Below are 57,671 nucleotides of genomic sequence, written 5' to 3'. Positions count from 1 at the left end.
ATAATCGCCTTTTTTGCTTCATCAAATTCTGTTAAAATCATTGGTAGTCTCTCTTTCATTGATTTGTTATATCCTATCAAAAAGAAAATAAAAAAAGAAGTCGCTTTTAACAAGTAACTTCTTTTTTAACTATTTTTTTGTTTCAATTCTGGGTGTTGATAAATCAGTTTCTTTTTTAAGGAATGTGATAAATAAAGTTCTTTATTAGTCGTTAAGATCAGTACTTCCATTTCCTCTAAAGCATCTACTATCGCCAAGATTTCTTTGGGTGTCTTTCCATATAAACGGCTGGTCCAAATTTCTCCATCTAAAGAGCTTTTTGAAATAATCGTCAAACTAACAACATCAGTTTTTAGAGGATGGCCTGTTTGTCGGTTAATCAGATGATGATAGCTTTTGCCATCAATCATTGATTGTCTTTCATAGGTCCCAGAAGTGACAACCGACTGGTTTTTTAAGCTTAAAACAATACTATCTACTCCTTTTTTATGGTAAGGATTTCTGATACCGACACGCCAATAACCATCAGCACTATTTGGATTGTCTCCATATAAAAGCACATTACCACCAAGATTGATGACAGCTGATCTAACCCTATTTTTTTGGTAAAAAGCCTTTAATTTATCAGTACTATAGCCTTTAGCAAGGGCACCCAAATCAAGAGCCATCCCTTTTTGGGCTAGAAAAACAGTTTGATTGGTTCTATCTAGCACAATCTGGTAAGGATTAGTCAGAGTCAAAGCTTTTTTAATAGCATCTGGTGAAGGTTTCTTGGCATCTTGAAAACCAATACGCCATAAACGGATAACTCCGCCTAAAGCAATGTTTAATCCACTATCTTTTGCTAAACTATGGGTTTTGCCAATGCTTATCAATTCAAACAAGTCGGGATGAACTTGTTGTGGCTGGTGACAAGCATTAGTATTGATGGCTGTTAGTTCAGAAGTTGAGCTGTGTGCATTAAAACGCTGTTCATACTCTTTTAAAAGTTTTTCTGATTGCTTCATCACATCAGATTGATTGATGGCAGTGATCGACAAATCAATCACCGTTCCCATCAGTTTAAATCGTTTAGATAGCTGTTTTATCATGTTAGTCCTTAATCTTTTTAGAAGCAGTTCTACGCTGATTGAAGGTGTTACTCTCTTAGTTACTATATGCATTCACTACTTTTTTTCACTAATTTCACTACCGCCTCGGTTCTTGCAGTATGAGGGAACATGTCAACTGATTGGATATACTTAACATCATAGACACTGACTAGTTTGACTAAATCTCTTGCTAGAGTAGAAACATTGCAAGAAACATAGACCATTTTTTCTGGCTTATAAGTAGTAATCGTCTTTAATAGTTTATCATCTAATCCAGTTCTTGGAGGATCAACAATTAAAGCCGTTGCTTGGTATCCTTCTTGGTACCATTTTGGAATAATTTCTTCTGCTTTTCCCGCTTCATAGTAAGTATTAGTAAATCCCATTTGTCTAGCATTGTTTTTGGCATCAACGATAGCTTCTTTAATGATGTCCATTCCTCTAACAGAAGCCACCTTGTCCGCAAAGGCAAAGCCGATGGTCCCAACACCACAGTAAGCATCGATAAGATGATCTTTTTTTGATACATCTAATGCCTTAATAGCTTCTTGGTAGAGGTTTTTTGTTTGCTCAGGATTAAGTTGGTAAAAAGCTCTTGGTGATAGAGAGAATTGATAATCAAGAATACCTTCTTTAATACTTTCTTGTCCCCATAAAAGCTTTGTTTTGTCACCATAAATATCACTTTTTTTAGAGGTATTAATATTCATAGAAACCGTTTTAATGTTTTCAAATTCATCAACCAATACCTTAATAATAGGCTTAAAATCAAGGACTTTACTAGTCACAAAAAGGATCTGAACTTGGCTAGTTTCTCTTGCTTTTCTAATCATAACCGTTCTGACACCAGCTGTTTTTCGCTCATCATAAATAGGAAAATGAAACTCTTCTAACAATTCAGAAATGCGATTAATGATGGTTTGTGTCACTTTGTCTTGAACAAGGCAATCCTTAATGGCAACAAGACGATGAGAATTTTCCGCAAAAAGACCAGCATGAACCGATTGACCAAATCGTCTCGTCTGAAATTGTAACTTGGCCCGATAATGTTTTGGTTCTTTCATACCAATCGTTGGTCTAATCTCAAATCGTTCAAAGCCTTGAGGTTTAAATTTTTTCAAGGCTTGCTTTAAAAGGTCTGCCTTGAAATCTAATTGTTTGTCATAACGAAGATGCATGATTTGACAACCACCGCACTCCTCATAGATAGAACATTCTGGTGTCACACGAAATTTTGAGGTTTTATTGATTTTAAGCAATTTGGCTTCGGCAAAATGACGTTTGACTGCAGTAATTTGGCAAAAAACATCCTCTCCTTTTAAGGCTCCTTTGACAAAAACCAATGTTTTCTTATAAAACCCAATACCTTCTCCGTTGATTCCCATTTTTTTAATTTTTAAAGGAATCCTTTGTTTTACTGTTAAATTCATGCTTCTATTTTACCATTTTGATATAATAAAAACATGAAAATTAGCCGATTAGAAAAGAAAAAACGCCTTTATCTGTTAGAATTAGATAAAAAGGAACAACTTTATATCACAGAAGATACCATTGTCCGCTTTATGTTGACTAAAAATAAAGACATTGATGAAAAAGAGTTAGAGGCCATTAAAACCTTTGCTCAGTTTTCCTATGGTAAAAATCTTGCTCTTTATTTTCTCTCCTTTAAACTACGAACTGAAAAAGAAGTGACTGACTATCTGTTAAAACATGATATTGACAAAACTAGTGTTTCATCGATTATTCAAGAATTAAAAGATGACAACTGGCTTAATGATCAAAAATATAGTGAAACACTGATTGAACAATCTCTTAAATCTGGAGATAAGGGACCTTATGTGCTGACTCAAAAACTAAAACAAAAAGGGTTAGACGAAAAAATAATTGCACAAACCATTGAGCAGTATGATTTTACAGAGGTTGCTCAAAAAACTGCACAAAAGTTACTAAGAAAACACGAAGGTCGACTTCCTGTCAATGCCCTAAAAGATAAGATTACTCAAGCTCTTGTCACCAAAGGCTTTTCTTATGCTGATGCGAAAATAGCATTTGAGACATTAACTATTGAAGATGATGATGACAATGATGATGCTTTGATTCAAAATGAAGTTGAAAAACAATATCGAAAATATAGCAGACGTTATGATGGTTATGAGTTAAAACAAAAACTCACACAAGCTCTTGTGAGAAAAGGGTTTGATTATGATAGCATCAAAACAGTCCTTCGTGACTATCTTGACTGAGAATTTCACAAAGCGTGCTTTTTCGGTTAAATTGTGATAAACTAGTTAAGGACAACGTTAATTGTAGAAAGTTGGTAGGCCATGAAGACTCCTAAAGAAGGCGACTTTATTACAATTCAAAGTTATAAACATGATGGCAGCTTACACCGGACGTGGCGTGAAACAATGGTTCTTAAAATAACTGAAAATGCTATTATTGGCGTAAATGACCATACTTTAGTCACTGAAAATGATGGTAGACGTTGGGTAACAAGAGAACCAGCTATCGTCTATTTTCATAAAAAATATTGGTTTAATATCATCGCTATGATTAGAGATGATGGTGTCTCCTACTACTGTAACCTGGCTAGTCCTTATGTATTAGATGCTGAGGCTCTAAAATATATTGACTATGATTTAGACGTCAAGATCTTTACAGACGGCGAAAAAAAACTGTTAGATGTCGATGAATATGAAAATCATAAAAAAAAGATGAACTATTCATCTGATATCGATTTTATTCTGAAAGAAAATGTCAAAATATTGGTTGATTGGATTAATCATCAAAAAGGTCCGTTCTCACAATCATATGTTAATATTTGGTATAAGCGTTATCTTAGACTGAAGAATAAATAAAGTTGTCAAGCATCCATAAATATGGGTGTTTTTTTCAATAAAAAAAGAATCATTGCTGATTCTAAAAATAGTCCGTACGGGATTCGAACCCGTGTTACCGCCGTGAAAAGGCGGTGTCTTAACCCCTTGACCAACGGACCATATTTTATTACATACATGGGCACGAGTGGACTCGAACCACCGACCTCACGCTTATCAGGCGTGCGCTCTAACCACCTGAGCTACGCGCCCAATTTATGAAAATGCCGGCTACATGACTTGAACACGCGACCCTCTGATTACAAATCAGATGCTCTACCAACTGAGCTAAGCCGGCAAATGACCCGTACTGGGCTCGAACCAGTGACCCATTGATTAAAAGTCAATTGCTCTACCAACTGAGCTAACGAGTCTTACTTTATTTTTGTTATATTCTAACAAACGGTCCCGACGGGAATCGAACCCGCGATCTTCGCCGTGACAGGGCGACGTGATAACCGCTACACTACGGGACCTTTAGCTTCATTCTTCTAATTAAAGAAGCAACTATTATATTCTATCATCTGCTACTATCATTGTCAATCTTTTTTTTAAAAAACCACTTACAAAATAGTAAGTGGTTTAATTTGTTATTTCTTTAGTTTTTCTCTGTAAGAATCAATTTCTTTTGTATTTCCCCAAACAAAGTGGTTTGGCTTGATTTCAACCATTGTTGGTTTGTCAACAGAATAATCATGTTGATCAGCATCATACACGATTAATTCCTTTTGACGTTCCAAAATAGGATCTGGAATTGGAACGGCAGACAATAATGATTGTGTATAAGGATGAATAGGATTTCTAAACAATTCTTCTGTTTCAGCAACTTCTACAATAACACCTTTGTGAATAACAGCAATACGATCTGAAATGAAACGAACCACTGATAAATCGTGGGCGATAAAGAGATAAGTTAAACCAAGTTCTTTTTGCAATTTCTTCAACAAATTTAAAACTTGCGCTCTAACTGAAACATCCAAGGCAGAAATAGGCTCATCAGCAATAACAAAGTCAGGATGCATGACAAGCGCTCTTGCAATACCAATACGCTGTCTTTGTCCCCCTGAAAACTCATGCGGATAACGCGTTAAATGTTCTGGTAAAAGACCTACCGAATTAATCATTTCAGTCACTTTATTTTTACGGTCTTCTTCATTGTCATATAATTTAAAATTGTGAAGGCCCTCTGAAATAATGTAATCCACAGTAGCACGTTCGTTGAGACTGGCTGCTGGATCTTGGAAAATCATTTGAATTTTACGAATCACATCTCTTTGTGTTTCTCTACTGGTTTTACCATTAATTTTTTGCCCTTCATAAAGGATATCACCTTTACTTGTGGGGTTTAAGCCAATGATAGCACGGCCAATAGTTGTTTTCCCTGAACCAGACTCACCAACTAATGAAAAGGTTTCTCCTTTATTAATGAAAAAATTAGCATTTTTAACAGCAACAAATTTTTTCTTTCCTTCACCAAAAGAAATTTCTAAATCTTTAATTTCAACTAATTTCTCAGCCATTTTGTTGCTCCTCCAAAATCATTTTATTTTTAATTTTCTCATGTAAGTTTTGAATTGCCTCTGGCTTTTCAACTTTAGGAGCATCTGGATGAAGTAACCAAGTTTTTGCCCAATGAGAATCAGTGATTTGGAAAACAGGGGGATGTTCTTCAAAATCAATTGTCATAGCATAATCTGACCTTAAAGCAAAAGAATCACCTTTTAATTTAGTGTAAAGAGATGGAGGTGTTCCTGGGATAGAGAATAACTCACCATGATCATCTGCTAATTGAGGAAGGCTTGATAAAAGACTCCATGTATATGGATGACGAGGGTCATAGAAAACATCTTCAATAGTACCAAATTCAACAATTTCTCCAGCATACATAACGGCTACTTTATCAGCAATACTTGCCACAACACCCAAGTCATGAGTGATAAAAATAGTTGTAAATTTATATTCTCTTTGCAGATTTTTTAGCAAATTAATAATTTGTGCTTGAATGGTCACATCTAGAGCTGTTGTCGGCTCATCACAGATTAAAATATCTGGCTTACAAGCAAGAGCAATGGCAATAACAATTCTTTGACGCATACCACCAGAATATTGGAATGGGTATTCATCAAAACGCTTTTCAGCTTCTGGGATACCAACCTTATTCATGTAGTCGATAGCTAGTGTTTTGGCTTCTTGAGCTGATGTTTTTTGATGTTTAATAATAACTTCTGTAATCTGACTACCTATTGTTTTAATTGGATTTAAGCTTGTCATAGGATCTTGGAAGATTGTGGCAATTTTCTTTCCTCTAATTTCTCCCCAATCCTTATTACTTGTTAGAGTGGTTAAATCTTGTCCTCTATATATAATACTTCCAGAAGCTATGCGACCATTTTCTTCTAACATTCCGGTAAAGGTTTTAGTTAAAACAGATTTTCCTGAGCCAGATTCCCCAACTAAAGCAAGAACTTCTCCTTCTTCTAATTCTACGGATACGCCACGAATTGCGGTAAGAACCTTGTCTCGGACGTCAAATTCTACCACCACATCCTTGGCAGATAATATTACATTTTTTTCTTTTGACATATATATCTACTCCATTCTATGAGTGTGAACGTGGATCACTTGCGTCTGCCAGATTTTGACCAACAATATAAAGTGACAACGAAACTAAAACAAGTGTTGTTAATGGAATCCAGAAAAGATATGGATTCGTGGTTACGTTTTGAGAATAATTTGAAATCAAACGACCCAAACTTGGAACAGTAACTGGCAATCCTAATCCAAAATAAGATAAGAAAGCTTCTACCGAGATAAATCCTGGTAACATTTGTGACATTTGTGTCACGATAACTGAAATTAATTGTGGTAATAAGTTTTTTGTCACCATTTTAAAGGTCGAAGTTCCAAGCGTTCTACTAGCCAAATTGTATTCCAAATCACGATAACGAAGAATTTGAACACGAATAAAATAGGCAACACTAATCCAACCGGTTATTGTCATGGCAAGAACCAAGTTCCAAAAACCAGCACCTAATGAATAAGTTAAAACGATGATGATAAGTAATGAAGGAATATTGATAATGACATTATAAACCTCAATCATTACCATATCTACTTTTTTAGAAATTCCCCAAATTCCTCCGACAATTATCCCTACAAAAAGATTAATAAAAGTAGCAATAAACGAAATCAAAATAGAATTTCTTGCGCCAAACCATACACCGTCAAAAAGTGAATGACCATTTTTGTCAGTTCCAAACCAATATTCAGCATTTGGTGAGATGTATCTAGCCGAAAAATCGTTAATTTTACTTACATCGTTAAAATCATAGTCCGAAAACATTGGGTAAATAAAGCTAATCAAAAGAATCAAAGCTAAAATACCACTCATAATCATTGTCGATTTTTTCTTCCAAAATTCAGCGAAAACTGATTTCCAATAAGAATAACTTGGTGCATCAATGACCTCAGAAGCAAAATCATCTCTTTTGACAAATTGAAATTTATTTTTATCAACCATAGACTTTATTTTCCTCCTTTATCAGATAATTTAATACGTGGATCTAACACAGTCATCAATAAGTCACCTAATAGTAAAGCAATGATTGATAAAGCTGAGAAGATAAAGGATAATCCAACAACCATACTATTGTTAGCCGCTCTAACAGAGTCAATCAACATTTTACCCATACCAGGATAAGCAAAGATAGTTTCTGTCAAAGTAGCACCAACAATAACTGCTAAGAGCGCTCCAGGTACACCAGCAATAATTGGAACCATGGCGTTCTTAAAGATGTGTTTATCAGCAATTTCTTTTTCAGACAATCCTTTTGCTCTAGCAAAACGGACAAAATCACTATGTTGTAAATCGATTAGATAACGTCGCACCCATAAAGCCAATGATGGTACATATAAAATAGCTAATATTAATGATGGCAATACATAGGACAAGATATTATGAGCGCCTAAAGTCGGGAAAACATCTGGTAAGCCTAAATTAGAACCAACAAATCTGACAACATAAATTAAAGCAATTGATGGAATAGCCATTAAGAAAGTGAGAAAGGCAGTTGAACCTCTATCAAAAAGAGCATTTTTAAAGCGAGCCATGTAAGAACCCAGAGGTAAAGCAATAGCATAAGCAAGAATGATTCCAACCAATCCTATTCTAGCAGACATCTCAATCATTGATGGGTCTTTATAATTGTTCAAAGTATTTGAGTAAGGATCATCACCATAAAATGTCTTAGAACGGCTGTCTGCTTTGCTTGGAGATTGGTAAGTTCGGCTATAAATGTCTACTGTTGAAGACATTGTTTTCCCATTAGGGAAGGTAACCTCTGTAGAACGTTTTTGTCCTTGTCCTTGACTAATAACTTGCAAAACAGGTGTGTTAGAGTATGTTGGATAAGATACTCCTAAATTTAAAGTCACAAAATTTTGATGAATAAACGGGAAAGAGCCATTGACATAAAGAAGATATTTATGTTTTGTTCCTGATCCAACAACAGACCAGCCAATTGAAGGGTCATTTTCAACACGGATATAGCGTTCCAAATCTGGATTTGTTTCATCTTGAATTTTCCAAGGATGATCAATCTGAACGAGGTTTGCATAGAATTTAAACACACGTTCATAGATTGGCACTTCTCGCGTCGCAAAAAAACTTCCACTATTTGGTAATTGCTCTAGCTTCCAGCCACTACCAATTGATTTAATATAATCTTTATAGATGGATTCATTTTTTGAGTTGACCTCTACAGTAACGCTCTCATCTATTTCGCTAGCCGCCTGTTGAAGTTCTTTTGATGTCATATACTGTATATAACCCATTTTTTCAAAGACGCTATTTTCATAATTTGTTTTTCTGTCTGGATCCGCCGCCATCTTACTATAGGTAGAATCTTGTTGAAAAATCAATTTTCTAGGAACCATAGTAAAGATAATAGCGTAAATTAAGGTCGTAATCAAAAAGATAGAGACTAATGACCTTAATATACGGTTGAAAATGTACTTTTTCATTCTTTCCTCCAAATTTCAAAAGAACTCCCTCTATTTTTGGTAGAGAAAGTTCTCTTGAAAAAAGTTTCTATTTTTATTCTACATGATTTGCAAAATCTTCTTGCGCTTTAGCGTTTGATTCTGCTTTTTCCTTTTTCCATTTGTTATGAGCTTCTTCATAATCTTTAGTTGTTACAATATCAGATTGAAGGTTCAAATATTTGAAAGTTTCTGGTCCTTTAATACCTGACCAAGAATATGCTGTTGAGAATGGTACAGCTTTTGTTAGAGTAGGTGAAGCTCCTTGAGAGTAGGTTGGAAGGATAAGAGAACTATCTGCCAACCAAGCTTCTGCTTTAGCATACATCTCGTAACGTTTCTTGAGATCAGTATTTTCTGCCGCTGCTGCTTGAGTCATTTCTTCATACTTATCAAGTCCTACAATTTGAGCAATGTCTTGGTTTTCACCTGGAGCAATACCAATTTGGTGAACTGCAGCACCATTACTTGGATTAAAGATATCTAAGTAAGTTGAAGGGTCTTGATAGTCAGGGCCCCAACCAGTTGCTGTTGAAATATCATAGTCATTTTGAGCTGGTGTTTCAGCAAAGTAAGTGATGTTGTAGTATGTATCTTGGTCTAATTGGTGAAGATCTAACACTACATTATCTGTTCCTAAAACCGACTCAATTGATTGTTTCATCGATGCAGCTTGCTGTACTAAAACTTCATTAGATTGATAAACAGGCATATCTAAGTGAATTGGGAATTCAACGCCTTCAGCTTCAAGAGTCGCTCTAGCTTTAGCAAATTCTGCTTTCGCTTTTTCTGGATTGTATAGAGTGCTTTCTGCATCAGTTAATTTAACATCTTTCCACTCATCACCATAAGTTGCTAGTTCTTTTTGAGCTACTGAACCGAAAGTATCTTCACCAATTGACACAAATGTATCTGGTGTTAATGAGCTACGAAGAACTTTATCTGCTGCATCTTCACCATTTCCTTGAGCTGCATAACCTAATCTATCAAAGGCAAAGTTAATCGCTTGACGGAAATCTTTATTATAGATTGCTTTTTGAGTAGATTCTTTTTGAGCATCAGTTGTTTTTGCAGTGTGCTCATAGGCACTACGGTTTAAGTTAAAGACACCAAAGTAAGTTGCACCATTTTGAGGAGAGTAGATAATATTATCCCCATATTTCTCTTTTACTGAATCATAGCTTGGAGTATTTGGATAAAGACGAGCGCCAGTATAAACACCATCACTAAAATTATTAACTAATGATTCTGGGTCAGAACCATCATAGAAAGTTAATTTGATATTTTCAATACTTACATTATCTGCATCCCAATAATTAGGGTTCTTAGTATATTCAAGAGATGATTTTGTTGTTAATGCAGAAAGAAGATATGGTCCACTATATAAGATACCATCTGGAGTTGGAGCACCAAAGTCTTCACCTTTTGATTCTAAAAATTCTGCATTGATTGGGAATAAGATACCCATTGTTAATTTAGAATTCCAGAAACTTTCAGGTTGTTTTAATGTGTATTGAACAGTTTTTTCATCAATCGCTTTAACACCAACTGTTGAAAAATCATCTGACTCACCATTAACGTATTCTGCTAATCCAACAATAGAATCTTGAACAAGATAAAGTGCTTCTGATTTTGCATCTGCAGCATGTTTCAAACCTGTTACAAAGTCTTCAGCTGTAACATTAGCATACTCATCACCATCCGATGTAAACCATTTAGCATCGTCACGAAGTGTATAAGTATATGTTTTAGCATCTTCAGAAACTTTCCAATCTTCTGCAAGAGATGGCACAATATTACCAAATTCATCATTTTCAAGAAGGCCGTCTACAAGGTTACCAACAACATCACCTGTTGCCGATTTGTTAACCACGGTGTAGTCTAAAGAAGCTGGATCAGTAGTATAAACGTAAGTATAAGTAGAGTTTTCTCCTCCACCACTGCTACTTTGAGAACTTCCACAAGCTGCTAATGTAGCTGCAGAAACTAACGTAATACCAGCCAAGGCTAATAATTTTGTCTTTTTATTCATAAAAAGTACCTCATTTTCATTTTCATTTTCAAAGACTTTTTTTGTCTATAGGCTATATTATATCATAAAAAATTTTTTTAGGAAAGTAATTTATCAGAAAATTTTGTCTATTGTTAAAATTTATCGTTTACCGCTCTGTACAAAGGATTCGACGACTTTAAAAAATGTTTTTTTAAATTTTTTTCTTTTGGTCGAGCTATTTTCTCAGATTATTTTTTGCTTATCAGCTCACAGATAAATTAGTGTTCTTGCTTATTTTTATTTCATTTTATATCCACTATTTCAATTCATCCTATATTTATTCTCTTTCCTTGTTTTCTTTAATATAAATAAGATTTTAGAAATGTACAAGAAATGGTTCATTATTGTTTCTAAATGCAAATATTAAAAATCAGCAAGATTGTTTAGTCTTACTGATTTTTAAAATCATCATATTATTTTTGAGGAATCTTTATATCGTTTTCATCAACTTTATTCCAGTTAGAATATTCAGATTCAACAACCATTTCAAGAGATCCTTTGTTTCCCTCATAAGTTATTAAAAGTGAAAAATCCTTTAAAAAATAAGTTTCTTTATCAAAATGGATGGTTAGACTTTTTTCTGTTTCATCTTCAGTAATACCTGTTAGGCTAAGATTATATTGTTCACCAAACGTTGAAATAAGTGAGATTTCTTCATTTTTCAACGTTAATTCGTAAACATCACCTTTATCTTCAATCATAAGATCATCTTTTAAGGATTTGATGTTCTCTAACACATCAAAATAGTCTGGGTGAAAATAAAATTCCTCGCCATTGGTTGAAGTGTATTCTTTCGTAGTTTCTCCTTTTGCTTCACTCTCATGATAAATTTCCGGTTTATTATTACTATCAAAAATAAATTTTTCTTTTACAGAATCACCTTCTTGTGACTTGGTGTCAAATAAAATATCTGCCTTAATTAATTGAGAATCGTCAAAAACAACTGTACTTTCAATCTTTTGAGAAGAAACATTTTGGTCAACTCTAACCTCAAAATCATGTTTTCCTTCTATAGAAGAAAGAGCTTTATTTTTGACGTCTACTTCATTTAAAAATTTTTCAACAGTCATTTTTGTAGTCGTTTTGGTAGTCTCTTTGGTAGGATTGTTATCACTAGAATCTGTATTTGATTGACAACCTGCTAATAAAAAGAGTAGTCCAATGATTGCTATAAAACCTAGTCTAGAATATTTCTTCATAATATAACCTCCAAAAAATGGTATATAGATAAAGATTAAGTCAACCTATATCTAAATACCATCATATCAAAAATAATCAAATGTGACTAGGATGACCCTACAATTTTACCCAACTGATCCTTCCATTTCGTAACTAATCAAGCGATTGAGTTCAACGGCGTACTCCATTGGTAATTCTTTGGTAAAGGGTTCAACAAACCCCATGACAATCATTTCTGTAGCTTCACTTTCTGTTAAGCCGCGGCTCATAAGATAATAAAGTTGTTCTTCTGAGATTTTAGAAACTTTAGCTTCATGTTCTAAGGCTACCTGAGAGTTATGAATCTCGTTAAAAGGAATAGTATCTGATTTTGATAAATCATCCATAATAATCGTATCACATTCAATATGACTAACTGATTTTTTGGAGTTCTTAGCAAAGGTCACTTGTCCACGATAATTAACCTCACCGCCACCTTTCGCAATCGATTTAGAAACGATGGATGAACTAGTGTGAGGCGCATTATGAATCATTTTAGCACCTGTATCTTGGTTTTGTCCTTTATTTGCAAAAGCGATAGATAACATGGTTCCACGCGCACCTGGGCCATCTAAATAAACAGATGGGTACTTCATGGTTGTTTTTGCTCCAAGATTACCATCAATCCACTCAACTGTCGCATCTTTTAAAGCGCGAGCACGTTTGGTTACTAGATTATAGACGTTATCAGACCAGTTTTGAATAGTAGTATAACGCATATAAGCACCATCTAAAGCAAAGATTTCGACAATGGCTGCATGGAGGCTGTTGCTTGAATAGGTTGGCGCTGTACACCCTTCAACATAGTGAACACTTGCTCCCTCATCAACAATAATAAGTGTTCTTTCAAACTGTCCAGTATTTTCGTTGTTGATTCTAAAATAAGTTTGTAGGGGAATATCTACCTTAACTCCTTTTGGAACATAGATAAAAGTTCCGCCTGACCAAACAGCAGAATTAAGCGCTGCTAGTTTATTATCTGTTGGTGGGACTAGTTTTGCAAAGTATTGTTTGAATAAATCAGGGTACTCTTTTAAAGCGGAATCAGTATCTGTAAAGATAATGCCCAATTTTTCAAATTCATCTTTCATATTATGGTAAACCACTTCTGATTCATATTGAGCCGATGCTCCTGCTAAAAAAGCACGTTCTGCTTCTGGAATACCAATTCTTTCAAAGGTTTCTTTGATTTTTTCAGGCACATCATCCCATGACCTAGCTGGCCGATCAGAAGCTTTTTGATAGTAGATGATACTATTAAAGTCAATATCTGATAAATCTGGTCCCCATTCTTGCATGGGCATTTTATTAAAGGTTCTTAGAGATTTTAAACGAAACTCTAACATCCATTCAGGTTCATCTTTGGCTTTTGATAACTGTCTAACAACCTCTTCGCTAAGACCTTTTCCCGTTGAAAAAATCGGAGTGACATCATCATGAAAGCCAAACTGATAGTCTCCCAAATCGATTGGTTTTGGTTCTATTTTTTCATTTTTTTCAGGCATATTCATTTTCTCCTAATTGTTTTCCTTCTTCGTTTGGTTATCTGTGACAGCCTTTTTTAAAGCATGCCAAGAAAGTGTTGCACACTTAATTCGTTGTGGGAATTTTGAAACTCCTGAAAGAAACGACGCATCTCCCAATTGTTCTTCTTTATCACTTTTTTTCCCTTGCACCATTTCCGAAAAAACATCTGCCAAAGCCAAAGCCTCTTCTTTGGTTTTTCCAATCATTACATCTGTCATCATACTAGCTGATGCTGTTGAAATAGAACACCCATGACCAGAAAAAGCAATATCAGAAATGTTATCATCTTCAAATTGAACATAAAGATTGACAACATCACCACAAGTAGGGTTACTAAGCGTCACACTATCAACCCCTGTTAAGTCGCCATGATGGTGTGGTGTTTTTGAGTGTTCTGAAACCACTGCCATATATAAATTATCTAATTTAGAAAGAGCCATTAAAATACTCCTTTGTTTTCTTTATTGCATCAATTAAACGATCACAATCTTCCTTTGTATTGTAAAAATAGAAACTTGCTCTTACCGTTGAAGAGACACCTAAGTGATTAAGAAGTGGTTGAGCGCAATGATGTCCTGCTCTAACAGCAATCCCCTCATAATCAAAAGCTGTTGCCACATCATGTGGATGAAGGTCTTCAATATTAAAAGCAATGACACTGCTTCTGTCTTCAATTGATTTGGGGCCGTAAACGGTGATTCCTGGAATCTCTTGTATTTTTGGAAGGACATAGTTCATCAATTCTTTTTCGTGTTGATGAATGTTCTCCATTCCTATCTCTTTAAGATAATCGATAGCGACACCAAGAGTAATGGCACCAGAAATATTTGGCGTTCCTGCTTCCAACTTCCAAGGCAATTCTTTCCAAGTGGCATTTTGTTCATAGACAAAATCAATCATCTCACCACCAAACTCAATGGGCGACAGTTGATTCAAAATCGCTTCTTTTCCATATAAAACACCAATACCGGTTGGTGCTAACATTTTGTGACCTGAAAAAGCCAGAAAATCACAATCTAAGTCTTGCACATCAACTGGTATGTGTGGTACTGATTGCGCACCATCAACAACAAGATAAGCACCATTTTTATGAGCTATTTCTGCAATTTCTTTAATCGGACTAACATAACCTAAAACATTGGAAACATGGGCAAGGCTGACGAATTTTGTCTTATTTGTGATGGTTTTTTCTAATTGTTCCATGTCAAGACTACCATCTTTCAAGTAGACATATTTTAAAACAGCTCCTGTTTTTTGACAGGCTTGTTGCCAAGGAATGAGGTTTGAATGATGTTCCATAATTGAAATCACCACTTCATCACCAGGATGCAACACCTCACGAGCAAATTGAGCTACCCAATTAAGGCTAGTTGTTGTGCCTCTCGTAAAAATAATTTCTTTTTCACTAGTGGCATTGATAAACTGGGCCACTTTTTTTCTAGCAGCTTCAAATTCTCGCGTTGCTCTTTCAGCAAGAGTATGGACTCCTCGATGAACATTAGCATTATCCATATGATAAAAGCGCTCTATACTTTTAATAACTGACTCAGGCTTTTGAGTAGTGGCAGCATTATCTAAATAGACTAGAGGTTCATCATTAACGATTTGATTTAAAATTTTAAAGTCTTGACGAAGTTTATAACTATCTAATTTCTTCATATCATCATCTTTTTTCAAGTTTTTTATCTAAAACGACAATCATTTCATCGCGAACTTCTTTGACAGGGATTTCTGAAATAACACTGCCCAAAAAGCCACGAATCACTAATCGTTCTGCTGTTTCTTGATCAAGTCCACGACTCATTAAGTAATACATGTCATCAGGATCAACTTGACCAATGGAGGCGGCATGCCCTGCAGTTACTTCATTTTCATCAATCAACAAAATCGGATTAGCATCACTTCTTGCTTGATCAGAAAGCATTAAGACACGACTTTCTTGCTGGGCATCTGCGCCTTTTGCCCCTTTGATAATATGACCAATACCATTAAAGGTTAGGGTGCCTCTTTCAAGAATAACACCATGTTGAAGGATATGCCCAACAGAATTTTTACCGTAATTGGTAACCCGAGTATCAATCCCTTGAATTTGTCGCCCACTTGATGCTGCAACGACCTTTAAATTGGCATGACTACCGTCACCTAAAAGATCAGAATCAAAATCAGCAATAACATTTCCTTCATTCATGACACCTATCGCCCAATCAATGGTTGCATTGTTTTTATGATGCCCGCGACGGGTGATATAGGTTGTTACATGATCTCCTAAACGGTCAATAGCTGAAAATTTAACCTGACTATCTTCTTTAGCAATGACTTCCACACTAATATTAGCAGTTGTTTTGATATTACCATTTCCAATTGTTTCAAAACGTTCTAAATAGGTGATACGGCTGTTTTTACCTACCACAATAAGAACATGTTTATTAAAGGGGACATCAGATTCTGAATCCTGTAAAAAAACCCCTTCAATAGGAAAATCAATGTCAACATTGTCAGGAATGTATAAAATAGCACCACTGTTAAAATAAGCATGATGATAAGCTGCTAATTGATCTTCTTCAAACGATAAAGCACTACCAAAATAATCTTTAATAAGGTTAGGATTTTCTTCAAGAGCTGTTTGAAAATCTGTAAAAACAACACCTTTATCGATTAAATCCATGGGTAATTGTTCTAAAACTGTTTGGGTACCCACTTGAACCAATTTCGGATGATTATCTATCGCCATAAAATCAACAACATTGGGTTTTGTATCACTTTCAGTAATAGTCCCATCACCAAGCGACCATCTTTGAAACTTAACACGTTCAATCTGTGGTAAGGGCAGTTCAGATATTTTGTCAAATGCTGATAAACGGTGGTCTAAAAGCCATTTGGGTTCTGCCTTACTTTGTGAGAAATCGATTATTCTCTCTTTTGTCATTTTTTACTCCTTTGCTCCATATCGGCAACAATGACTCTAAACTTCTTCTTTATAATCAATGCCTAATTCTTCTGCAATGGTAGAGTAGCCTTCTTTTTCTAGTCGATCTGCTAATTCTGGACCACCCGATAAGACAACACGACCATCCATCATCACATGAACAACATCCGGACGAATATAATTTAATAGACGTTGGTAGTGCGTGATAATCATGGCACCAAAACCTTCTCCACGCATTTCATTAACACCTTTAGAGACAACGCGAAGAGCATCAATGTCAAGACCTGAGTCAACTTCATCTAAAAGAGCAAAGCGTGGTTCTAACATAAGAAGTTGTAAAATTTCATTGCGTTTTTTCTCACCACCTGAAAAACCTTCGTTAAGATAGCGCTCAGCCATTTCTTCTTTCATGCCTAAGAGCTCCATTTTTTGATCCAGTTTAGTGATAAAATCACGGACAGATATTTTATCCTTATCTTCTTTACCTGCATTCATTGCAGCACGCATGAATTCAGCATTAGTGATTCCTGGAATTTCACTAGGATACTGCATCGCAAGAAAAAGACCTAGTCTTGCTCTTTCATCAACTTCTAATTCAAGGATGTTTTCACCATCAAGAAGGACTTCTCCTTTAGTGACCTCATAATTGGGATTTCCCATAATGGCTGCAGAAAGTGTTGACTTTCCGGTTCCATTTGGACCCATAATCGCAGCGATTTCTCCTGTTTTTAGAACAAGGTTAACACCTTTTAAAATCTCTTTATCTTCAATTGATACGTGAAGATTTTTTATTTCAAGTACTGACATAACACACTCCTTTTATCTAGTCCTTACATTATAACAAAAAAAGCCCATCAAGGCTTTTTTCTTGTTTGCAAGCTAGTCATCATTTTTTTTAATTTTGTCTATAAAAGATCTTCTTCGATCAGAATTACCAATAAAAGATAAGATTTTAAAAAGTGGTGTTCGTCCTTTTCCCCAAATTTCGATACTTTCAATAAAAATTTCTAGTGCAAAAAAAACACCAACCATTAATAACACACCACCGATTCGACTAGAAACATTTAGTAGTAAGGACACTAGAGAGAAGAATAAAGCAATACCATAAACCACTAAAACGGCTCCTCTGTGGGTGAAACCCATCGCTAGTAATCGATGATGAAGATGCATGTTGTCTGCCTCATAAAATTTTTGACCAGACAATGTTCTACGAATAATAGCCACAAAGGTATCGATGATGGGAACACCTAAGATAATAATAGGGGTCACAACTGCCACAGCAGTAGCATTTTTTAATCCTTGTAAGGATAAAACGGCAATCATAAAACCGATAAATAAAGCCCCTGTGTCTCCCAGATAAATAATAGCTGGGTGATAATTATAAGGGAAAAATCCCGCAATAGCTGCAATTAAAACAAAAATTGTGAGGGTTAAGAAAATATCACGATCAAATAGAAAGAAATAAGAAATTAGACCCATCGTTGTTAAACTAATAATGGAAACACCACTCACTAAACCATCTAAACCATCAATAAGATTAACAGCATTGGTAATAGCTGTTATCCATAAAATGGTTAAAAAGAAAGTGATTAGTGGGTTAAATTCCAGCATTGGTCCACCAAAAGGAATCTTAAAACTATCAAATCTAAAGTCGGTAAATTTCCAAACAATTGTTGCAGCAAAAAGAATACCAATCATTTTTTTCTTAGCACTAATTTCAAAAATATCATCGATAAAACCTGTTGCTGCAACCACAAATCCACCGATAACAACGGGCAACATATAATCAAAATAAGATTGGCTACCGATGATTAATTTTGTAATCATTGGCATAAAAACAAGCGAACTAAGTAAAAATGAAACAACAATCGCTAAACCACCTGAACTTGGCATGGTTACCTTGTTAATACGTCGCTCATTTGGCTTATCAACAGCACCTACTCGAAAAGCTAAAAAACGAACGAGCGGTGTTGCAATCAAAGAAATCAGAAATGTTCCGATAAGCACCAAAACATATTCAAGCTTAAAGGGTGTCATATCACTGTACCTCTATCGATTGTAACTCTTCAATAGCATTACTAGTTAATAAGATACCATGTTCTTGCAAATAGGCACGTGTTTTAGAGCTGGTTTTTGCATGCTCTATCAAGCGAGCATAAATGGTATTGGCATAATAATCTGGTTGTCCAATATTTTTGATTAGAACCGTTAAATGATAGATATCGTTTTCTTTAAAGAGTTCAGAAGCCTCAATCTCATAATCCACCGTTCTAGAGAACAGAACAGCTTCTTTTAGATTTTCAAAATCTAAGACATAATGAATATAGTCTGGGATTTTTTGAGTTTTTTCCTGTTCTTGCTCATCATGATCTTCAGCTTCTTTTAGTCTGTCTAGGGCTTCTTTATCACCTTTTTCGCGCATGGTTGTCTCTAAATTTTTAAAAAACTCTTCTGGTGACATTTTTGCGATGTCTTCTAATTCAGCCAAGTCTTCTAAACTCAAGTCTTTGCTGATTTCTGATTTTGTCACAAAAACATCAATACGGTCTTGTCTTGGGGTGACTCGGAAACTAAGCATCCCACTATCTTTAAAATTATCTGGTAGATCTAATTCATCCATGACGGCATAAAAAAACTCTTCTGTTTTTTCTTGAGGAACTAAGAAATCTTTTAATTCCATTCCTCTTTCTTCTAAATCATCCATACTAATCGTTATCTTTAGTGTTGTATCACTAATTTGTTTCATTTCCATCATTCTCACCTCGCACATGTAATCAATTCTATTATACTAGAAAAAACAATTATTTACAATTTTAGATAGTTGTTTTACTGCTTATAAAAAAGAGAAAATAGTTTTCTCTTTTTTTGATTTTCTAATAAAGATTACAAAAATAAAACTTTAATTCCGGCATAGAGTAATAATAGCAAACCCAAAACAATGCGATATTTCCCAAAAACCGTAAAATCATTCTTTTTAACATAATCAGTTAAAAAGCGAATGGCATACATACTTACAACAAAAGCAGTCAGCATGGCAATGGCTAAAATAGCAAACTGTCCTAAAGTCAAACTATCTCCACCAAGAATAAATTTTAACACTTTAATAAAACTCGCACCAAACATGACTGGTATTCCTAAGAAAAAGGTAAATTCAGTTGCAACCACACGGCTTGTTCCCAGCAACATCCCCCCGATAATGGTAATGCCAGAACGACTAGTCCCTGGTACAAGGCTAAGCACCTGAAAAAGACCAATGAATAAGGCTGTTTTATAAGACATTCTTGCTAATGACGTCACACTTGGTTGAAGACTCTCATTTTTATGTTTTTGCTCTATCCATAAAAAGACAAATCCATAAAAAATCAACATCAAAGCCACAGTAACAAAATTGTGCAGATGTTCTTCCATCCAATCATCAAGTGGTAAACCAATCACAATTGCAGGAATAACAGCAAGGACAACTTTGGCCCACAATTGCCACGTTATTCTGATTTCTCTAGCTGTTTTTCCTTTTTGGAAAGGATTTAAGCGATTAAAATAAATAACAACAACAGCTAAGATGGCCCCCAGTTGAATAACAACGTTAAACATACTAATGAAAGCTTGGTTTTGATTTTTAAAATTAAGAAATTCTTGCACCAAAATAAGGTGACCCGTGCTAGAGATGGGTAACCATTCTGTCACCCCTTCAACAATTCCTAAAATAATGGCTTTGATTAAATCTATGATAAACATGCTAACTCCTTTGATGATTTGTTGTAAATGATTTTAACATTAGAAGGCACCGCCTCCGCCGCCTCCGCCACCACCAGAGAAGCCCCCACCACTGGTTCCACCTGATGAGACAGAAAAATGAGAAGCATTTACTGCATGATGATTAGATGATATGATGGCTTTTGTCTGCTGGCTGAGTTGTGGTGAGATAAAAAGATAAGATTGATACAAACTGTCATTTACGAGATTTGGATGAGTCATGATGAGGTGTTTTTCAACCTTTTTGGCAAAACCAAGTAAAGCGGCATAAACCAAAATACGATTCCAGACAATAACTCCTTCAATCTCGACTTGATCAAATTTTTGAATATCACGAAGCATATTGGTAAAACTAATCCACTTTTGAACTTCATCATGTCCATTAGCTTCTAAAAAACCAAATTCTGACATGGTATTTTTACGAGTAGAAAAGTAACTGATAAGAATGATTTCCATACCAATCACTCCAAGATAAATCAATGAATAAGGCGAAATAATAACACCGACAATAACTAGCATTACTATAGCTAAAATGGATATGAGTAATCCAAAAACAAGCATTGCTAAAGACCATCTATAATAGTTTAAGTCGCTTGGTAAAAATGCTCTTCGAATTTTTTCCAGTGGTCCATTTTCGATGTCTTGTAGGACTAATTGATCAATTTTATCTAGTTTTGATTCTAATCTTTTGTTAAAGTTTTCTCCCAAATGATTAACTTTTTGCTCTAACTGTTTTCCGTGATAACGTTTCTTTAATGATTCTATCTGATTATCATTAAAAAGATGGGTAGAAAAGAGTTGATTGATGGCTATTTTATTTTTTTCGCCAAAGGCAAACTCTAGCAGTTCTTTTTCAAAAGCAGTTGTTTTTTCATCTGAAACAATACTCAGTTCCTTATCATTTGACAATGATAATATCTGACGGTCGATGAGGTCTAAAATACTAGCTTTTAAGAGAGTCTCAAAAGTAATTGTTCCTAAATAAGAGGAGGATCGTTTTAAGCCTGATCTCAATGTTTTGGCATAAATATATTTTGCAACCACTAAAGGTGGTAAATCATCAGGAAGATTAAAAAGGTGACTGTTTTTATTAAAATGCTGGTGTTTTTCAACATGTTTTTTAAATAAAAGAAAGAAGAGAATTGCTAAAATGACAGTCAAACCAATGATAATAGGAATGAGTTTATCAAGTAGGAACAAAAGAATTTGCTGTTTTAAAGCAATATCATCTTCAAGGCGTTTGAAGTCTTCTTTTCTTTTGGTTGAAAGCATAAAAGGAGTTGAAACAATCTCATTATTCCAGTATCCGTGTAATTCCAATTTTCCCGAGACATTGGTAGCTGCTAAATGATAGTCTTCATCTTTTAAGGTGATAGTAGGCTGTTTTTTAACATAACCCGTGTGTCCAAAAAGCTTTGTATCTTTAGAAGTTAAATCTGTTTTAATAGTAAAATCAACTCTTTGTAATGTCCTATCCCAATCACTTATTGGTAGCCAGTTAAGTTCAGCAATGTCTTGGTGAACAAAAAGAATCTCTTTTAACTGCCACTCAACGACAACGGAAACCTTATCACCCTTTTTTCCTTTGTTATATATCTTTAAACTATAGCCATCAGCTAAATCAGTCATTTCATGTTTTGATTCAACCAAACTTCCATTTCGATAGACGGTAACAACAGGTGTCGACTCAATCAAAAAACCTTCTGGCATTTTGCCTGCTTTTCCTAGAGTGACTATCTGACCATTATATGAACTATCAAAGTCATAGTCGATGATTTGCTTGAAATCTGCGGAGTTGTCTGCATGAATAATCAATTCCCCTGAATATTGAGGAATAGTATAAGAAACATCTGCACAAACAGATTCACCAAATATAAAAAAGAGAAACGCTAATAGAAGCCAAATAATCTTTTTCATTAGAAACCTCAGAAATATTATTCCTATTTATTTTACCACAAAACCCTTAAAATCGTATTTATCAATCAAGTCAATTGTCAAACATCTCTATTTAAGATACAATGGAAGGCAATATACTTACAGGAGGTTAATATGAAAAAGATATTATTTACTATTATGGCAACAGTCTCTTTTTTATTTGCTGGTGTCACTAGTACCCAAGCAGATGACTATTTGCGTGTCGGCATGGAAGCTGCTTATGCTCCTTTTAACTGGACACAAGAAACCAATAAAAATGGGGCCGTGCCTATTGAAGGATCTTCTCAATTCGCTAATGGTTACGATGTCCATGTTGCTCAAAAAATTGCTGATAAACTTGGGAAAAAATTAATTGTTGTCAAAACCTCCTGGAGTGGTCTTATTCCTGCCTTAACCTCTGGTAAGATTGATATGATTGTCGCTGGTATGAGTCCTACCGAGGAAAGAAGACTAGAAATTGATTTTTCAAATAGCTACTATACTAGTAAACCAATTTTAGTGGTTAAAAAAGATAATCCCTATGCAGATAGCACCACTTTATCTGAGTTTTCAGAAGCTAAAATAACCTCACAACAAGGGGTGTATCTCTATGATCTTATTGATCAAATTCCGAATGTCTCAAAACAGACCGCTATGGCCGATTTCGGACAAATGAGACAAGCTCTAAAGTCTGGTGTCATTGATGCTTATGTCTCTGAACGTCCTGACGGTATTTCAGCTGAAATGGCTGATTCTGAATTTCAAATGGTTGAACTAAGTGATGGATTTAAGGTTAGTGAGTCAGATGTCGCCTTAGCGATTGGTCTTCGAAAAAATGATCCAATTATGGATCAGGTCAATAGTGTTTTAGAAGATTTCTCAACAGAACAACAAATTGCTTTGATGGATGAGATTATCGCACTTCAGCCTATCCAAGAAGAAAGTACTGAGAAACCTCATTTTATTAGTCAAGTTCTTGCCATTGTTCAAAACAACTGGAAACAACTTCTAAGAGGGACTGGGGTGACTTTATTTATTTCCATTTTGGGAACAATTTTAGGAACAAGTATCGGACTCTTGATTGGTGTTTATAAAACGGCTCCAAAAGCAAGCCATAAAGGACTTTTAGTTTTACAAAAAGCATTTAATGTACTGATTAATATCTATATTGAAGTTTTTCGTGGGACACCGATGATTGTTCAATCTATGGTTATCTACTACGGGACTGCCCAAGCCTTTGGATTATCGATTGACCGCACACTAGCAGCTATTTTCATTGTTTCTATTAATACTGGTGCATATATGAGTGAAATTGTTCGTGGTGGTATTTTTTCCATTGATAAAGGACAGTTTGAGGCAGCGACCGCACTTGGTATGACCCATGGTCAAACCATGAGAAAAATCATCCTCCCACAAGTCTTACGAAACATTCTTCCTGCAACCGGAAACGAATTTGTCATTAATATTAAAGACACTTCTGTTTTAAATGTTATTTCGGTGGTTGAACTCTATTTTTCAGGAAATACTGTAGCTACTCAAACCTATCAGTACTTCCAAACCTTTACAGTGATAGCGATTATCTACTTTGTACTTACTTTTACAGTGACAAGGATTCTGCGTTATATAGAAAAACGTCTTGACACCGATCACTACACAACGGGCGCTAATCAAATGCAATTGGAGGTGATTTCTCATGACTGATACTATACTTAACATTAAACATCTTAAAAAATCTTACGGACAACATCACGTTTTAAAAGATATTTCTCTAACGATTAAAAAGGGACAAGTCATCTCGATTATCGGTAGTTCAGGATCTGGGAAATCGACCCTTCTTAGATCGATTAATCTCCTTGAGAGTCCTACTGAGGGTGAAATTCTCTATCACGGAAAAAATGTTCTTGAAAAAGGGTTTGATTTAACCACTTATCGTGAAAAGTTGGGGATGGTTTTTCAATCCTTCAACTTATTTAACAATCTTAACGTCTTAGAAAATGTCATGGTTGCTCAAACAACGGTTCTAAAAAGAGATAAAAAGGAAGCAGAACAAATTGCCAAAGCTAATCTCAACCAAGTTGGAATGACCAAACAATATTGGCTCGCTAAACCAAAACAATTATCTGGTGGTCAAAAGCAACGAGTTGCTATTGCGAGAGCCCTAGCGCTTGATCCTGAAGCTATTCTCTTTGATGAACCAACGTCAGCCCTTGACCCTGAGATGGTTGGTGAAGTTTTAAAAACCATGCAAGATTTAGCTAAGTTAGGCTTAACGATGATTATTGTAACGCATGAAATGGATTTTGCTCGTGACGTTTCTGATCTTGTAATCTTTATGGATAAGGGTGTTATTGCTGAACAAGGTAGTCCTAAACAAATTTTTGAGACGCCAAAAGAAGAAAGAACAAAAGAATTTTTAAAACGCTTTTTGAAATAGAAACGACGAAAAAGACCACTCACTTGAGTGGTCTTTTTTTACCCTATAGAAAAGGGGAAATTAGTTATGGTTTTTCACTTTTAAAGCTGATAACACTTGTGTTCTGATATCTTCAACACCTTCTGGATTGTTTGGCAAGAAAATCGTTTGATTGCCACTTGATGCAAAGGTGTTTAAGGTATCTAAGTATTGGTTGGTCAGCAAGATAGACATGATTTGTTCTTCATTTAAGCTGATATTAGCGTCTTTTAGCTCTTGGATAGAGTCTGCTAATCCATCAACAATCGCTTTACGTTGTTGCGCAATACCAACACCATGTAAGCGATCTTTTTCTGCCTCAGCTTCTGCTGCAGTAACAATTTTAATCTTGTCAGCATTTGCTAGTTCTTGAGCAGCCACACGTTTACGTTGAGCAGCATTAATTTCATTCATTGATTGCTTAACTTCAGCATCTGGTTCTACTTTAGTAATCAATGTTTTAACAATGATATAACCATAACTAGACATTTCTTCTGCCACTTGATGTTGGACTTCAAGGGCGATTTCATCTTTTTTCTCAAAAAGTTCATCTAGTGTTAATTTCGGAACAGAGGAACGAAGGGCGTCTTCAATGTAAGATTTAATTTGCTCTTCTGGGCGCATGAGTTTATAGTAAGCATCCATGACATTATTTTCATTGACACGATATTGCGTCGCTATATTTAGAGTAACGAATACATTATCTTGTGTCTTTGTTTCAACAATTAAATCACTTTGAAGCAAGCGCAGTTGAATGCGTGCTGCTAATCGATCAATACCAAACGGCATCCTTAGATGAATCCCGCTTGATGACGTTTTCAGATACTTACCAAAACGTTCTATAATCACTACCGTCTGTTGTCTAACGACATAGAGAGTACTGATAACAACTGCTAGAATCAATAGCAGAATAAAAATAAATGGCAATAATGTTACGATTAACATAATGATAATCCTCCTTTTTATAAATTATATAGCTTTCTCATACACTTTGCAAGACTTGTATATTAATAATTTTAAAAAAATAAAAACTGACCACTTAAACAATAAAAAGGATGGGTAAAACCATCCTTTTTATTGTTAATCATTACTTGGAACTACCACAACATAGCGATTAGGGTCATTTCCTTCTGAAAAACTATCAACCCCTTCAATTGCTGTAATAGTTTTATGAATAATCTTTCTTTCTGTATTGCTCATCGGGTTCATTTCATATTTCTCACCTGACTCAAGAACACGTTTAGCAATCTTCTTAGAAAAATCAATTAAAGTTTTGGTTCTGTGTTCGACATAATCGTGAACATTGACAGAAACTGAGAATGTTTTTGAATAGTGATCATGGAGGTAATTTTGTGCCAACAATTGTAGCGATTTTAATACTTTACCATGGTAGCCTATGACACGACCTGGGTCTGGAGTATCAATTTTAAGATTAATTTGACGATGAGTATGGGTAATATCAATAGTTGCTTCCAAATCCATTTCATAGATAATTTTAGAAATGTAATTTGAGACATCTTCACTAGCTTCTTCAATAGAAACCATCTCTGTCTCTTTTTTAGCGTTTTCTTGATTCTTTTCAGCACCCAATACTTCTAAAACATTGATATGACCCGTTTCTTGTAAAATTGTTTGAGGAGATTTCTTACTTTCTAGTAATTGTTCCTTAACACTATCGTCAATCAGTTCTCCTTTTTCTTCCAATTCTCTAATAATACTAGTCACTTTTCCAAGTTCCACAGTATCTTCTAAACTAGATTTAACAGGTGCGTTTTGACTGTTAATCTCGTCTGGAACACCTCTAACAGCTTTTCTATCAGCTTTATTGATAATGGCTTCACTGATACTTTCAATTTCTACCTGTGCAGGCTTTCTACCAAATCCTAAGAAACCTTTTTTTTCACGAGAAACAACCTTAATGTGGGCTTTTAATCGTGAAATATTCAGTTCTTTTAGACCATTTTCAATCGCCTCTTCAACAGTTTTCCCTGTGAATAAAACCATAATATTCTCCTTATTTTTTCTTTCTTTGCGCTTTTTTCTTAGCACGTCTTATTTTAGCTTGTTTTTCTTTTTCTTCTCGTTCAATCCGTTCATACTCTGCTATTTTCTTGAAAGGATTGTTAAAAATTAATGTTTGGAAGACTTGATAAGCATTGGAAATTGTCCAATAAAGTGCTACACCACTAGCCATATTAATACCAATCACTAAAATCATGATTGGCATTACATACATCATAGCCGTTAAGACACCATTCTTTTCTCTAATTCCCTTGTTGCTCAACCAAGTTGATAGGAAGGTAAAAATAGCGGCTAATACTGGAAGAACGAAGTAAGGGTCAGGATTAGCAATTTCAAGCCATAAAAAAGTGCCAGTTTTTAAAAAAGCAACACGAGATAGGGCCTGATAAAGTGCCAAAAGAACCGGCATTTGAATAAATAGCGGTAGCAAACTAGAATAAGGATTAACGTTATTTTCCTTATAAAGTTGTTGTGTGGCTTCTGCAAGAAGCATACGACTATCTGTGTCTTTACCAGGGTATTGTTTTTGTAATTCCTTTAATTTAGGCTGAATTTCCTGCATCTTTTGACTAGATTTCATTTGCATGTTGTAAACTGGCAAAAGAATCGTTCTAATTACCAAGGTAAAGAGCACAATCCCAATACCAATACGGTCATTAAATGATAATGCACGAATCATTTCAGCAAAGAAGTAGACAAACTTATCCCATAAACCGTCTGAATTGGCAGCTATTTCACTAGTTCCACAAGCTGTCAAAACAACAAGAGAGACGAGGGCTAGTAGCGATAATTTAATTTTCTGTTTCAATGGTCAACCTTTCTTTGAATAACATTTAGCTAAGCTAAACACATGAATCATATTTTTTTTAATAGCTTGATAGTCTAATTGTTCTACACCTTTACGTGCGATAATCACATAGTCTTTATGAGCAATATCTTGTGATATTTCCATAAAAGCATGACGGATTTTACGCTTAATACTATTTCTCATCACAGCATTTCCTAATTTTTTACTAACAGATAGTCCCACTCGAAAATGAGAATGATTTTTATCTAAGTAGTATAAAACAAAATGACGATTAGCTGCGCTCTTACCATGATCAAAAATAGCCTTAAAATCTTTATCACTTTTTACACGATGGGTTTTCTTCAAAACACGACTCCAAATATCTAAATTACTATCATTATACCATAAAATAATAAGTCTAGTCATCTAGTCATTTGTTCTACTAACGAGATGTCTTGTTTATTAATCTCACAAAAGTATATTATATCACGAGATCCCTATAAAAACAATGTTTCTCCATTTTAAGAAGGAGATTTCAAGATTCTTTAAAGATAATTATAATAGGTTTAAAAACTAAGATGGCTCAAAAACACATTAAAAAATCTATCAGAAAACTGATAGATTTTTTGCTTACAAGGTTTTTAAAATATTGTCAATATGTTCAATCGATTGTTCTCTACCAAGCAAGTAGATAGTATTTGGTAAGTCAGGACCATGCATTTCTCCTGAGACAGCGATACGGATTGGCATAAAGAGGTTTTTGCCTTTAATACCCGTTTCTTTTTGAACGGCTTTGATTTGTGGGAAGATATTTTCTGGCTTAAAGTCATCATCTGACAGAGCTTCTAACTTTTCTTTAAACTGTTCAAGCACGGTTGGAACGGTGTCCCCTTGTAACACTTCTTTTTCTGCTTCTCCCAACTCTGGAAAATCAGAAAAGAATAAATCTGTTAGAGGGACTATACCATCCATCGAAACCAGTTGAGGTTGATAAAGTGCAACCAAGTCTTTTGATTTCTCGTTAAGGCGACCTGCTGCTTCTAAAAATGGTTTCGCCAGTTCATAAATGGTATCAGCATCCGCATTTTTGATATAATCGTTACTCATCCAGTCTAATTTCTTTTGGTCAAAGGCTGCTGGAGATTTACTCAAACGATTTTCATCAAACAGTTTAATCAATTCATCACGCGAGAAAATTTCTTCTTCCCCACCAGGATTCCAACCAAGAAGTGCAATAAAGTTAAAGACAGCTTCTGGAAGATAGCCTTTTTGACGGTAGTCTTCAATGAATTGTAGGGTATTGGTGTCGCGTTTTGAGAGTTTTTTGCCTGTCTCACTATTGATGATGAGTGTCATGTGACCAAATTCTGGCGCCTGCCAGCCAAGTGCTTCATATACCATGAGTTGTTTTGGAGTATTGGCGATATGGTCATCACCACGAATGACATGGCTAATCGCCATTAAGTGATCATCAATAACAACAGCAAAGTTATAAGTTGGGTAGCCATCTTTTTTCTGGATAACCCAGTCCCCACCGATATTTGCCCCTTCAAAACTAATCTCACCTTTAACCATATCTTGCCATTGATAGATACCTTCTTCATTAACCACTAGACGAACCGTTGGTACAATCCCTTTAGCGATTCTATCGGCGATATAGGCTTCTTTTTCTTCGTCGTTCATCCCTAGAAATTCATTGACGTAACGAGGTGTTTCACCAGCTGCTTCTTGGCGTTCACGCTCAGCAGCTAATTCTTCTTCTGTGACATAAGATTTGTAGGCAAGGCCTTTTTCTAGCAATTCATCAATGTATTTTTGATAAATGTCAAGACGTTCTGATTGACGATAAGGGCCAAAATCATCATTTGGGTTAATGGGGCTTTCATCCCAGTCAATACCTAGCCATTTTAAATTGTCTAGTTGCGAACGTTCACCATCTTCCACATGACGTTTACGGTCAGTATCTTCAATACGGATGATAAAATCTCCACCGTGGTGGCGAGCGTATAAATAGTTAAATAATGCCGTACGAGCATTACCAATATGTAATAGTCCTGTTGGACTTGGTGCATAGCGCACACGAATCTTGTTAGTCAAAATAGTTCTCCTATATGGTTTTAAATCGTCATTATTATATCATATTTTTGAGTGTTTGAAACGGTCTTGCTTCTCTTTTATCCTTTACAGAGCCTAATCGAACAAAAAAGCTCTCTATTGAGAGCTTTTAATAACCTGTTGATTTATGAAGTAAGCGCTAATCTTTCAGTGATTGATAGGATTGATAATCAGTCTATCATCTGAATAGTGCTTCCCTCTAAAATATTAGGTATTTCTCTTTTTTCGACATGTAATGTGCCAGGAAGAGAGGCACTAGTGGCACCGTCAAAAGTAATGGTAATGTGTCCTAGATTTTTCAAATTTTGCTCCACGACGCTACCAACAGCAGTAATCGTGTAACTCAGATTATCTATAATTAATTTTCCTCCCGATTGGATAGAGCCATTTAACTGCTTATTATCAATGATATAGCAAAATTCTGCTAAGTCTGCTGGCGCATTTTCACCGAAAAGAATGAGCATATTTGTCGTTTTAATCATATCCATAGCACTTGGACCTACAGAAACCACATTAGCTTCAAAAATAGTCAACATAAATAGTTCTCTTTTCTTTTTAGTTTATTCTTTGATGAAATGTCACGCTATAAGGACTTTTTATCGTCATTTCTTGTCATTATTGATACAATCCTACACTAGCAATCCAAGCAACAATAACACGAGGAACACCATTTAAAAAGCGTGAATATAAAACAGATGGAACACCAACTTCAACAGTTTTGACATCAGCTTCAGTTAACCCAAGAGCTACTGGGATGAAATCACAACCATTTTGTGTGTTGATGGCAAATAGAGCTGGAAGTGCCATTTGTGGTGGAATATTTCCTCTACCAATTTCAACACCTATCAAAGTTCCAATAATTTGTGAGATAACTGCTCCCGGTCCTAAAAGAGGAGATAGAAATGGTAGTGAACAGATAAATCCGATAAGAACAAGCCCCCAAACATTGCCTGCTAGTGGTGTCATAACTGTTGCAATCCAATTCCCGATTCCTGAACCATTAATAATACCTATCAAAAGTGACACAAAGGCCATGAAAGGTAAAATAGTATTTAACATGGTTTGGATAGCTTCACGCGCTGCCTGATTGAAAGTGGCAACAATTTTACCAGCTCCCATACCAATTCGAGCGACAAAACTAGTCTCTGCACGTTGCTCAGTAATTTTCTTTGAGGTATCATAAGTCCCAACGTTTGCATTAGATTTTTCTTCAACGGATACTGATGTTTCTTGTCTATTGTTTGTCACTGTTTCAACTTTTGTTTGAGTGGATTCGTCTACAGCTACAATTTGGTCGACACCAACTGCTGAAACATAGATATCTTCATTGATATATTGTGCTAACGGACCACTTTTACCCGTTGGAACAATATTAATGGTTTTAATCCCTTTTTTAGGATAAATACCGCAACGAAGAGTGCCACCACAATCAACAATGGCTAAAGCAATTTCATCATCTGGAATAGAGGTTTTAAAGCCATTTACCGCTTCCATACCAGTTAGATTTTCTATTTTATCAACAATGTCAGGTCTTTCACCACCGCCTGTGATGTAGATAAATTTGTGTTTTTCTTCTGTTGGTGTAATTTCTAAAGGACCACCATAACCACCGTTACCTTTAACAACTTTAATACTCTTATAAGCCATAATAATCCTACTTTCTTCTTTATCTTATGCTTTCACTTCAATTGTTTTACTTAGGGTCACGCCTTGTTGTTTAGAGACGTAGGCAGTAGTATAGTCAGTCACCCAGCCACCAACAAAATTCATGATAATCCCAACAAACATGTAACGAAGGGCCAAATCAGTTGAGCTTAGACCAAGTGTCTCAATACCTGATGCGATCCCTAACCAGACAAATAGTTCTCCTGGATTGATATGTGGGAAAATACCATTTGACGTGTGACAAAATTGCATTTGTGAAGCAACAAAGCTTGGTTTGTAGTATTCAGGCATGAATCGTCCCATACTAATAGACATAGGATTACCAAGCATAAAGGCAGAAATAAATGGTAAAATCATATAACGGCTCACAGGATTTTTTGCTGAAACTTCTGCTAGCCTATTAACACGTTCTTCTCCAAGAAGTGCTATTAATGTATTCATTGCTACTAAAAGCATTAAAACAACCGGAACAATGCCTGTCATCCAGGAAATAAATGTTTCACCACCAAGTTGGAAAAGGCGAATAAAGCCTTCTGCAAATTTTGTAATATAGTCCATAAAAAACTCCTTTTCAATTAGCATTTACTTCTTTGTTATTTTTTCATTTGTAGTTTAAAATGTGTGACCAATGCTTTTAAGTTATCCGTCATATTAAAAGGTGAAGCAACTTTTGGAACATCTTTATAGTTGCCAGCTTCTACTCTTAAAAAAAGTTCTCTAGCATCTTCAATAGCTGTTTGAAGCAATTTATTTTCACTTCGCACTATCGGATTGTATTTATCAAGGTAGTGGATATCTTGTCCAATATAATTTAGCATCGGCTTAAAGGTTGCCATAACAGTAGTGCCTTGCATTTTTCTTGCATCTAAAACATTTCCTGAAGCATCAAGCGCAAACATAACAATGGTTCCTACTTTTATTTTACCTGATCTTCGGCCTATCGCCACTCGCCCTTTATGTCGCAACTGTGAGTATACGGTGTTAAAATGTTTAATCTGTCGTAAGCCAAAAACAATTTGAAGAATATAAGCAGCAACAACTATAATCGCTAAGATATAAATTTGATCCATTAAAACAAACCTCCATTCCTAACAGTTTCCAAAAATTCCTCCTCTGTTTTTAAATGTCTTATTTTTTCTTTTAATGTGTTATCACTTGCAACACTAAAAATCAAGTCATATAATTCTAATAATTCTGATTCCATCTCCTTTTCAATAGTTTTTGGAATGGCGACTAAAAAGATTAAATCAGTTTGTCTTCCCTCATTTTTATAAGGAATATCTAAAACACCTAGCATTAAGATAATTTTGGTGCCACGTTGATTGATGGTGTGTGGAAAAGCTATCATGTTGTGAAAAATAGTTGATTGCTTTGCTTCACGCTCTAAAATTCTGTTAATAAATCCTTCATCTACCAACTTTCTTGTCACTAGCTGATTAGACATGGCTATCAAATAATCTTCATACGTGTCCTTTTTCGTAAGGCGCATAAAATCTAGTTCTGTCTGATTGAGATGTCTTTTATGATAGTGAGTGACTTTTTGCCATTCAGCTTGTAGCCATTTATCGTCAAACAAGTTAGTGATTTGAATAACAGGCGATTTTAAAGACCCAAATTTAAGAGGAACTGTTGTAAAAATTGCAAAATAATCATCATGAACTTCTGGATTAAATTCTTCTTCTGAAAATTGTTCAATCTTAACACCATTACCAAGTATTTGTTCTAGACGGCGATAAATCATCATTGCCGTTCCTCGTCCTGTTGTACAAACAATGGCAACTTTCTTTTGAGGTGGGGTAATAAAGCCTTCAGAATGTCTTAGAATCATTTCAAAATAAAGAGCGAGGTAACTAATTTCAGACAACTCAATCGTATAGCCAAAATCTTGTTCTAATTTTTCCATAGCAACTCTTGCCATTTCAAATGATAAAGGATACTTAGTTCTAATATCTCCATGAAAAATATCCTTATTTTGAACATGAAATATGAGACGATTAATTAGAAATTTCAAGTGTGTTTTTATTTCCTCGAATAATTGATTGGAATCAAATTGAATTAGAATCTTATCTCTGATATTTTGTATCATGTTGTCATAAAGAAGACACAACTCACTATTAAATTCTGTTTTATAATTAAGACCATCAATATACTGTGTATTTAATGGAAAACTCAGAAAATCACGTTCATACTGATTGAGTGTTATGTCGTAATGTTTTTCTATGTGTTCCACTAATTCTTGAATCATCTCATCTTTAGCTAAGGCGTTTTGATAATAGGTAATTGGATTTTTTAATACCTTACCTTTTGACACGCGCGCCACTATAATGGCAATGATATTGACCATTAATTCTTGAATTTTAAGAGGAATACGGTAGCTAGTAAATAAATCTTTTAAAAATAGTTTAGTCTCATTTGTTAAACGATCTGATTCAAAATAACCATAAACTTGATGGATATACAGTAACCTTAGATTGACTTCATCACCTTTTATCTCAATTCCTCTATTTGGTCGACCTATAATATCAACATGATAGGTATTTGAAAGAGTCTTAACTTTTTTTAAATCTTTGTTAATAGTGCCACGGCTAACGCCAATATCATCAGCCAAGTCATCAATTAATAAGGGAGTTGAACTCTTTGATAGACGTCTAATGAGATAGGCCATTCTTTTACTCGATGAGTTAAAATCCATTTCTTTACGCAAACTACCTGCTAGAATTTGTTCTAAGCGAGCATAGTCATAGACTTCTAAATATAACTTGTTGTCTTTTTGATAAAGATGAATATCCTCATCCAATAAATCATTCAATTGCTCTAAACTTTTTAAAAGAGTTTGCAGACTGATGTTTAAATCTTTTTGTAACTCTTCCAAAGTCATTCCTGGATTTGCTACAAGCATATCTAATATCTTATACCAACGCTTGACTGTTGCCACATCTATCACTCCCTTTTTGGTTAGTTAGTACTAACCACGCGTTTTTCCACCAGCAATATTAGTTGTAATACCCGTGATGTAACTAGAACGATCTGAAAGATAATAAGCAACAAGATCTGCCACTTCCCTTAATTTACCACTTCTACCTAAAGGTGTTACATTGGTCGCAGCATAACCTGATCTAATTTCTTCCACCGTCTTACCCCTAGTATAGCCAAGCGCTTCCTCATAAGCAAGCGTTCTCAATGCTGTTTTTTCCATAATTCCTGGTGCAATACCTACCACTCTAACACCATATTTACCAAGTTCTTTTGCCCAAGAACGAGTATAACTATATACAGCAGCTTTTGTTGCCGCATAAGCACTTTGTCCCTCAGAACCTTCTAAACCAGCTTCAGAGGCCATATTAATAATGACTCCTTGTTTTTTTTCTACAAGCACACGAGCTACTGCCTGACTAACAAGATATAATCCTTTTTGATTGATCATTGTTATCTTTTCAAACGTTTGTTCATCCAGTTCGTACTTGCCATAAGGATCTTTAGGGTCTACTAAAAGTCTAGGAATATTTATTCCTGCATTATTAACCACACCATCAATTGTCCCAAAATGTTTAAGCGTTGCTTCAACAGCGCCTTCTACTTGTTCTTTAGATGTCACATCTACTTTTTGATAAAAGAGATTGTCGTGTTCCATGTCACTAGGAGAGATATCAAAATTAGCAACATTGACACCAAGTGACAATAATTCTGTGACAATACTTAGACCTATTCCTGATGAGGCTCCTGTCACAATAACAGTTTTTCCTCTGATGTTTAACCAATCGTCCATATCAACACTCCTTTATAATATTATATCTCTATTATAAAAGCGCTTTCAAAAATAATTAAGTCATATTTTTTTATTGCTTTTCTAAAAATGATAAACTAATTGATATCTTCTGCTATTAGAGAGTTGTAAGAATGCCTTAAACAGTCATTTGAGAAACATTAAAAAAGGCTAAAGAAAATTCTCTTTAGCCTTTTAAGATTATCACATTAATCTTAACTTCTTTTATAATATCTTTAAAACGACTTTTTACTGTAGCCTTTGTTATGATCTCGTTGGAATATAACGTTTTAAAACATTGGCAAAGGTTTCAACATTGAGACTTTGCACATAAATCTCACCTGTTCCAGAAAAAGTATTAACAATACCTTCTCCGGTTCCTATGGATTGTAAAAAACCATTTTCTAAATGGATATCATAATCCAACTCCTGACTCCAAGCCACAACATGAGCGTTGTCGATGGTTATGGTGTCATTGCTTAACGCTATTTTTTTGATGGAACCAAAAGCATTGGCTAAAAGCGTTCCCGCACCTTGTGTGGTCATGACGAAAAAGCCACCTTGTCCTCCCAAAAGAGCACGTCCCACACTTTGACGTTCCATAGTATAAGATGCAGAACCATCAAGTGCTAAAAAGGCACCATCATTTAAACGGTATTGTTTAGCACCAATCTCTAAAGGAATGACTTCACCAGGTGTTGCTGGTGCTAAGGCGAGTTTACCATCGTTTGATTCTGCAACAGCTTCTGTGATAAAAGCTGACTCCCCTGAAACCATTGAACGACCGATGGCTCCCACAAGTTTTCCCAAACCAGAGCCTTTACTGTTTAATCTGGTTTTTAGAACAACATTGGGCGTGTGGTAAATCATTGATCCTTGTTGAATGTAGACTTGTTCTCCTTGATCAAGCTTTATTTCAACCAAAGGAAATTGTGATGCTTCGCTAATGGTGTATGACATACGATTATCAATCATGATATTATCCTTTCTTTGTGTCATTAATAATATAAGATATTAGATAGTTTAAACACTCCTTATTTTATTTCTACCATACGACCCGTATCAACATCGTAGATAGCACCAGAAATCATGACATCATCTGGAATAAGAGGTGACTCTTTCAAAATGGCAACGTCTTCTCTGACACTCTCTTCAAGATTCTTAAAAGGTAGAAAATCATAGTTTGAAACATCAACAGCTAAGTCTTTTTTGAGTTGTTGCTTGAAACTATCGTTAGTGAAGGTCTGGGCACCACAATCTGTGTGATGGAGAACAACAATTTCTCTTGTTCCTAACAATTGCTGAGATATGGTTAGGGAACGAATCATGTCTGGTGTCACTCGGCCTCCTGCATTTCTCAAAATATGAGCATCACCCAAGGCCAACCCTAGCGCTTGAGCCACGTGTAAACGTGAATCCATACAAGTGATAATGGCGACCTTGGTTTTTGGTGGTAAAGGAAGATGGGCAGTTCCGTGGAGATTGACATAAGCTTCGTTTGCCTCCATGAATTTTTTAAAGTAAGACATTTATTCTCCTTTTCATTTCTCTAGTATACCAAACTGATTTTAATCATAAATTTAACTTTTAGCGACCAAATACTTTTTGTAAGACATCACTTACTGTTGACACGCCAATCACTTCTATATTTTTAGGAATTTCTATACCTGCTAAGGCCGTTTTTGGCACATAAATCTTGGTAAAACCTAATTTACTGGCTTCATTGATGCGTTGATCGAGGCGATTGACTCTTCTAATTTCACCGGTTAGACCAATCTCTCCCACAAAACAGTCTTGAGGGTTGGTTGGTTTGTCTTTATAACTTGAAGCAATCGCGATTGCCACGGCTAAATCAATGGCAGGTTCATCTAATTTGACACCGCCAGCTGACTTGAGATAGGCATCCTGGTTTTGTAGAAGCAAGCCACAGCGTTTTTCTAAGACTGCCATAATGAGACTTGCTCGGTTAAAATCAAGACCTGTTGTCGTTCGCTTGGCATTACCAAAAACGGTAGGTGTCACAAGAGCTTGCACCTCTGCTAAGATGGGTCTTGTTCCTTCCATTGTCACGACAATAGCTGAGCCTGTTGCACCATCCAATCGCTCCTCTAAAAAGACTTGACTAGGATTTAACACCTCGACTAAACCGACAGACTGCATTTCAAAAATACCAATCTCATTGGTTGAACCAAACCGATTTTTGACAGCTCGTAAGATTCTAAAGGTGTGTTGTCTTTCCCCTTCAAAATAAAGAACCGTATCAACCATGTGTTCCAACAATCTTGGACCGGCTAAGGTGCCTTCTTTGGTGACATGGCCAACAATGAAGGTCGCAATATTGTTGGTTTTAGCAATTTGCATGAGTTCAGCAGTGACTTCTCTCACCTGACTGACTGAGCCTTGCACACTAGAAATTTCAGGGCTCATAATCGTTTGAATGGAGTCGATAATGAGGAAATCCGGTTGAATTTTTTCAATTTCTGCACGGATAGATTGCATGTTGGTTTCTGCGTAGACATAAAAAGCATTGTCAATGTCACCCAGACGCTCACTTCTGAGTTTAATTTGTTGAGCAGATTCTTCACCAGAAACGTAAAGGACTGTTCCTTGATGAGCCAGTTGTGTTGATACTTGAAGAAGCAGAGTAGATTTCCCGATACCTGGATCGCCACCAATCAAAATAAGACTTCCTGGCACAAGACCTCCTCCAAGCACACGATTAAATTCAGCCATGTCGGTTTTAACGCGGGAAAAATGGCTTGATGTGACGTCCTTTAATTTGATGGGCTGACTTTTTTCACCTGTTAAGGATACGCGTGCATTTTTGACGTCAGTAATTGGTGTTTCTTCAACAAAAGAAGACCACGCTGAACAATTGGGGCAACGCCCGAGGTATTTTGGTGAATTATAGCCACATTCTTGGCAAACATAAACCGTTTTTTTCTTAGCCATAATTAATGTCCTGTACTTCCGAAGCCACCCGTTCTTTGTCCGGTTGCTTCATCATTATCTGCGATTAAAAAAGGGGCAAAAACAGCTTGAACAATCCGTTCACCAACTTCGACCACCACTTCTTTATCAGTGATATTTTTCATCTGAGCAAAAATATGGCCTTCATTGGCTGGATTTCCGTAGTAATCACCATCAATCACACCGACAGAGTTGATGAGAACAAGCCCTTTTTTTCGAGGGTTAGAAGAGCGATCGTAGAGATAGAGCACTTCATTAGCCTGCATGTAAGCTTTGACACCTGTTGGGACTAGTTTAATCTCACCTGGCTCTAAAATAATTCTTTCAGCTGCTTTTAAATCATAGCCAGCTGCATGGGTTGTTTCTCTTTTGGGTAATAATGTGTTTTCTGTGTACTTACTAACTAGTTCAAAACCTCTTATTCTCGTCATTTAACCGTCTCCTTTTTTTATATACCTTATTATAATTTATTCGCAAATGAATTGCAAAATCAAGACTAATCTCCACAAAAAAGAGTCATCTTAAATAGACAACCCTTAATTTTGATTATTATTCAAAGACAAATTGATTGTGATAAAGTTCAGCGTAGAAACCTTTTTCTTTTAGTAATTGATGATGATTGCCCTGCTCGATAACTTGACCGTCTTTTAAGACAATAATGTTGTCAGCATTTAGGATGGTTTTAAGACGATGAGCAATGACAAAACTAGTTCGTCCAGCAATAACAGTTTCCATCGCTTTTTGAATTTTACTTTCAGTTACCGTATCAACATTTGATGTTGCTTCATCCAAGATGAGGACTTGAGGGTCTGTCAACAAGGTTCTCGCAATGGAAATCAGTTGTTTTTGACCCGTTGAAAAAATATTATCACTATCACTCACCATCGTTTGGTATTTATCCGGCAAACTTTCAATGAATTCATGGATATGGGTAGCACGCGCTGCTGTTTCAATCATTTCTTGACTAGCATCTGGCACACCAAAGGCGATATTTTCAGCAATGGTGCCACTGAATAAGACGGATTCCTGTAGCACGATACCGACATTTTGTCTCAGACTATCTAAATCATATTCTCTAATATCTCTACCGTCAAAAGCGATATAACCGCCATCGACATCATAAAACCGATTAAGCAGGTTCATGATGGTAGTCTTACCAGAACCGGTTGGTCCAACAACAGCAATCATCTTCCCTTTAGGTGCTGATATGGTAACATCAGATAAGACTTTTTGTCCTGGAAGATAACCAAAATCCACATGATTAATCGTCACTTCCTCTTTTAACTCGGTAAACTGAGGCGCATTTTGGGGCTTCACTTCTTCAGTCTCATCAAACATTTCTTGAATTCTTGAAGCACCCGTAAAGGCTAACTGTAATTCTGCCCAGCTTGATGAAACTTGCATGATAGGCTGATAGTATTGTTGTGAGTATTGAACAAAAGTCACCAGTAACCCTAAAGCCGCAGCTCTTGTGAGACTCACATCATTTAAAACAATGGTTGACCCAAGAAAAATGACTGTTGCTGTATTGAACAAACTAAAGCCATTCATCACAGGAAATAGTAAGCCGGCAAACAATCTTCCTTTAAAGGTTGCACGACGAACACGGTCATTTAGCTCTGTAAAGCCACTAATAGTATCTTCTTGTAAGCCTTGAACAATAATAGCTTTTTGACCAGAAATTTTTTCATCCATATAAGCATTGAGTTGACTAACCTCTTCTTGCTGGAGATCAGTGTATTTTCTGGCTTTTCTAATAATGATAAATAAAACGATGATAGCAATTGGTGTTGACATCATAGTCACTAAAGCAAGTTTGACGTTTTGCGTATACATCATCCAAACCAAACCGATATAAAAGGCAATATTGGACACAACTTGGGTCATGCTTTGATTTAGAGAGTTTTGAATGTTATCCAAATCACTGGTAAAACGCGATAAAATATCACCATCTTTATGTTGATCAAAAAAGGCAATGGTTAACTTTTCTAATTTGCCAAAAAGACCTTTTCTCATACTACTCGTTGAATAGGCAACAATTCTCGTGAAGACTAATGTGTAAATCAAGGTGGAAACCGCTGTAAAAACATAGGTTAAAAAGAGGTACCACATAACGGATAAAAATGGGGCTTTGCTAGGTTCAACAAAGGCTTGACCTGTCGCTTGGCTAACCGCTTTTGCTTCAAAATAATCTTGGGTCCATTGCCCTAGTTCTGTTAAGGATTGCCCTAGAAAAATAGGGGCTTGTACGCGTAAGTAGGTTGAAACAACAATGGCCAAGAAAATAAGAAGAAAGGATAAACGGTATTTTTTAAAATAATACCAGAAAAAACGAGCTGTTTTCATTGATTCTCCTCCTGACCTTTTTGTGTTTCATAAATTTCGCGATAAATAGCATTAGTTGCCACTAACTCTGAGTGAGTGCCTTGACCAATGAGAACACCATTATCTAAAACGAATATCTGATCGGCCTTAATGACTGAACTAATCTTTTGAGCAATCATAATGGTTGTGGTGTCTTTTAATTCATTGTTTAAAGCTTCTTGCACCAATTTTTCTGATTTGGCATCAAGTGCTGACGTGGAATCATCTAAGATGAGAACTTTTGGATTACCAATCACACCTCTTGCAATACTCATTCTTTGTTTTTGACCACCAGAGAAATTATTCCCTCTTTCTTCAACCATACTCTCATAATGCTCAGGCATCCGATCGATAAATTCTTGCGCTTGAGCAATGCTTGCTGCTCTTTCAAGGGCATGATTATCTGCTGAAGGATTTCCTTGTCTTAAATTATCGGCAATGGTTCCACTAAACAAAATCGCTTTTTGTAAAACAATGGATACTGTTTCTCGTAAGTTTTTTTCATTGATTGTTTTAATGTCATGACCACCGATTAAAACACGGCCTTTTTCAGGATCAAATAATCTAGCAATCAACTGAGCTAGGGTTGATTTTCCTGAGCCGGTAGCACCGACAATCCCAACCATTTGCCCTTTTGAAATGGCAAAACTGACATTTTTCAAAGTCGGATTAGTGTCTTTTGGATAAGTAAAGGTAACATCTTCAAAGAGCACACTACCTGATAAGTCCACATCTTCAACGTCTTCAAATGTCATGGCTGGTTGAGTAGCTAAAATTTCTTTGATACGCTTAATAGAAATGAAGGCACGGCTGGCTTGCATCCCCATGAAACCTACCATAATAATAGTAAACATGATTTGCATCATATAGGTCATAAAGGTGGCAACACTACCAATGACTTCTGGGTCACTCTCAACAAAGGTTGATACCATATAAATAGCCACGAAAATTGCCATATAAGAAACGAACATGAGGGCCGGTTGCATGATGGAAAAACCGTAACCAATAAACAAATTCAACTCTAGTAGATCATCTGATTTTTCCTTGAATTTATTGTATTGTGATTCTTCTTGAACGAATGATTTTACCACTCTAGCACCACGAAGATTTTCTTTTGCAATACCATTTATCTTGTCCATTAATTTTTGAAATTTGCCAAATCTTGGCCCCATTAAACTCATGATGATTCCCATGATCGTTGCAATAATCACAACCATTAACACTAAAATCCACCATAATCTTGGAAGGGTATCTAAGGCAAGAATAAAGGAGCCTAAAAACATCAAGGGCATTCTTAAAAGAACTTGAAAAAGCATCATCATCAAATTTTGGATTTGATTAACATCATTAGTCATTCTAACGACGAGATTTCCAGCATTAAATGACTCGACATTAGCATAAGAAAACGTCTGGATTTTACGAAAGGTAGCTTCTCTTATATCTGCTGAAACGCCTTGAGCAATCTTGGCTGCCAAAATCGTATTAACCACTCCTGATAATAGTCCTAGTAAGGCAATGACCAATAAAATAATACCAACAGATGTTATTTTATCGTAATCTTCTGTGAGTAAGGCTGTAAGGATAGATTTCATAAATCTAGGCTGCAATAAAGAGTTAGTCACAATTCCTAAAACCATCAAAACAGAAGCTAAAGCATACCATTTGTATTTCATAATGGCTTTAAATATCATCTTGTCTCCTTTATAAAAATAAGAGCAGTGAGTTTTAGCCCACTGATTGTTCTAGTTTCTTTCTATTTATTATTTATTTTATAATAATTATTGCTAAAAGTCTAATAAGCAGAACAATTTTCATTGTTGCTAACACTATAAAAAGAGAGCCCTTTTTATAGAAGACTCTCTTTTTTAAAATGTCAAAAGGTTAAAATAACTTACCAAAGATGAAAGAGGTGTTGCATTCCTAAACTCACCAAGGTGATGGCAATCCAACAACAAGCCCCTAAAATAATAGCCTGTTTACCCGTTTTTATTAATTTAATTAAGTGTGTATTAAGACCAATTGCTGCCATAGCCATGACAATAAAGAATTTGGATAACTGTTTAAGCGGGTTAAAAATACTTGGATTAATGCCCACCTGTGTCAAAATGGTTGTTAATAAGGACGCTAAAATAAAGTAAATGATAAACATAGGAAAGATTTTACTGATTTTAGGCCCTTGTTGTTTAACTTGACTGTTAGCTTGATTATTACGCAAACGATAAAACGATAAAAATAAGGTGATTGGAATAATTGCTAATGTTCTTGTTAGTTTAACAACAGTGGCCCCGTCCAAAGTATTTGAACCATGAATCCCATCCCAAGCTGTAGCGGTTGCTGTTACTGAAGAGGTGTCATTAACAGCTGTTCCTGCAAATATGGCAAACCCATCATTTGATAAACCAATCATTTCACCTAAAGTTGGGAAAATAAGCGCCGCTAAAATATTAAATAGAAAAATGACGGAAATGGCTTGCGCGATGTCATGATCATCTGCTTCTATAACAGGTGCTGTCGCTGCAATAGCAGAGCCTCCACAAATAGATGAGCCAACACCTACCAGGGTAGCTGTGTTAACATCTAGTTTTAAGGCTTTTTGTAACAAAGAAGCAATGACTAAAGAAGCGGTTATCGTAGAAAGAATAATCGGGAGTGAGCTTTTTCCAACAGCTAAAACTTGAGATAAATTCAAGCCAAATCCCAATAGAATAACAGCCAATTGAAGAATAAATTTGGATGTATATCTGACACCAATTTGGATATTATCAGACGGTTTATAAAAGATGTTTAAAATCATCCCGATAAAAATAGCAAATACTGGGGCTCCCACTAGAGGGGCTAGTCCTCCTAGAAACGAAGCGACACTAGCCATGACAAGACATAATAAGATACCGGGTATTCTTTTTGAAACGTTTCGCAAAATAATCTCCTTAATCCTTGTTAAATGAGTCAAAAACAACTCTAACTCTTTACTTAAAAAAGAATAGTTTCATTATAATAAAGTTTTTGGCTATTGTAAACTGACTAAACAACTTCTCCCTTTGGGATCTCATTTTTAGCGAGCTATTAAGACTTTTTTATAATAATTTGTTATAATGAAAATAATAAAATCACCTGTTTTAATAGAGGAGAGAAAAAATGACTAAACAAAAAATTGCTGTCTTAGGACCAGGTTCTTGGGGAACAGCATTATCTCAAGTGCTTAATGATAATGGTCATGAAGTGAGGCTTTGGGGAAATATTCCTGAACAAATTGAAGAAATAAACACCAATCACACGAATCTACACTATTTTAAAGATATTGTCTTAGATGCAAACATCAAAGCTTATACTGATCTTGAACAGGCTTTAAAAGATGTTGACGGCATTGTTTTTGTTGTTCCGACTAAGGTAACACGATTAGTCGCTAAACAAGTGGCTAATGTTTTAAAACACAAAGTTGTGATGATGCATGCTTCTAAAGGATTGGAACCAGAAACTCATGAACGCTTATCTGTCATTTTAGAAGAAGAAATTCCAGAACATCTAAGAAGTGATATCGTTGTTATCTCAGGGCCAAGTCATGCTGAAGAAACAATTGTTCGAGATATTACTCTTATTACAGCTGCATCTAAAGATTTAAAAGCGGCTCAGTATGCTCAAACAATCTTTAGCAATCACTATTTTAGACTTTATACCAACACCGATGTCATTGGTGTTGAAACTGCTGGTGCGCTTAAGAATATTATTGCCGTGGGGGCAGGAGCCTTAAAGGGATTAGGCTATGGTGACAATGCTAAAGCAGCTATCATTACTCGCGGATTAGCTGAAATTACACGTCTAGGGGTTAAAATGGGTGCCAATCCTCACACTTATAGTGGCTTATCTGGTGTAGGAGATTTAATCGTCACAGGAACTTCTATCCACTCTAGAAACTGGCGTGCTGGAAATGCCTTAGGTAAAGGTGAAAAACTAGAAGATATTGAAAAAAATATGGGAATGGTTATTGAAGGAATCTCAACCACCAAAGTTGCTTACGAATTGGCCAATGAATTAGATGTTTACATGCCAATTACAACTGCTATTTATCGTTCAATCTACGAAGGCGTTGATATCAAAGAAAGTATTCTTGATATTATGTCCAAAGAGATGAGAGCAGAAAACGAATGGTAACCCGACAAGGAGAAAAAGACATGAGAAAAAAAGTGAGAAAAGCCGTTATTCCTGCTGCAGGTCTAGGGACTCGTTTTTTACCCGCAACCAAAGCACTAGCAAAAGAAATGCTTCCTATTGTTGATAAACCAACCATTCAATTTATTGTTGAAGAAGCGTTGGCTTCAGGTATTGAAGATATTTTAGTGGTAACGGGAAAATCTAAACGTTCGATTGAAGATCACTTTGATTCAAATTTTGAATTAGAATACAATCTTGAAAAAAAAGGAAAGAAAGATCTTTTGAAATTAGTAGATGAAACAACTGGTATTCGTCTCCACTTTATTCGTCAAAGTCATCCAAAAGGTTTAGGTGATGCTGTGCTTCAAGCAAAGGCTTTTGTTGGGAATGAACCCTTCGTTGTCATGCTTGGAGATGATTTAATGGAAGATGACATTCCACTAACCAAGCAACTCATCAATGATTATGAGTCCACTCATGCGGCTACCCTTGCTGTCATGAAAGTTCCACACGAAGAGGTTTCAAACTACGGTGTCATTGCCCCTCAAGGTAAAGGGGTTAATGGTTTATATAGTGTCGATACTTTTGTCGAAAAACCTAAACCAGAAGATGCCCCAAGTGATTTAGCGATTATTGGACGTTACCTTTTAACACCAGAAATTTTTGATATTCTTGAAACACAAGAACCTGGCGCTGGAAATGAAATCCAACTGACCGATGCTATTGATAAACTTAACAAAACACAACGTGTTTTTGCCCGTCAGTTCACAGGGAAACGCTATGATGTCGGTGATAAATTTGGTTTCATGAAAACGTCTATTGACTACGCTTTAAGACATCCTCAAGTCAAAGATGATTTAAAACGTTATTTGATTGATTTAGGTAAAAAATTAGAACAAGAAAATCAAACCAAAAAATAACACTACCAATTAAAAGACAGGTATGATAAGATACCTGTCTTTTTAATATTAAAATAAAGAATAAGATCTGCCAAAAGCATAAAATAACAAGAAAGCAAGAATCAAGAAATAAACTATAAAAGCAAGAATTCTCTGATATTTAGGAAAAAGTTCTCCTTCTACTCTTGTAGTTAAAAAAATAGCCATGATAACACCACCAAGAGCTCCTCCCAAGTGGCCTTCTATGCTGATTCCTGGCATAAAAAGATTAAATAACAAGTTGATACCAATTAATAATTTATAATTTTGACCTAGTTGTTTGAGGTAGGGATTGATACCATAATGACCAACCAAAGCAACAGCCGCAAAAAGTCCAAATAATGATGTTGATGCTCCTGCAACAATAACATCTGGCGTCAAAACCATAGCCAACACATTTCCCATGATACCGGATAAAAGATATAAGATTAAAAACTTAGCCGAACCAAACAGAGGTTCTGTTATTCTACCTAGGAAAAATAAAGTGATGCTATTTAAAGCAAAATGTTCCCAACCGATATGCACAAAAATTGGTGTTACAAGACGCCATAATTGACTTGGAAACATTATGACGTAATCGCCATACATGCCACCAAAACTAAAAATGGCTTGAAAACTCTCTGCTTGCCCTAAATAAAGGAGTTGCATTACCAAAAAAATAATAATTGTCACTGCCAGTAAAAAACTAGTGACGGGGTAGTTTTTAATCATTTGTTTCATCTATTAGTACCTTTCTAACAGCTATATCGTGACTTTCTGGATCAAATTCCTTCAGTTGATATTGATAAATCGTAGCGACAGTTGCTCCCTCATAATCCTTTAGATAGCGATCGTAAAAACCACCGCCATAACCAATGCGATAACCGTTATGATTGAAAATAAGACCTGGAACATGTATCAAATCAATCTCATTTTTTAAGATGGCTTCATGACTATTTGGTTCTCGTACACCAAAAGATGACAAGGAAAGGTCATTGTCATCGTAAGGCACAAAAATCATTTCTCCTTTTGACATGATTTTGGGAACAAGTACTCTTTTTCCATCCTTATGCGCTTGGTCAATGACTAAAGACGTATTGTATTCAAAATCAAAAGAGAGATAGGTCGCAATTGTTTTTGCTTTTTTGTAATCTTTCAGAGTTATTAATTGTGCTAACAACTGTTGATCTGTTTGTTTTTTTAACAAAGGATCTTGTTGTTTTAATTGAGCAATCATCTCTTGTCGCCATAATTTTTTTGTCATGTTACTATCATATCATGAAAATTTCATTTTTTCTGCAAAAAATTTTAAGAATTTGACAATGAAAAATCACTAGGCAAAACTAGTGATTAAAGATTTGTTCTGTTTTTGATTACGCTGTTACTTGTTCAGCATCACAGTAGACACAACGATAAACCTTTTGGTCTTTATTGACCAACTTAAATTGTTGAACGATTTCTTGTTCAATCGATGTGATACAACGAGGGTTTTTACACTTGATAACATCTGTCAGAGATTCTGGTAAAGAAAGATGTACTTTTTCTTCTAATTTTCCTTCTTTAATACGGTTAACAGTAATATTATTATCAATATAGCCTAGAACATCAAAATCTAAAGGAATATCTTCATCAATCTTGATAATATCTTTGCGACCATATTTGGTGCTCATCACACGTTGAATAACGGCAACACCGCAAGATAATTTATCTAATTTTAACAAGTCATAAATTTCCATGCTTTTTCCTGATTTGATATGATCCAACACAATGCCTGTTCTAATTCCATCAATATTCATCATCTCTCTCCTTAATATCTATTGCTACTTATGCTTTTTTCTCAATGCCTAATAAGAATAAAATCAATGCCATTCGAATATGTTTCCCACACAAAGCTTGGAAGAAATATGCTGCTCTTGGATCTTTGTCGACTTCAACAGAAATTTCATTAACCCTTGGTAGTGGGTGTAAAATGGTTAAATCTTCTTTGGCTGCTTGTAATTTTTCCAAATCAAGAATGTAGCTATCTTTTAATCTAATGTAGTCTGCTTCATTAAAGAAACGTTCTTTTTGCACGCGTGTCATGTAAAGAATATCAAGAGAGCCCATAGCATCTTCTAATTTTTCAACTTCAGTCCACTGGGCCCCTGCTTGCGTCATCTTTTCTTTCATGTAATCAGGAACCTGTAGTTCTTGTGGAGAGATAAGGACAAATTTAACGTTAGGATAACGAAGCATGGCTTCAATCAGTGAGTGAACGGTACGACCAAATTTCAAGTCACCACAAACACCAACTGTCATATCTGAAAGTCTACCTTTTTTACGTTTGATGGTTAAAAGGTCTGTTAGAGTTTGTGTTGGATGGAAATGCCCTCCATCACCAGCATTGATAATAGGAACAGTTGTTCTTTGTGAAGCAACGATAGGAGCTCCTTCTTTTGGATGACGCATGGCAATAATTTCTGCATAGCAACCCACTGTTTGAATCGTATCACTAACGCTTTCTCCTTTAGCCGCTGAACTTGAGTCAGCAGATGAAAAACCAAGAATGCTACCACCAAGCTCTAACATAGCTGCTTCAAAACTTAATCTTGTTCTTGTACTTGGTTCAAAAAAGAGAGTAGCCAATTTTTTGTGCGCACAAATGCTTTGATAGTCTTTAGGATTTTCGACAATATCATCTGCTGTGGCGATTAATTGATCAATTTCTGCTACGGTTAAATCAGTAATATTGATAAGGTTTCTGATGTCTGTCATTGTTTAGTTGTTTCCTTTCATCCATGAATCATCTGTTGGGTTGTTTCTAAAAGTAATAATCTTTTCTTTTTGTTCTGGTGTAATAACTGTTTGATCAACAGCAACATCTAGTAACACATCAAGGTTGGAAAGACTATGATTAATCACTTGGTTTTCTTGCAAGCGCTCGTCTGCTTTTGACATGCCATAGGTAAAGATACTAGCAATGCCTAAGACATCTGCGCCAAATTCTCTTAAAACATTAACGGTATCAATGGCTGAACCAGCTGTTGAGATTAAATCTTCAATCACCACTACTTTTTGTCCTGGCACTAATTTTCCTTCGATCTGATTTGTTCGACCGTGTCCTTTAGCTGAGCCTCTCACATAACCCATTGGTAGATTCATGAGATGCCCAACAATGGCAGCATGGGCAATCCCAGCTGTACTGGTTCCCATTAATACTTCACAGCTTGGAAATTGGGACTTAATAATCTCTACTAATCCTTCTTCAATTATGGTTCTAACATCTGGTGAGGTTAGGGTTAAGCGGTTATCACAATAAATAGGGCTTTTAATCCCAGAAGCCCACGTAAAAGGCTCATCAGGTCTTAGAAATACAGCATTAATTTCTAAGAGACCCTTAGCAATGGTTTTATCCAAGTCTTTTGTCATCATCTTCCTCCTTTTATCCTTTTAAAAATGCTTGCTGACAGTTTTTATAGGCTAACACTGGATCTTTTGCCTTGGTGATTGGTCTACCAACCACAATAAAATCTGACCCTAATTGTTTGGCTTTTTCTGGTGTCGTTACTCGCACTTGGTCATCTTTATCGTTATCTAGGAATCGAATACCTGGTGTCACTGTTAAAAAGTCTGCACCGCAAACCTCATGAATCATTTGCACTTCATGAGGTGAACAAACAACACCATCAAGTCCAGCTGTTTTGGCATTTTGAGCATAACCCTTAACGGTTTCTTCAAGAGAGGATGAAATCAAGAGATCTTTTTGCATCCTTGTTTCATCTGTTGAGGTTAGCTGAGTAACTGCTATGATAAGTGGGCGCTTTTTTGACTGTTTAGCAGCTTGATTTGTCAATCCTTTTAGTGCAGCCGCCATCATATCAATAGTTCCTGCAGCATGCACGTTAACCATATCCACCTCTAAAGTGGCTAAAACACTCATCGCCTTTTCTACAGTGTTTGGGATATCATGGAGTTTTAAATCGAGAAAAATGTGATGGCCTCTAGACTTTATTTCTCTGATAATAGCTGGGCCTTCACTATAAAATAGCTCCATTCCAACCTTCACGAATAACTTTTCCTCAGTAAATTGCTCTAAAAAGGCAAGTGTCTCTTGTTTGTTTGGAAAATCAAGAGCGACAATAACTGCCTTAGGTATCTGTTTTAACGTCAATGGTTAGCCTCCTTATCTTTTGTAAAGTTGTGATGATTTACGCGTTGTGACTGATGCTCGAAAAAAGGCCACAAAAAAACCAGTCAAGCCAATGGCTAAAGCGCCAAAGCAAAACTGGAAATAGTAAAATTAACAACTGTAAAAATAGAAAAGCAAAAAGCTTTAAATAACTGGCACTGCTCTTGTACCAGTAAAACGAATGCTTTAAAAATAGAAAAGAGACAGTTATGACCAAAAGCTGAACTATTAAAGATAATTGTTTGCTTTAAGTGATTAAACATTCGTCTCTCCTTCTCATTTATTCTATTTTTTTATCTTTCCTATCTTAGCATACGAACAATAACTTTGTCAATCAATTTTTTTAAAAAATTTGAAGAAAAAGTGGAAAATTATTGGCGGTAATAATAGCTATCTGCGGAGTAATTTCCTCCTTGTTGGGCGATAATCAAACGTGGACGACTGGTATCACTCTGATCACCCTCAGGGTTGTTAAAACCAATTTTATATAACCCAAGTGCTGCCCCTGTATACCCATAACTGATGCTTACGTATGGTACTTTACTAACTTCATCCGAATTTTGAACAGAATATAATTTCCCACTACCATTAGTCGAGCCGTCCTCGTAAATCACAAGAATATTGCCTTTGCCATCTTTCCAAGTTCCTACTAGAGACGAAAAGTCTCCGTTATTAATGGCTTCTATGTCTAAATCTTCTTCCTGCGATTGATAGGCTTTCCACCAATCTTTTTCAAGATACTCTAACAAGCGAATACTGCCATCAATACCTTCCATAAAGGCTCGTCTTTCTTGACTAACAATCCCATCTGGTCCTTTTATCTTTGGTGGCACAAGTAACAAAGTCATTTCAGTATTGTTTGCCCCTGTATTTGTACCATACAAATGAACAACATAATAACCATCTCTTTTGGTAGGTAAGTTAGAGGGGCTAATAGCAAAATTACCATGAGATAAAATCCCATTCCAATACCCATCCTTTTTAATGGTAGGAAATACCGTGGTTCTGTCATTAAAATAATCATCAGGAGTATAACCCCCATAGGTAAAACCTGAATCTGCTATCGTTTTATTAAACTCATTAGTAGAAAAATGTCCCTCAAATGGTGTCAAATCACCTTGTAAGACAACATCATACTTTTCTAACTCACTAGGTTCTTTTTTAGTGAATATCATTTGATGACTTGGGTTGCCATCGGTCATCGTTATTTTGATATCCGTTGTACTTTTATACTCCACAATAATAGTAAAACCTAAATAGCCATCAGATTTTGTCATTGGCGTTTCTGACTTACTCATTCCATCAGATTCTTCCCATTTGGTTTCAAAGCTAGCAGTAACATCACCATCTAATGTCGTATAAGCCATTTGCCATTCGTTACTAGCCAATGATTTAACTGTTGCAGTTTCTCCTGAGGTGGCATAAAATGTTCCTGATAAATCGATTGCTTTTGATTTCTCACTTGATGTCACCTGTGTTGTTTGACTGTCTTGACTGTTAGCTTTTTTACTTTTATTAGTATTTGAGCATCCCGATATTATCAGTAAAATGATAATAGTGAAACTTATTAAACGATATGTCATTTTCTCCCACCTATTTTTAAAAATGGTATTTCTTCTTTATTTGGTATTTTTATCATCATGTAGCATACTTTATAATTTGTGATGATATGTTATATTATACCATGTTATTAAATTTCCTGTTGTGACATAAGAATAGTTGGTAGCTTCTCACACTAAAAACACTCTGGCAGAAAGACTTAAATGTCCATCTATCAGAGTGTTTTTGATACCTTTTAGATATTAGTCAAACTATCATCTACTCAAGGTTTATTGGTGTTTTCTTCTGCGATAAGTTGTCGCCATTCCCATTCCTCCAACTACTAGACTCAAGCCCAGTAGTGCTGATGTGGTATCTGAATCTCCTGTTTTAGGAAGAACTTTACCATCATTAGTAGTTGTAGAAACTGATGCTTGAATTGAAGAAGGGACATCTTTTTTAGTATCTACTGCTAATGGTGTTGCTTGTTTTTCTGTTGTTGAAACAGTGTTTTTCTTATACACCAATCCATAATCACTAAAGTGTTTAGCAATAAATTCAACTGCATTATGTATCTGACCATTCTCATCACTATAAATAATTGATGTAAATTCTAATGATTCTTCAGAAGAAGTATTTGGTAGATAAACAACACGTTCAACTTCTTTACCATCATCAACTGGCAAGATGACAAATGTATCTTTTGTTGGTTGCACACTATTTCCATCTTTATCTAATAAGATAATATCAAACAAATCATAGTCTTCTGATGCCAAAATGCTTGGTGTCTGTGCATCAGCTGTTTCTTTATGAGTGATTTTCAAACCAACAATTGGTGCCTGTTCTCCTTCTATAAGAACAACACGAACACCGTTAGTTACATCGATTAGTTCTTTATATATAGTCAATTCTTCTTCATCATTGGATGACTTAGTTGAGTCTTCTGGTGTCGGAGTTACTGTATCTTCAGATTTTTCCCCTGATTGATCTGGCGTTGGAACAGTAGTTGATCCTTTATCAATCATTTCACCTTCAAAAGTTGGTTTATCGTCTGCAGTAGGTGCTTCTTCTGGCACTTTGGTTTCTGGTACAAAGTCTGAAGCTGGTAGCTCATAACTTGGTGCCTTATCTGGCACTTTGGTTTCTGGGACAAAGTCTGAAGCTGGTAACTCATAACTTGGGGCTTCTTCTGGCACTTTCGTTTCTGGTACAAAGTCTGAAGCTGGTAGCTCATAACTTGGTGCCTTATCTGGCACTTTGGTTTCTGGTACAAAGTCTGAAGCTGGTAACTCATAACTTGGGGCTTCTTCTGGCACTTTCGTTTCTGGTACAAAGTCTGAAACTGGTAGCTCATAGCTTGGTGCCTTATCTGGCACTTTGGTTTCTGGTACAAAGTCTGAAGCTGGAAGCTCATAACTTGGGGCTTTATCTGGCACTTTAGTTTCTGGGACAAAGTCTGAAGCTGGTAACTCATAACTTGGGGCTTCTTCTGGCACTTTCGTTTCTGGTACAAAGTCTGAAACTGGTAGCTCATAGCTTGGTGCCTTATCTGGCACTTTGGTTTCTCTTATCTCTTTGCCATCTAAGCTATTAATAGCTTCTTGTAGTCGATTAAAGAGAGCATCTACTTGTTCTTGACTTGCTTTATCATTTGTTAAGAGAGTCTGAGCTTCTTGCAATAACTGGTCATAAGCTTCTTTTTTATCGTCACTAGCATTTTGATATTTCACTGATGTTTGTTTAAAGGCTGGTGCTTTTGAAACCAAATCACTTAAGTTTGACTTGTTTGTCTCTTGGCCATTTAACTGTTCTCTAGCGTTGGCTAGACTTTCTAAGGCAGCATCAATTTCAACTTGAGTCACTCTTGTTTTTTGTAGCACTTGTTTGGCACTTGCCAATTGATTAGCATAGTTTTCTTTTTCTGAAGTGCTAGCATTGATGAAACGAATACTGTCTTTAACATCTGTTTCTTTTGCTAATTCTTCTGACAATAAAGTCACAACTGTTTCTTGTCCATTGAGTGATTGATGTGCTGTTTGCAATTCTAAAACGGCTTTGTCTATCTCAGATTGAGGCGCTTTATTTTTCAAAAGATTTTGTGCTTTTTCAAGACTTACCAAATAAGCTCTTCTCAATTCTTCAGCTGCATTGTAAAAAGTAGCTTCTAGTGGCACATCAGTTTGACTATTGATGACTTCCATTAAAGCATTTTTATTGATGAGGGTGAGTTTTGTAGTGTTCACTTCGTCTTCAATAACTGAAACAGTTAAAGCCTCTAAATCTTCTAAAACATCATAACCTGTTGGTAGGGTTAAAGCCAAACGATAGTCACCTGTTGGCACATACTTACCATAGTCTGAACGTGAGTAAGTTGAATTTGGTAATACAATACTTGTTGTTTCACCACTAATTATTCGGACTTCAGATCCTCTTGGCAACTCTTTGTCAAAATCAATCAAAAGAGATGCTTTTGATAGAACTTTTACTTTGAAAATGGCATCTTTAACACTCTCTTCTTCAGAGATGGTCACTGTGACACTTCTATCACTAACTAATTGTGCGCGTTCTTCATCATATACGAATAAATCAACAGTATAGGTTCCAAATGGTAATTTGACAAGATTTAAATCGCCACCATGGAATTGTTTTCTCACCTGTTGGCCATTTTCATCTCTGATAGAATAAGTCACATCTACTGACACCTCTGAGTTTAGTTCTTCACTAAAGACTTTGATCGCAACTAAACCATTTTGATTACCGATACTAATCAAATTAGCTAGGGTAGACATTGCTCTGTTTCCTGCATAATCTTCAACCACATAATAGGCATGAGAGAAATCTGTCAATTCTTGAGGTAATACAAAGCTACCGTCTTCTTGTTGGTCGACAAATACTTTATTATCTAAAATAACAAAACCATCTTCACCTTGTTTTCTATAGCTTTCATTATAGTGACCGTCTTGATCAGCAACAAGATAGAAAAGACGCTCTCTGAAGATTCCTGACTCACCGTGTTCAACTGCTGGACGAGCTTTAAAGACTCTACTTGCTTTATCATAAGTAGCTGTTGTCAATGTTGGTGCTTGTCTATCTAAGATAATATCAAACGCCATTTCTTGCATAGCACCACCAGGAACATCTGAGTAATACGTTAGAACATATTGGTATTTACCATCAGCTACAGGTAGACCATCAGTTGTTGTGCCATCCCACTCTGTTTCAAATAATAGATTAGAGAGAGAATTGTTAGGATTTCCACCAAAGTAGTTCTTATAACCATTTTGAGCAGAGCTTACCCATAGAGGTGTTGTTCTTTCTTTATCATCAAAACGATAAACTTTAGCACGTAGGTTATTAAAGTTACGCAAGAAGACACCTTTAAAGGCAAATGAATCTTGGTTTTGGTCATCATTTGGTGAAATAGCCAAATGAGGTTTACCGTCTTCATCTAATTCAAGGATGTAAGCACCGTCATCTGATTGATAAGTCCCTAATACTTTCAATTCAACTGGTGTTGTCTCTCCTGTTGAAACAAGAGTATCAGTTGACGTTGTTACAAGCCCTGTGTAATTTTCTTGACTTGGAATTTCGAGAGATTCCTCTGGAGTGAAATAAAAACCAGCTTCCTCATCAGCAACAAGATCATAAATAGATTTTTCAATCACCTCAAGATTTTGGAATTCCCCTTTAAATCCAACGTAAGGAATACTAACGACATCACCACCATCAGCGATATCAGTAAATCTGACGTAACCTTCTAAGAAGTAGCCATTTGGCATAAGGCTTCGAAGCGGTTCATCAAATTTAGAAGCGTCAATATCAATGGTAATTGTTTTAGTTTGATGAGCTTCTACACGAACTTTTCCACCAGGAGTATTTTCTATATTAAGTGGTAACAAGGTAAACACACCTTGATTGACCAAATCAGTGTTGAGATGAGTAATATAGTTTAATTCTTTAGCAGTGTCACCAATATTGTGAAGAGTGACATCAAATCTAATTCTGTCTTTAACGTTACCAAGTGCAATACTACCATCACTATCCCCATTTCCTGTTAGATAGAGATTTGTTTGAGTAGCTGCTGCTACATCAATGAGACCAGCTCCTTGTTGGCGTGGTGATGTATAGGCTTTTGTATCTTTATTCAAATGAGGTTTGGCTGTACTCATCAAAAGAAGTTTGATGCTTTTTGCCATTTCTTCTTTAGACATGTTTGGATATGTCTTCAATAAATATTGTTTGACTAAGGCCGCTGCTCCAGCAACATGCGGGGAAGCCATACTTGTACCACTCATCATGGCATATTCATTATCATTAATAGAAGAATAAATAGCCCCACCTGGCGCTGCTAAATCAGGTTTTAACTCGCCATCAGCTGTTAATCCCCAGCTTGAGAAACTAGATAGTTTTTCTGCTTCTGGATTAGCTTCTTTGGTTTTTAAATTATTAAAAATTAATTTGTAATGATGTTTTGCTAACTCATCACCAAACTCTTTTTGAATAAAAAGAGAAGGAATCACATGAGCTGGTGCTTCTAAACTCATCACTTGGTTAGCTTCACCTGGACGATTGTTAAAGACAATAGCACCTATCGCACCATGTTGTGCGGCAGTTGCTATTTTCTCTGTAAAGGTAAATTCTCCACGTTCAATTAAAGCGATTTTCCCTTTAAGGTCTTTACCAGCATAATGCTCTTCTCTACCAAGATTTACAAATTCATAGTCATATTCTTTTCCTAATTCAAAAGTTTTATTGCTAACTTTTGGATCTTCATAAGTCACAAGACCATGATTAAAATTGCTATCATTTTCTAGTTCTTTTATCTTGAAGACTGGACTAATAATAGTTGAATTGTTGTATGAAGCAACAGAAATAGATTCTTTAGCAGTTGAAGGACTACCAACTAAGCCATAATCAGGATAGAGGGCTGATGGTTGAGAATAACCATTACCAAAAGTCCCATCATTTCCTGCCGCCATAACAACAGTAACACCAGCTTTTCTTGCTTCTTCTATCGCTCTTATTAATCTGTCATCAGAATTAATTAAAGAACCATTAGCACCACCTAAGCTCAGATTAATGGTATCTGCGCCTAATCTAACAGCATCTTCAATTGCTTTAACATATAAAGCTGGACCTGTTCCTCTTCTTTCATCAGAAAAGACACGCATGAACATCACTTGTGCTTCTGGTGCAACACCTGTGATTAACTCTCCTATATTTTCTTTCTTAGGATTACCTGCTGCAATTCCTGTAACATGTGTTCCGTGAGAATCTTTTTCTGATTCTTTTAATTGATCATTATTATCAACATAGTTATGACCAAAAATAACCTTATTGTTATACCATTTACCATAGTTAATGCCTGCCTTAGCTTTGGCCGCTTCTATTTCTTCTGCTGACTTGTATTTAGCTGTTGTTAAGTCAGTTAATTGCAAGACATCATGGTCAATATCAAGACCCGAGTCAATGATTGAAACAACAGTTCCTTCACCTTTATAGCCATTTTTCCAAACTTTTGGAACCGCAATAATGGTATTACTATCAATATTTTGTGGGGTTGCTTCAGTTTTATTAGCTGCTAAAGGAGTAGATTCGTTGCTCTTTTGCTCAGTAGCGACAGGATTTACTTCTAATTGGTCTGATGGACTATCATCTTCTACAATTTCAGATGTAGATGTAGAAGTAGATGTTGGGTTCGTCTCAAAAACAATCTCTGTAGCAGTTTCTGGCTGACTTTCCCCAGAAGCTACTGTTTCCGTTAAATCTGATGATGAGGTTGTTTCTAAACCACTGTCATTAGTCGGGGTTGTTTCTTCAAGTTTTGCAACCTCTTCTATTGTGGTTACAGTCTCAGATGGGTTTTTCGTGTATGAATCCGCAGCAACTGTGCCTGCACCACTGACGAAAAATACTGTTCCTAGTAAAATCGACATGGCACCGACTTTGTATTTACGAATTGAAAAACGTTGTTTTAAGCTCATAAATCTCTCCTTTTATCCTAAAAAGTCTATGAAGATATTAAACCATAAATTATCAGAAATTTCTATAATTTCTGATTATTATTTTGGATTTACTAAAAAATTTACTTTTTTTATAGATTTTTTTAAAATGCAATCGTTTTAGAGAAATCATTTTGTATCAAATGATATATTTTTACGATTATCTTATCCTTCATAATTTGACAACATAAAAAGCCATTAGCTAGCTAACGACTTTTATTTTTTATATTTTTCCCCAATTGTCAAGTTAAGTGCAACAAATTATTCCTCTGACTAAGTCATTAGTTCTTAAACTGTTTGAGCTAGCTCAAACAGTTTTTTAGCAGACTGATAGTTGTGTATCCTTCTAAGTTTATCATT

At 35.7% G+C, this 57,671-nt stretch carries 50 protein-coding genes, 5 tRNA genes and 2 pseudogenes (1 of these 57 running past the window's edge); 6 read left to right on the top strand and 51 right to left on the bottom strand.

What is annotated here, in order from left to right; genetic code table 11:
- From N7659_RS02620 to rlmD, 3 genes are all read right to left on the bottom strand, one after another.
- A protein-coding gene (locus tag N7659_RS02620) for a nucleoside phosphorylase (RefSeq protein ID WP_263275757.1) crosses the window boundary here: on the bottom strand, positions 1 to 41 show its 5' end (the start). It extends 733 nt beyond the left edge of the window; the window shows 41 of its 774 coding nt (coding positions 1-41); the start codon lies at positions 39 to 41; its stop codon lies off the left edge, out of view.
- Positions 42 to 125: 84 nt separating this feature from the next.
- Positions 126 to 1,091 carry an FAD:protein FMN transferase gene (locus tag N7659_RS02615; protein WP_263275677.1) on the bottom strand — a complete coding sequence of 322 codons (966 nt, stop codon included), beginning with the start codon at positions 1,089 to 1,091 and terminating at the stop codon, positions 126 to 128.
- 62 nt (positions 1,092 to 1,153) lie between these two features.
- On the bottom strand, positions 1,154 to 2,521 hold the full coding sequence (gene rlmD, locus N7659_RS02610) for a 23S rRNA (uracil(1939)-C(5))-methyltransferase RlmD (protein WP_263275676.1): 1,368 nt from the start codon (positions 2,519 to 2,521) through the stop codon (positions 1,154 to 1,156).
- Between the two features lie 33 nt (positions 2,522 to 2,554).
- Between rlmD and recX the strand changes: the two genes are divergently transcribed.
- Together recX and N7659_RS02600 are read left to right on the top strand one after the other, a co-directional pair.
- Positions 2,555 to 3,334 carry a recombination regulator RecX gene (recX, locus tag N7659_RS02605; protein ID WP_263275675.1) on the top strand — a complete coding sequence of 260 codons (780 nt, stop codon included), beginning with the start codon at positions 2,555 to 2,557 and terminating at the stop codon, positions 3,332 to 3,334.
- An 81-nt stretch (positions 3,335 to 3,415) separates the two neighbouring features.
- Positions 3,416 to 3,949 (top strand): DUF402 domain-containing protein, encoded by a 534-nt coding sequence (locus N7659_RS02600; RefSeq protein WP_263275674.1) that lies wholly within the window; start codon positions 3,416 to 3,418, stop codon positions 3,947 to 3,949.
- Between the two features lie 68 nt (positions 3,950 to 4,017).
- Here the strand turns inward: N7659_RS02600 and N7659_RS02595 are convergent.
- The 20 genes from N7659_RS02595 to N7659_RS02500 form a co-directional block, all read right to left on the bottom strand.
- Positions 4,018 to 4,089: transfer RNA gene (locus N7659_RS02595), tRNA-Glu, on the bottom strand.
- Between the two features lie 17 nt (positions 4,090 to 4,106).
- Positions 4,107 to 4,180: transfer RNA gene (locus N7659_RS02590), tRNA-Ile, on the bottom strand.
- Positions 4,181 to 4,192: 12 nt separating this feature from the next.
- Positions 4,193 to 4,265 (bottom strand) — tRNA-Thr (locus N7659_RS02585).
- 3 nt (positions 4,266 to 4,268) lie between these two features.
- Positions 4,269 to 4,341 (bottom strand) — tRNA-Lys (locus N7659_RS02580).
- Between the two features lie 29 nt (positions 4,342 to 4,370).
- A tRNA-Asp gene (locus N7659_RS02575) sits at positions 4,371 to 4,443 on the bottom strand.
- A gap of 114 nt (positions 4,444 to 4,557) precedes the next feature.
- Positions 4,558 to 5,487, bottom strand: a complete 930-nt coding sequence (locus N7659_RS02570) for an ATP-binding cassette domain-containing protein (protein WP_263275673.1) — start codon at positions 5,485 to 5,487, stop codon at positions 4,558 to 4,560.
- Positions 5,480 to 6,550, bottom strand: a complete 1,071-nt coding sequence (locus N7659_RS02565; RefSeq protein WP_263275672.1) for an ABC transporter ATP-binding protein — start codon at positions 6,548 to 6,550, stop codon at positions 5,480 to 5,482. Before N7659_RS02565 ends, N7659_RS02570 begins: the two co-directional genes overlap by 8 nt.
- A gap of 16 nt (positions 6,551 to 6,566) precedes the next feature.
- Complete coding sequence (oppC, locus tag N7659_RS02560; protein ID WP_263275671.1) at positions 6,567 to 7,487, bottom strand: oligopeptide ABC transporter permease OppC; 921 nt, start codon at positions 7,485 to 7,487, stop codon at positions 6,567 to 6,569.
- Between the two features lie 5 nt (positions 7,488 to 7,492).
- Complete coding sequence (locus tag N7659_RS02555; RefSeq protein ID WP_263275670.1) at positions 7,493 to 8,989, bottom strand: ABC transporter permease; 1,497 nt, start codon at positions 8,987 to 8,989, stop codon at positions 7,493 to 7,495.
- 73 nt (positions 8,990 to 9,062) lie between these two features.
- Positions 9,063 to 11,039, bottom strand: a complete 1,977-nt coding sequence (locus N7659_RS02550) for a peptide ABC transporter substrate-binding protein (RefSeq protein WP_263275669.1) — start codon at positions 11,037 to 11,039, stop codon at positions 9,063 to 9,065.
- A 434-nt stretch (positions 11,040 to 11,473) separates the two neighbouring features.
- A complete protein-coding gene (locus N7659_RS02545; RefSeq protein WP_263275668.1) occupies positions 11,474 to 12,259 on the bottom strand; it encodes a DUF6612 family protein in 786 nt (261 codons plus the stop codon).
- Positions 12,260 to 12,364: 105 nt separating this feature from the next.
- Positions 12,365 to 13,783, bottom strand: coding sequence for a Fe-S cluster assembly protein SufB (gene sufB, locus N7659_RS02540; protein WP_258511705.1), 1,419 nt, complete (start codon positions 13,781 to 13,783; stop codon positions 12,365 to 12,367).
- Between the two features lie 12 nt (positions 13,784 to 13,795).
- Positions 13,796 to 14,245, bottom strand: coding sequence for a Fe-S cluster assembly sulfur transfer protein SufU (sufU, locus tag N7659_RS02535; protein ID WP_263275667.1), 450 nt, complete (start codon positions 14,243 to 14,245; stop codon positions 13,796 to 13,798).
- Positions 14,232 to 15,464 carry a cysteine desulfurase gene (locus N7659_RS02530; protein ID WP_263275666.1) on the bottom strand — a complete coding sequence of 411 codons (1,233 nt, stop codon included), beginning with the start codon at positions 15,462 to 15,464 and terminating at the stop codon, positions 14,232 to 14,234. The genes sufU and N7659_RS02530 overlap by 14 nt, the downstream gene beginning before the upstream one ends.
- A gap of 4 nt (positions 15,465 to 15,468) precedes the next feature.
- Positions 15,469 to 16,731, bottom strand: a complete 1,263-nt coding sequence (sufD, locus tag N7659_RS02525; protein WP_263275665.1) for a Fe-S cluster assembly protein SufD — start codon at positions 16,729 to 16,731, stop codon at positions 15,469 to 15,471.
- A gap of 36 nt (positions 16,732 to 16,767) precedes the next feature.
- Complete coding sequence (sufC, locus tag N7659_RS02520) at positions 16,768 to 17,538, bottom strand: Fe-S cluster assembly ATPase SufC (RefSeq protein ID WP_263275664.1); 771 nt, start codon at positions 17,536 to 17,538, stop codon at positions 16,768 to 16,770.
- A 72-nt stretch (positions 17,539 to 17,610) separates the two neighbouring features.
- On the bottom strand, positions 17,611 to 18,768 hold the full coding sequence (locus N7659_RS02515) for a glycosyltransferase family 4 protein (RefSeq protein ID WP_263275663.1): 1,158 nt from the start codon (positions 18,766 to 18,768) through the stop codon (positions 17,611 to 17,613).
- A gap of 1 nt (position 18,769) precedes the next feature.
- Complete coding sequence (mecA, locus tag N7659_RS02510) at positions 18,770 to 19,483, bottom strand: adaptor protein MecA (protein ID WP_263275662.1); 714 nt, start codon at positions 19,481 to 19,483, stop codon at positions 18,770 to 18,772.
- Between the two features lie 131 nt (positions 19,484 to 19,614).
- Entirely contained in the window at positions 19,615 to 20,466 is an 852-nt protein-coding gene (locus N7659_RS02505; protein WP_263275661.1) for an undecaprenyl-diphosphate phosphatase, read from the bottom strand.
- Positions 20,467 to 20,505: 39 nt separating this feature from the next.
- Positions 20,506 to 22,401 carry a DUF2207 domain-containing protein gene (locus N7659_RS02500; RefSeq protein WP_263275660.1) on the bottom strand — a complete coding sequence of 632 codons (1,896 nt, stop codon included), beginning with the start codon at positions 22,399 to 22,401 and terminating at the stop codon, positions 20,506 to 20,508.
- 132 nt (positions 22,402 to 22,533) lie between these two features.
- Between N7659_RS02500 and N7659_RS02495 the strand changes: the two genes are divergently transcribed.
- Entirely contained in the window at positions 22,534 to 24,099 is a 1,566-nt protein-coding gene (locus N7659_RS02495; protein WP_263275659.1) for an ABC transporter substrate-binding protein/permease, read from the top strand.
- The gene (locus N7659_RS02490) at positions 24,092 to 24,832 is read left to right on the top strand and encodes an amino acid ABC transporter ATP-binding protein (RefSeq protein WP_263275658.1); all 741 of its coding nucleotides are present in this window, start codon (positions 24,092 to 24,094) and stop codon (positions 24,830 to 24,832) included. Before N7659_RS02495 ends, N7659_RS02490 begins: the two co-directional genes overlap by 8 nt.
- A gap of 60 nt (positions 24,833 to 24,892) precedes the next feature.
- Here the strand turns inward: N7659_RS02490 and N7659_RS02485 are convergent, their stop codons facing one another.
- The 18 genes from N7659_RS02485 to N7659_RS02400 all read right to left on the bottom strand — a co-directional run bounded on the left by N7659_RS02485 (position 24,893) and on the right by N7659_RS02400 (position 43,453).
- Positions 24,893 to 25,795: an SPFH domain-containing protein gene (locus tag N7659_RS02485; RefSeq protein WP_263275657.1), complete on the bottom strand. Its 903-nt coding sequence runs from the start codon at positions 25,793 to 25,795 to the stop codon at positions 24,893 to 24,895.
- Between the two features lie 135 nt (positions 25,796 to 25,930).
- Entirely contained in the window at positions 25,931 to 26,854 is a 924-nt protein-coding gene (gene jag / locus N7659_RS02480; protein ID WP_263275656.1) for an RNA-binding cell elongation regulator Jag/EloR, read from the bottom strand.
- A 10-nt stretch (positions 26,855 to 26,864) separates the two neighbouring features.
- Positions 26,865 to 27,680 carry a YidC/Oxa1 family membrane protein insertase gene (locus N7659_RS02475; protein ID WP_263275655.1) on the bottom strand — a complete coding sequence of 272 codons (816 nt, stop codon included), beginning with the start codon at positions 27,678 to 27,680 and terminating at the stop codon, positions 26,865 to 26,867.
- Positions 27,681 to 27,683: 3 nt separating this feature from the next.
- A complete protein-coding gene (rnpA, locus tag N7659_RS02470; protein WP_263275756.1) occupies positions 27,684 to 28,025 on the bottom strand; it encodes a ribonuclease P protein component in 342 nt (113 codons plus the stop codon).
- A 264-nt stretch (positions 28,026 to 28,289) separates the two neighbouring features.
- Positions 28,290 to 29,756: a glutamate--tRNA ligase gene (gene gltX / locus N7659_RS02465; RefSeq protein WP_263275654.1), complete on the bottom strand. Its 1,467-nt coding sequence runs from the start codon at positions 29,754 to 29,756 to the stop codon at positions 28,290 to 28,292.
- Positions 29,757 to 29,944: 188 nt separating this feature from the next.
- A complete protein-coding gene (locus N7659_RS02460; RefSeq protein ID WP_263275653.1) occupies positions 29,945 to 30,310 on the bottom strand; it encodes a PTS glucitol/sorbitol transporter subunit IIA in 366 nt (121 codons plus the stop codon).
- Between the two features lie 79 nt (positions 30,311 to 30,389).
- Positions 30,390 to 31,421 carry a PTS glucitol/sorbitol transporter subunit IIB gene (locus tag N7659_RS02455; RefSeq protein WP_263275652.1) on the bottom strand — a complete coding sequence of 344 codons (1,032 nt, stop codon included), beginning with the start codon at positions 31,419 to 31,421 and terminating at the stop codon, positions 30,390 to 30,392.
- 24 nt (positions 31,422 to 31,445) lie between these two features.
- A complete protein-coding gene (locus N7659_RS02450) occupies positions 31,446 to 31,997 on the bottom strand; it encodes a PTS glucitol/sorbitol transporter subunit IIC (protein ID WP_263275651.1) in 552 nt (183 codons plus the stop codon).
- Positions 31,998 to 32,032: 35 nt separating this feature from the next.
- Positions 32,033 to 32,509, bottom strand: a complete 477-nt coding sequence (locus N7659_RS02445; RefSeq protein WP_263275650.1) for a transcriptional regulator GutM — start codon at positions 32,507 to 32,509, stop codon at positions 32,033 to 32,035.
- The gene (locus tag N7659_RS02440) at positions 32,509 to 34,374 is read right to left on the bottom strand and encodes a BglG family transcription antiterminator (protein WP_263275649.1); all 1,866 of its coding nucleotides are present in this window, start codon (positions 34,372 to 34,374) and stop codon (positions 32,509 to 32,511) included. The genes N7659_RS02445 and N7659_RS02440 overlap by 1 nt, the downstream gene beginning before the upstream one ends.
- Before the next feature lie 30 nt (positions 34,375 to 34,404).
- On the bottom strand, positions 34,405 to 35,205 hold the full coding sequence (locus N7659_RS02435) for an SDR family oxidoreductase (protein ID WP_263275648.1): 801 nt from the start codon (positions 35,203 to 35,205) through the stop codon (positions 34,405 to 34,407).
- 261 nt (positions 35,206 to 35,466) lie between these two features.
- Complete coding sequence (locus N7659_RS02430) at positions 35,467 to 36,177, bottom strand: TIGR00266 family protein (RefSeq protein WP_263275647.1); 711 nt, start codon at positions 36,175 to 36,177, stop codon at positions 35,467 to 35,469.
- Between the two features lie 59 nt (positions 36,178 to 36,236).
- A complete protein-coding gene (locus N7659_RS02425; RefSeq protein WP_263275646.1) occupies positions 36,237 to 36,731 on the bottom strand; it encodes a beta-class carbonic anhydrase in 495 nt (164 codons plus the stop codon).
- Positions 36,732 to 36,789: 58 nt separating this feature from the next.
- A complete protein-coding gene (gene radA, locus N7659_RS02420; RefSeq protein WP_263275645.1) occupies positions 36,790 to 38,154 on the bottom strand; it encodes a DNA repair protein RadA in 1,365 nt (454 codons plus the stop codon).
- A 2-nt stretch (positions 38,155 to 38,156) separates the two neighbouring features.
- On the bottom strand, positions 38,157 to 38,603 hold the full coding sequence (locus tag N7659_RS02415; protein WP_263275644.1) for a dUTP diphosphatase: 447 nt from the start codon (positions 38,601 to 38,603) through the stop codon (positions 38,157 to 38,159).
- A gap of 118 nt (positions 38,604 to 38,721) precedes the next feature.
- Entirely contained in the window at positions 38,722 to 40,518 is a 1,797-nt protein-coding gene (locus N7659_RS02410; RefSeq protein WP_263275643.1) for an ABC transporter ATP-binding protein, read from the bottom strand.
- Positions 40,515 to 42,227 carry an ABC transporter ATP-binding protein gene (locus tag N7659_RS02405; RefSeq protein WP_263275642.1) on the bottom strand — a complete coding sequence of 571 codons (1,713 nt, stop codon included), beginning with the start codon at positions 42,225 to 42,227 and terminating at the stop codon, positions 40,515 to 40,517. The genes N7659_RS02410 and N7659_RS02405 overlap by 4 nt, the downstream gene beginning before the upstream one ends.
- Positions 42,228 to 42,427: 200 nt before the next feature.
- Positions 42,428 to 43,453 carry a YeiH family protein gene (locus tag N7659_RS02400; RefSeq protein ID WP_317629560.1) on the bottom strand — a complete coding sequence of 342 codons (1,026 nt, stop codon included), beginning with the start codon at positions 43,451 to 43,453 and terminating at the stop codon, positions 42,428 to 42,430.
- A gap of 218 nt (positions 43,454 to 43,671) precedes the next feature.
- Between N7659_RS02400 and N7659_RS02395 the strand changes: the two genes are divergently transcribed.
- Positions 43,672 to 44,685, top strand: a complete 1,014-nt coding sequence (locus tag N7659_RS02395; protein ID WP_263275641.1) for an NAD(P)H-dependent glycerol-3-phosphate dehydrogenase — start codon at positions 43,672 to 43,674, stop codon at positions 44,683 to 44,685.
- A gap of 20 nt (positions 44,686 to 44,705) precedes the next feature.
- The gene (galU, locus tag N7659_RS02390) at positions 44,706 to 45,605 is read left to right on the top strand and encodes a UTP--glucose-1-phosphate uridylyltransferase GalU (RefSeq protein ID WP_263275640.1); all 900 of its coding nucleotides are present in this window, start codon (positions 44,706 to 44,708) and stop codon (positions 45,603 to 45,605) included.
- A 48-nt stretch (positions 45,606 to 45,653) separates the two neighbouring features.
- Here galU and N7659_RS02385 read toward each other — a convergent pair whose 3' ends face one another.
- The 10 genes and pseudogenes from N7659_RS02385 to N7659_RS02340 form a co-directional block, all read right to left on the bottom strand.
- A complete protein-coding gene (locus N7659_RS02385; RefSeq protein ID WP_263275639.1) occupies positions 45,654 to 46,343 on the bottom strand; it encodes a rhomboid family intramembrane serine protease in 690 nt (229 codons plus the stop codon).
- The gene (locus N7659_RS02380; RefSeq protein ID WP_263275638.1) at positions 46,327 to 46,866 is read right to left on the bottom strand and encodes a 5-formyltetrahydrofolate cyclo-ligase; all 540 of its coding nucleotides are present in this window, start codon (positions 46,864 to 46,866) and stop codon (positions 46,327 to 46,329) included. The genes N7659_RS02385 and N7659_RS02380 overlap by 17 nt, the downstream gene beginning before the upstream one ends.
- 109 nt (positions 46,867 to 46,975) lie before the next feature.
- Entirely contained in the window at positions 46,976 to 47,401 is a 426-nt protein-coding gene (locus N7659_RS02375) for an aspartate carbamoyltransferase regulatory subunit (protein WP_411575291.1), read from the bottom strand.
- A 25-nt stretch (positions 47,402 to 47,426) separates the two neighbouring features.
- Positions 47,427 to 48,356: an aspartate carbamoyltransferase gene (pyrB, locus tag N7659_RS02370; RefSeq protein WP_263275636.1), complete on the bottom strand. Its 930-nt coding sequence runs from the start codon at positions 48,354 to 48,356 to the stop codon at positions 47,427 to 47,429.
- 3 nt (positions 48,357 to 48,359) lie between these two features.
- Positions 48,360 to 49,010 carry an orotate phosphoribosyltransferase gene (pyrE, locus tag N7659_RS02365; protein ID WP_281402391.1) on the bottom strand — a complete coding sequence of 217 codons (651 nt, stop codon included), beginning with the start codon at positions 49,008 to 49,010 and terminating at the stop codon, positions 48,360 to 48,362.
- Between the two features lie 13 nt (positions 49,011 to 49,023).
- Positions 49,024 to 49,752: an orotidine-5'-phosphate decarboxylase gene (pyrF, locus tag N7659_RS02360; RefSeq protein ID WP_317629559.1), complete on the bottom strand. Its 729-nt coding sequence runs from the start codon at positions 49,750 to 49,752 to the stop codon at positions 49,024 to 49,026.
- Between the two features lie 95 nt (positions 49,753 to 49,847).
- A complete protein-coding gene (locus N7659_RS02355; protein WP_263275635.1) occupies positions 49,848 to 50,033 on the bottom strand; it encodes a hypothetical protein in 186 nt (61 codons plus the stop codon).
- Positions 50,034 to 50,141: 108 nt separating this feature from the next.
- Positions 50,142 to 51,353: a DUF6287 domain-containing protein gene (locus N7659_RS02350; protein ID WP_263275634.1), complete on the bottom strand. Its 1,212-nt coding sequence runs from the start codon at positions 51,351 to 51,353 to the stop codon at positions 50,142 to 50,144.
- A 246-nt stretch (positions 51,354 to 51,599) separates the two neighbouring features.
- Positions 51,600 to 51,713: pseudogene (locus N7659_RS08210) on the bottom strand (LPXTG cell wall anchor domain-containing protein); the annotation flags it as partial.
- 1,167 nt (positions 51,714 to 52,880) lie between these two features.
- Positions 52,881 to 57,293 (bottom strand): annotated as a pseudogene (locus N7659_RS02340) (S8 family serine peptidase); the annotation flags it as partial.
- Between the last annotated feature and the right edge of the window lie 378 nt (positions 57,294 to 57,671).

Origin of the sequence: Streptococcus sp. CSL10205-OR2, from assembly GCF_025660655.1 — a bacterium.
In the GTDB taxonomy this organism is placed as follows: Bacteria; Bacillota; Bacilli; order Lactobacillales; family Streptococcaceae; genus Streptococcus.
Note: the sequence above shows the minus strand (reverse complement) of the source record. Positions and strands in the feature narration are given on the sequence as shown.

Bases quoted from the DNA above. Each gene is read 5' to 3' on its own strand.
- N7659_RS02615 (WP_263275677.1), bottom strand. From the start codon at position 1,091: ATGATAAAACAGCTATCTAAACGATTTAAACTGATGGGAACGGTGATT.
- rlmD (WP_263275676.1), bottom strand. From the start codon at position 2,521: ATGAATTTAACAGTAAAACAAAGGATTCCTTTAAAAATTAAAAAAATG.
- recX (WP_263275675.1), top strand. From the start codon at position 2,555: ATGAAAATTAGCCGATTAGAAAAGAAAAAACGCCTTTATCTGTTAGAA.
- N7659_RS02600 (WP_263275674.1), top strand. From the start codon at position 3,416: ATGAAGACTCCTAAAGAAGGCGACTTTATTACAATTCAAAGTTATAAA.
- N7659_RS02570 (WP_263275673.1), bottom strand. From the start codon at position 5,487: ATGGCTGAGAAATTAGTTGAAATTAAAGATTTAGAAATTTCTTTTGGT.
- N7659_RS02565 (WP_263275672.1), bottom strand. From the start codon at position 6,550: ATGTCAAAAGAAAAAAATGTAATATTATCTGCCAAGGATGTGGTGGTA.
- oppC (WP_263275671.1), bottom strand. From the start codon at position 7,487: ATGGTTGATAAAAATAAATTTCAATTTGTCAAAAGAGATGATTTTGCT.
- N7659_RS02555 (WP_263275670.1), bottom strand. From the start codon at position 8,989: ATGAAAAAGTACATTTTCAACCGTATATTAAGGTCATTAGTCTCTATC.
- N7659_RS02550 (WP_263275669.1), bottom strand. From the start codon at position 11,039: ATGAATAAAAAGACAAAATTATTAGCCTTGGCTGGTATTACGTTAGTT.
- N7659_RS02545 (WP_263275668.1), bottom strand. From the start codon at position 12,259: ATGAAGAAATATTCTAGACTAGGTTTTATAGCAATCATTGGACTACTC.
- sufB (WP_258511705.1), bottom strand. From the start codon at position 13,783: ATGCCTGAAAAAAATGAAAAAATAGAACCAAAACCAATCGATTTGGGA.
- sufU (WP_263275667.1), bottom strand. From the start codon at position 14,245: ATGGCTCTTTCTAAATTAGATAATTTATATATGGCAGTGGTTTCAGAA.
- N7659_RS02530 (WP_263275666.1), bottom strand. From the start codon at position 15,464: ATGAAGAAATTAGATAGTTATAAACTTCGTCAAGACTTTAAAATTTTA.
- sufD (WP_263275665.1), bottom strand. From the start codon at position 16,731: ATGACAAAAGAGAGAATAATCGATTTCTCACAAAGTAAGGCAGAACCC.
- sufC (WP_263275664.1), bottom strand. From the start codon at position 17,538: ATGTCAGTACTTGAAATAAAAAATCTTCACGTATCAATTGAAGATAAA.
- N7659_RS02515 (WP_263275663.1), bottom strand. From the start codon at position 18,768: ATGACACCCTTTAAGCTTGAATATGTTTTGGTGCTTATCGGAACATTT.
- mecA (WP_263275662.1), bottom strand. From the start codon at position 19,483: ATGGAAATGAAACAAATTAGTGATACAACACTAAAGATAACGATTAGT.
- N7659_RS02505 (WP_263275661.1), bottom strand. From the start codon at position 20,466: ATGTTTATCATAGATTTAATCAAAGCCATTATTTTAGGAATTGTTGAA.
- N7659_RS02500 (WP_263275660.1), bottom strand. From the start codon at position 22,401: ATGAAAAAGATTATTTGGCTTCTATTAGCGTTTCTCTTTTTTATATTT.
- N7659_RS02495 (WP_263275659.1), top strand. From the start codon at position 22,534: ATGAAAAAGATATTATTTACTATTATGGCAACAGTCTCTTTTTTATTT.
- N7659_RS02490 (WP_263275658.1), top strand. From the start codon at position 24,092: ATGACTGATACTATACTTAACATTAAACATCTTAAAAAATCTTACGGA.
- N7659_RS02485 (WP_263275657.1), bottom strand. From the start codon at position 25,795: ATGTTAATCGTAACATTATTGCCATTTATTTTTATTCTGCTATTGATT.
- jag (WP_263275656.1), bottom strand. From the start codon at position 26,854: ATGGTTTTATTCACAGGGAAAACTGTTGAAGAGGCGATTGAAAATGGT.
- N7659_RS02460 (WP_263275653.1), bottom strand. From the start codon at position 30,310: ATGTTGACTATTTTTGAAGCTAATGTGGTTTCTGTAGGTCCAAGTGCT.
- N7659_RS02455 (WP_263275652.1), bottom strand. From the start codon at position 31,421: ATGGCTTATAAGAGTATTAAAGTTGTTAAAGGTAACGGTGGTTATGGT.
- N7659_RS02450 (WP_263275651.1), bottom strand. From the start codon at position 31,997: ATGGACTATATTACAAAATTTGCAGAAGGCTTTATTCGCCTTTTCCAA.
- N7659_RS02445 (WP_263275650.1), bottom strand. From the start codon at position 32,509: ATGGATCAAATTTATATCTTAGCGATTATAGTTGTTGCTGCTTATATT.
- N7659_RS02435 (WP_263275648.1), bottom strand. From the start codon at position 35,205: ATGGACGATTGGTTAAACATCAGAGGAAAAACTGTTATTGTGACAGGA.
- N7659_RS02430 (WP_263275647.1), bottom strand. From the start codon at position 36,177: ATGATTGATAATCGTATGTCATACACCATTAGCGAAGCATCACAATTT.
- N7659_RS02425 (WP_263275646.1), bottom strand. From the start codon at position 36,731: ATGTCTTACTTTAAAAAATTCATGGAGGCAAACGAAGCTTATGTCAAT.
- radA (WP_263275645.1), bottom strand. From the start codon at position 38,154: ATGGCTAAGAAAAAAACGGTTTATGTTTGCCAAGAATGTGGCTATAAT.
- N7659_RS02415 (WP_263275644.1), bottom strand. From the start codon at position 38,603: ATGACGAGAATAAGAGGTTTTGAACTAGTTAGTAAGTACACAGAAAAC.
- N7659_RS02410 (WP_263275643.1), bottom strand. From the start codon at position 40,518: ATGAAAACAGCTCGTTTTTTCTGGTATTATTTTAAAAAATACCGTTTA.
- N7659_RS02405 (WP_263275642.1), bottom strand. From the start codon at position 42,227: ATGATATTTAAAGCCATTATGAAATACAAATGGTATGCTTTAGCTTCT.
- N7659_RS02395 (WP_263275641.1), top strand. From the start codon at position 43,672: ATGACTAAACAAAAAATTGCTGTCTTAGGACCAGGTTCTTGGGGAACA.
- galU (WP_263275640.1), top strand. From the start codon at position 44,706: ATGAGAAAAAAAGTGAGAAAAGCCGTTATTCCTGCTGCAGGTCTAGGG.
- N7659_RS02385 (WP_263275639.1), bottom strand. From the start codon at position 46,343: ATGAAACAAATGATTAAAAACTACCCCGTCACTAGTTTTTTACTGGCA.
- N7659_RS02380 (WP_263275638.1), bottom strand. From the start codon at position 46,866: ATGACAAAAAAATTATGGCGACAAGAGATGATTGCTCAATTAAAACAA.
- N7659_RS02375 (WP_411575291.1), bottom strand. From the start codon at position 47,401: ATGATGAATATTGATGGAATTAGAACAGGCATTGTGTTGGATCATATC.
- pyrB (WP_263275636.1), bottom strand. From the start codon at position 48,356: ATGACAGACATCAGAAACCTTATCAATATTACTGATTTAACCGTAGCA.
- pyrE (WP_281402391.1), bottom strand. From the start codon at position 49,010: ATGACAAAAGACTTGGATAAAACCATTGCTAAGGGTCTCTTAGAAATT.
- N7659_RS02355 (WP_263275635.1), bottom strand. From the start codon at position 50,033: ATGTTTAATCACTTAAAGCAAACAATTATCTTTAATAGTTCAGCTTTT.
- N7659_RS02350 (WP_263275634.1), bottom strand. From the start codon at position 51,353: ATGACATATCGTTTAATAAGTTTCACTATTATCATTTTACTGATAATA.